Origin of the sequence: Brevundimonas halotolerans (assembly GCF_003730275.1) — a bacterium.
Taxonomy (GTDB): Bacteria; Pseudomonadota; Alphaproteobacteria; order Caulobacterales; family Caulobacteraceae; genus Brevundimonas; species Brevundimonas halotolerans.
In genome coordinates, this window is the sequence record NZ_QTTA01000022.1 from 1 (window position 1) to 54893 (window position 54893).

The window sequence follows — 54893 nt, forward strand, 5'->3', positions numbered from 1 at the left end:
AGCCCGTCTCGATCCGCTCGGCCAACAAGGCTCGACCCGACGGCGTCAGACGGGCATTCTTGTGTACGTTCATCCGGGGAACTCTTCGGTTGAGGTTGGTGCTTCGCAACCCCAGCTTCTCAGCCCACCCCCGGGTGAACAACCTTCATAGCTTCGACAGCTAGGCGCCGACGCCGAGCCCCAGCAGGATCAGACCGCCGACCCCCACCACGATCCGCCACCAGGCGAAGGGGGCGAAGCCGTGGCGGGAGACAAACTCGAGCAGCAGCTTGACCACGGCCAGCGCCGTCAGGAAGGCGGTGACGAAGCCGATGGCGATCAGGCCCGCATCGCTGAAGTCGAGCCGCTCCCAGTTCTGCAGCAGGTCATAGGCCACCGCCGCCCCCATGGTCGGCAGGGCGAGGAAGAAGCTGAACTCGGCAGCCGACCGTTTGTCCGTCCCCAGCAGGAGGCCACCGGCGATGGTGGCGCCCGACCGCGACACGCCGGGGATCATGGCCAGACACTGGAACAGGCCGATGAGGAAATAGACCCGCAGGGGATAGCGGTCGGCCTCGAGATAGACGGGCACCTTCTTCATCCGGTCCAGCAGCAGCAGCAGGAAGCCACCGACGATCAGGGCGACGCAGATCACGACCGGGGTTTCGAACAGCACCAGTTTGATGAAGTCATAGGCAAAGACGCCGATGACCACGGCGGGCGCAAAGGCGACCAGCAGGCCGATCAGGAAGCGTCGGGCCTCTACGTCGAAGGGCCAGCGGGTGGCGAGGGTCCAAAGCCGTTTGAAATAGACACTGATGATGGCCAGCAAAGCGCCCAGCTGGATGACGATCTCGAACGTCTTGCCTGTGCTCTCGAAGCCGAGGAAATGGCCGAGCAGCAGCAGATGCCCCGTCGAGGACACCGGAATGAACTCGGTCAGTCCCTCGACCAGCCCCAGAATGATCGCCATCAGCCAGTCGGCCATCGGATCCCCTTGTCGGATGTCAGTGGCCCGGCAGGGTTATGTCAGTTGGCGCCGGGTGTCGGCCCCACATAGCGCAGTCGGGTGCGAATAGGCGAGCCGCCAATCGCCTGATCCAGCACATGTCCCATCAATCCGGTCAGCCGCCCGAGCATCAGCAGGTCGACGGCCCCCTCGCGCGGCAGGTCGAGACGGCGGGCCAGCAGCGCCAGGGCCAGCGGCAGGCCGGGCGCAAGGCCGCGGGCCTCGCCATCCCGCCACACAGCCTCGAGATCGGGTGGCAGGCGAGCGGCCTCGATCAGGGCGCGGGCGCGGATTTCGTCCGTGTCCGGAGAATTGGGATCAATGAAACCGGGAGCGGTACCGGTTTCCTCCAGCGCCCGTGACAGGGCCAGGCCCGGATTGCGTCGCGCCTGAACGACCCAAGAGGAGACGATATGGGTCTGCTTCATGACCGGGGACCCCATCAGGGCCGTGATCCCGGCCAGGGCAGCTCCGGCCAGCGGCGCCCCCGACTGGGCGGTCGTGCGGGCAGCGAGGATCGGCGGCAGGGCCAGATCATCCGCACACAGAACAAGAGCGCGCCGGATCAGATCGGCATCTCGCTCGATCAGCTTCCAGCCTCGTGCAAGACGCTGGTGAAACAACAGGCGGGGGCCTGATCCCGCTGCCGCATCGATGACCTCATTGAGGATGTCAGCGGCCTCGGCGCGCAGGGTGTCGGCATCGCGGCCGGGCAGCGGCGGGTCCTCGGCCGCCCGCCTTGCCAAACAGGCGCAGGTCTTGAGCCGTATGGACGCGCCGGTGACCGCATCGACGCGGGGCTTGAGCCCCATCAGCGGCTGGGCGGACTTGAGCCCCCACAGGCGACGGGCGACATCTTCCAGAGTGGCCTGGGCCGACAGCTGGGCGACGTCGAGACCCGCATAGCAAAGCCGACCGTCGATCCGGGTGGACAGGGTCGAGAAGATTTCGGCCTCGCCCCGCCCTGCAGCTCCGCGGCTTAGAACCGCAGGCGTGGCGGCGCGGTCGCCGGTCTCGAGGCGCTCAATATCGCTTTCGGCATACAGGCTGCGGCGCGGATCGGTCGGGTCCGGGCGGGCCGCGATCCGGCCACGGCTGACGTAGGCGTAGAGCGTCTGGGTCTTGACCCCCAGTCGCTTCAGGGCCTCGCTGCGCCCGATCCAGCCGTGTCCTGCGTCCATGCCCGCCCCGTGCAGAAACTCGTGAGAATGCCACCCAATCCCCAGTCTGGGACCATTTCATGACACAGCGGTGTCTGGGCCGCGCCGGGGGCCATTGGCAAGCCCGCGCGGATGGGCGACAAGCCCGCCATGACGACGCCCCCCTCCTCGCAATTCGGCCAGAGCCTGACCGGGACATGGGCCGTCTGGGCGCTGGTCATGGGGATTGTCGCCCTGAAAGTCTTTGCCGCGCGGGCGACAGGCTCGGTCGGGGCGCTGACGGCGCTGACCGACAGCATCATGGACCTGCTGGCCCTCGGCCTTGTGGCGGGTGCGGGCCGGACGATGCAGACCCTCGCCTCCGACGCCCGCATCCGGCGGCTGAAGGGCAGTATGGTGATGGCCGCCGGGGCCTTTATGGCGCTGGTCTGCCTCGCGCGCATCATCCAGCCGGTGCCGCTGTCGGGCGGGTTCTGGGGACCGGGGGCTGCGCTGGCCATCATCGGCCTGACGCTGGGACTGGCCTGGCTGCGCGGCCGGGCAGCCGCTGCGCGACCGTCCGGGGTGCGCGGCGAGGTGCGGGATCAGTCGATCGCCGAGCTGGCGGCGGCGGGGGTGCTGGCGCTGGGACTGGTGGCCGGGGTGCTGCTGGGGGCACCTGCGCTGGATGCTGCGGCGGGGCTGATCCTGGCGATCTGGATGGTCTGGGGCGGCTGGGCGCTGATCCGGACCGCCGATGACACCACCCACGCTGGAGCGCCGACGCTCGTCCCCGGCACGCCACCGGTGCGACGCGGCCCGTGGGGCTGACGGCGACGCGGTAAACGCGCGCTTAACGACCCTTGGGGCATGGAGGCCTCATGGCCGACTCCGTCCTGCTTCATTTCGCCTTCGATCCGGGATCTCGATGCGCGCGTCTGGCCCTGGGCGAGGCGAAGATCGCCGTGCGCGAAACCCCGGTGAAGCCTTGGGAGGACGACTGCCCGCTGCACGGGTTGAACCCCTCGGGAATGCCGCCAGTGCTGAAGGTCGGCGATCTGGTGTTGTGCGAGAGCGCGGCCATTCTCGGCTGGGTCGATGACCAGACCGAAGGCAAGCTGCTGTTCACCCGCGACGACGCCGAGCGCGCCGAGACGCGCCGCCTGACCGGCTGGTTCGAGCGCAAATTCACCGATGAGGTTCAGGCCGTCCTGTTGCACGAGCGCATGGAAAAGCCACTGCTGCGGCTGGGCCCGCCCGAGGCCCGGGCGCTGCGCGCCGGGCGTGAGGCGCTGAAGGGGCATCTGGCCGAGCTGGAAGGTTTGACTCAGGGCCGCGACTGGCTGGCCGGACGCCGCCTGGGGCAGGCCGATCTGGTCGCGGCGGCGCATCTGTCGGTGCTGGACTATTTCGGGGAGATCGCCTGGGCGACGTATCCGGCGCTCAAGGACTGGTATGTGCGGATGAAATGCCGTCCCTGTTTCCGGTCGCTGCTGGGCGACCGCCTGCCGGGTCAGCCGCCCGTTGCCCATTACGACGACCTCGACTTCTAGGGCCGTTCGCGGCAAGGCGGGGCGATGAACGCCCACAGCGACAGTCTGGTCGAGGAGATCCGCGCCCGCGCGAGCGCGCTGGGCTTTGACGCCTGCCAGCTGGCGTCGGCCGAGGCGCCCTGGTCCGCCGGTGATCATCTGGACCGCTTCGTCGAGGCCGGGCGGCATGGCGACATGGACTGGATCGAGACCACGCTGGACCGGCGGCGGCATCCGCAGGCCATGTGGGATCAGGCGCGGACCGCCATCGTGCTGGGCCTCAACTACGGGCCGGGCACCGATCCGCTGGTCGAGCTGGAAGACCCGTCGCGGGGCTATATCTCCGTCTATGCGCGGGGCGATGACTATCACGAGCTGATCAAGGGGCGGCTGAAGACCCTGGCCGGTTTCATCGCGGCGAAGACCGGCGAGAACGTCAAGGTGTTCGTCGACACCGCCCCCCTGATGGAAAAGCCGCTGGCGCAGCGGGCCGGTCTGGGCTGGCAGGGCAAGCACACCAATCTGCTGTCGCGCCGGCATGGCAACTGGCTGTTCCTGGGCGTGATCCTGTCGGCGGCCGAGCTGCCGGTCGATGAGGCCGAGGACGAGCATTGCGGCATTTGCACCGCCTGTCTGGATGTTTGCCCGACGCAGGCCTTCCCGGCGCCGTTCCAGCTGGATGCGCGGCGCTGTCTGTCCTATCTGACCATCGAGTTCGCGGGGCCCTGGCCGGAGGAGTTCCGGACGGCGGCGGGCAGCCGCATCTATGGCTGTGACGATTGTCTGGCGGTCTGCCCGTGGAACAAGTTCGCCGAGACATCGCGCGAGGCGCGGCTGGCGGCGCGGGATGAAGCGGTCGCCCCGCCTCTGGCCGAGCTGGCGGCGCTGGACGATGCGGCGTTCCGGGCACGCTTTCGCAAGAGCCCGATCAAGCGGATCGGCCGTGACCGCTTTGTGCGGAATGTGCTGTACGCCATCGGCAACAGTGGTGACCCGGCGCTGCGGGACTCGGCGGAGAGGCTGGTGGCAGACCCCGATCCGGTTGTGGCGGATGCCGCCCGATGGGCCGTGGCAAAGCTTGAAGCGTGACCCGGATCAGCCCGTGGCCTGGCCCACGCCGCGATGGCCGCCGGGCGCCGGAGCGACGGCCAGCAGCTTGATGCGGAACACCAGCACCGAATTGCCGGGGATGGCCGGGGGACGCCCCTCCTCGCCATAGCCGAGGGCGGGCGGGACATAGAGCATCCATTCGTCGCCGGGGCGCATCATCTGCAGGGCTTCGGTCCAGCCGGGGACGAGACCCTGAGGCGACATTACCGCCGGCGCGCCGCGCTGATACGAGCTGTCAAAGACGGTGCCGTTGGTCAGGCTGCCCTCATATTCGACGCGCACGAGGTCGTTGGAATCTGGCTGGACGCCATCGGCGGGGCCCGAGGCTATCACCTTGTACTGAAGGCCGCTTTCGGTGGTCTGGATGCCTTCCGCGCGGGCGTTGGACGTCAGGAAATACGCGGCGGCCTCGGCCCGGGCTGCGCTGTCGGCGGACGGGTCCGCGTCGCTGCCCCCGCAGGCGGACAGCAGCAGAAGGCCTGCACATGCCGCGCCTGCGGCCCTACCCCATGCGAAGTTCATAACCCTTGTCCCCCAGAGCCTTGCCGATCTCGTCGGCATGCGCCGAGTCGCGGGTTTCCACCATGATGTCGAACTCGGCCCCCTTGGCCGGCACGTCAAGCGCCAGACGGTTGTGGACCACGTCGATGATATTGCCGCCGAGGCCGCCGATCACGGCGGCCATGGCCGACAGCATGCCCGGGCGGTCGTCGCCCAGAATGCGATAGACGATCAGCCGCCGCTCGCGCACCATTTCGCGGTTCAGCACCACGGCCAGCATGCGCGCGTCGATATTGCCCCCGCATAGGACCAGCCCCACCTTGCGGCCCCTGAAGCGGTCCGGATGGGCCAGCAGGGCGGCGAGCCCCCCCGCACCCGCGCCCTCGGCCACGGTTTTCTCGAGCGTGGCGTAAAAGGCGACGGCCTTTTCGAAATCGGCCTCCTCGCAGACGAAGATTTCTTTCACCAGCGGATCGGCGAGGGCGAAGGGGATGTCGCCAACGGCCTTGATGGCGATGCCCTCGGCGATGGTTGCCCCGCCGCATCTGGGCGTTTCGCCCCGGCGGCGGGCGCTGAAGGACGGATACATGGCCGCCTCGACGCCATGAACATTCAGCTCGGGCTTGGTGGCCTTGGCGGCGATGGAACAGCCGGCGATCAGGCCGCCACCGCCGATCGGGATCAGCATGTCCTCGAGATCGGGGGCGTCCTCGAGGAACTCCATGGCGCAGACGCCCTGCCCCGCGACGATGCCTTTGTCGTCAAAGGCCGAGATGAAGACGAAGCCCTCCTCGTCCCGCAGGCGGTGGGCCTCGGCGGTCGAGCCGGTGAAGTCCGCGCCCTCGATCACGACCGTCGCACCATGGCGGCGGGTGCCGTCGATTTTCACAAAGGGCGTGCCCTCGGGCATGACAATGGTGACCGGCACGCCGAGCCGTCCACCGTGATAGGCCAGCGCCTGGGCGTGGTTGCCGGCCGAGGCGGCGACGACGCCGCGCTTGCGCTCGTCCGCATCCAGCAGCAGCAGCCGGTTGAGGGCGCCGCGCTCCTTGAAGCTGCCGGTGAAGTGCAGATTGTCGAACTTGACCCAGACCTCGGCCCCGGTCAGTTCCGACAGACGACGTGAGTGGCGTGTGGGGGTGTGGTCGACCTGGCCATGGATGCGCTCACGCGCGGCCTGGATATCGGAAAAGGTGACGGTCATCCGGGGTACGGGTCCCAAAGCGTTCCTGCCGCGTAGATCACGGTCTTCAGCCGCCGCTTGTGGACCAGAGGCGTATTGCTCGCAACCTTGACCTTATGGCTTGCGTTAGGCGTCATGGCGGTGACGTCGATCCGGGCCTATGATCGGCGACACGCGTTCCGGAGGAAGAAACCTGACCATGCCCATTTCACTGCGAACCCTGACCCTGACGTCCCTGACGGCCGCTGCTCTGGCGGCCACTGCCGCCTGCGCGCCCACCACCGGACCGGCACCGAGACCGATGGTCGAATCGACTGCGTTCAACGCCGCTGACTTTGCCTGGTCAGGCGTGAACGGAACCGGAAGCGTCAACGGCCGGATCGATTATTCGCGGAATGGCAACCGCTACACCTGCACCGGCTCGGTCGCCCTGACGCCGGTGACACCCTATACCCGCGCCCGGTTCCGCAACCTGTACGGCTCGACCGAGAAGGCCGCCTTGCCCGAATCGGTGGTGCGCGCCCGCACCGTGCCCGACCCCAATGCCGACTACCGGTCGTATGTGCGATCCTCGACCTGTGCGGACAACCGGTTCCTGTTCAGCGGCCTGCCCGCCGGGGAATGGTTCGTCATCGCGCCGGTCAGCGCCGGTGGCGAAGAGCGGGTGGTCATGATGCAACGGATCCGGACCCGCGACGGCGCGCGCGTGGACGTCACCCTCTAGAGAATGGAGTTCACCATGGCCGACCTGTCGAAGCGTGTCGTAACGATGATCGCCGCGGGGGCCGTGCTGGGCCTTGGCGCCACCGCCGCCGAGGCCCAGAGCCGCTATGACGGTCGCTACAGCTATGGCTACGAAAGCCAGACCCGTTATGAGGGCGGCTATCGCTCCGAGCACCGCAGCAGCGGATATTCCGACTGGAGTGTCGCGGCTCAGCGCGACCGGCCCGGCGACTATCGGTGCGACGCTTTCTGGGACGCCAACCGCTCCGACTGCGACGCGCGCTGGCGCGACCAGCGACACCGGACGTCCTACGGCTCGGGCGGCTATGGCTATGACCGGGGCTATCGCGACCACGACCGGCGCTATGACCGGGGCGGCTATGGTTACGGCGGGCCCCAGCCCTACTATGGCTCGAGCTATCGGCACCCGCCCGCCTATGGTCAGGGCGGCGCCACCCCCTATTACGGCGCCCATGGGCGACCCGATCTGGTCTATCCGGGGTCAGGTTCGGCCTATGGCGGCGGGCGCGATGCGCGCCGCGTTGAATGGTGCCGCCGCACCTACCGATCCTATGATCCGCGTACGGGATATTACCGCGCCTATAGCGGTCGCCTGATATATTGCGGCTGATCCCGAGATAAACCGCCGTTCGCCATGCTTTGGCCCCAGCCGGAGGGGCACAGAGGGCGCGCGTCCATCAGGATGCGGGGTTCGGTAAGGGAGCGCGTCCATGTCCCGACACAATATCACCGGTTCGGAAGCGTTTGATCGTCGTCCGTTCGTCTATATCCGCTCGGTATCGAGCGGGGGCTTGCGGCGCAGGCGCGCGCGGCTGGCGCTGGGCTTCGTGCTGGGCGTGATCGTCGCCCTGGCCATCGTCACCGTCGGCCTGCTGATGATCTTCATGCCGCCGCCGGCCTGATATCGGTCGGCCTGACACACGGTCAGGCCAGCCAGACCATCCGCCGGGTTTCGACAGGACCACCCCGCGCGCGGCTGAGCCCGGGCCGGACCTCGCCCGTGTACAGAAAGCCCGCCTTTTCCAGCACCCGGCCGGAGGCCGGATTGTCGATAAAGTGGCCCGCGACCAGCGCCCGCTTGCGCCAGCGGCTGCGCGCCCAGCTGAGCGCGCCCTGCAGGGCTTCAGTGGCATAGCCCCGTCCCCAATAGGGCCGGCCGATCCAGTAGCCGGTTTCCGGAACGGGATCGGCGTCGTTGAACAGGCCGATGACGCCGACCGGACCCTGGTCCTCATGCTCGATCATGAAGGTGCTGCCGCTGCGCGGATCCTGGGCCGCGACGTTCGCCAGGAATTCCTCGGCGTGAGCTACCGAATAGGGCGAGGGCATCCGCAGGGTCATGCGGGCGATATCGGGATCATTGGCCAGGGCGACGAGGCGCGGGGCATCCTCGGGACGAGGCGCCCGCAGCGCCAGACGCCGGGTCTCTATGACAGGCAAGGGTTCAATTCCGCACATGGCCGGGCCTCGGTCTTCCTGCCGCCGCCTTTTGAGGGCTCGGGCGGCTCGAGGCGGGGAACGAAAACGGGGAGCCTGGTGATCCAGACTCCCCGCGGAATATTTCCCTTGGTCCGGATCGGCTGCTGGTTGAGCAACACGATCCGGTCAGGCTTCGTGCTACTCGGCGGCGGCGGCGGTGGCTGCCTGGTCGTCGTTGGCCGCAAGAATCGAGACGTAACAGCGGCCACCGGTCTTGGTGGTGAACTTCACCGAGCCCGGGGTAAGGGCGAACAGGGTGTGGTCACGGCCCATGCCGACGTTGTCGCCCGGGTGCCATTTGGTGCCGCGCTGACGGATGATGATGTTGCCGGCCAGCACGCGCTCGCCGCCAAATTTCTTCACGCCGAGGCGTTTGGATTCGGAGTCGCGACCGTTACGCGACGAACCACCGGATTTCTTGTGAGCCATAGGTCTGCTCCGTTACTTCCTCGATGCGCTATCGCTCGGCTCGCGGAGCCTCACTGCTTGAGCGCGTGATTGTCATTCTAGCACACCGCCAGGCGGTGCGCCTAAAGCGTTATTCCTTGTCGGCCTTGGGCGCGGCCTTCTTGGCGGGGGCCTTCTTGGCCGGAGCCTTGGCCTCGGCCTTTTCAGCCTTGGGGGCCGCAGCTGCCTTGGCAGGGGCCTTTTTGGCGGGCGCCTTCTTCGCCGGAGCCGCCTTTGCTTCGGTCTTGGGGGCTTCAGCCTTGGCAACCTTGGCGGGCTTGGCTTCGACTTCGGCATCGCGCGAGGCCAGGCCACGGGCGCGCAGGTTCATCTCGGCCTTGGTCATCAGCGAGGTTTCGCCGTCCCATTTGGCCTTTTCGCCTGCACCTTCGATGCCGGTGATGCGCAGCACCGATTCCATCTGGCGATGGCCACGCGTCCGGCGATAGCCCTGACGGCGGATCTTCTTGAAGATCTTGACCTTCTCACCCTTGCGGGTCTCGATCAGGGTGGCCGCGACGGTGGCGCCGTCGATCAGCGGGGCGCCGACCGTGATGCCCTTGTCGCCGCCCAGCATCAGGACTTCGCCGAAGCTGACGTCCGAACCGGCGTCGCCGTCCAGCTTTTCGACGACCAGCACGTCGCCCGGTTGAACCCGGTATTGCTTACCGCCGGTCTTGATTACCGCGTACATATCGAAAGCCTCAAAGCCTGAACGCATAAAGATTAGCGCCCGCGGAGGACCCCCGCAGGCGAAGAGCGGCGACATATACGGAAGGGCAGCGCCGAGTCAACGGACAAGCGCGCATTGATCCGCGCCCTGCCGGACTTTCCACACCCCCGTGCGGGCGATAAGTCAGGACAGGCGGGCGGACGGGCCCGGTCGCTTCGGGATGTTCATGACACACACCCCCACCCCGACCAGGGACCGCGCACTGGATGCGGCAACTCGGCTGGCCGGACAGATCGCAGAGGCGCTGCAGGCGGACCTGTCGCTGCGGCTCTGGGACGGATCGGTCGTCGGACTCGGCGATCCGGCGCGCGGCGACATCCAGCTGGTTATTGCGGGGCCGCAGACGTTGAGGGCGCTCATCCTGAGGCCCGGGCTTGCGACGCTGTTTCGCCTGTTCGCCTCGGGGGCGCTTGCGGTCGAGGGGGGATCGCCGCTGGAGGCGCTGGACCGGATCGACCACGGGCGGCTGATGCATCTGCGCAAGCGGCTGAACCTGTGGGCGGTGGCGCGGACCGCCCTGCCCCTGCTGCTGGCCTCCGGCGACAGGGAGGCGAACGTGCCGGACTGGCATGATGCGCGCGATGGCGAGGGACAGGGCCATGACCGGCGGCGCGACGCCGACTTCATCCGCTTCCACTATGATGTCGGCAACCAATTCTACGGCCTCTTCCTCGACCCGGCCATGATCTATTCCAGCGCCGTCTTTCCGCATGAGGGGGCGGGTCTGGACGAGGCCCAGCAGCACAAGCTGGACCTGATCTGTCGCAAGCTGAACCTGAGGCCCGGGCAGCGCCTGCTGGACATCGGCTGCGGCTGGGGTGGGCTGGCCTGTCATGCGGCGCGGCATTACGGCGTTGAGGTGCACGGGGTGACCCTGTCCCCGGCCCAGCTGGCATACGGACAGGCCGAGGTGGCGCGGCAGGGTCTGGGCGACCGGGTGACGCTTGAATTGGTCGACTATCGCGATATCGACGTAGAGGGTGTCTATGACGCCGTTTCCCAGGTCGAGATGTTCGAACACCTCGGCTTTCGCAATCACGACGCCCATTTCGCGCGGGTCCACCGGCTGCTGAAACCCGGCGGGCTGTATTTCCATCAGGCGTCTGTCAGACGCGGCCATGGCCCTGCAGACCGGAACGGCGCGCCCCGACCCACGGCGACCACCCGCACCATCACCCGCTTCATCTTCCCCGGCGGAGAGCTGGACACCCTCGGCATGACCACGACCGCCCTGGGTCGGCACGGCTTCGAGGTGCTGGATGTGCAAACCCTCCGCGAGCACTTTGAGCGGACCCTGCGGATATGGTCGGCGCGCCTGTACGACAACCGCGAGCGGGCCGCAGAACTGGCCGGGGCGCCCCGGACCCGGCTGTGGCTGGTCTATTTCGCCCTGTTCGCGCGCGGCTTTCAGCGCGGGGCGGTCAATGTGCACCAGACAGTGGCACGGCGGCACCGGGCGGGAGCGTCCGGACTGCCGATGGATCGGGCGCATCTTTATGCAGAATCCGCAGCGCCCCTCTCGACCGTTATAAAGTAACACGCTATGGACGTCGCGATGTCGCCGTCCGACCTTCAACCCTCCCTGCTGATGTCGCTGCTGCTCGGCGGCCTCGTCACCGCATTCCTGCATGCCGCCCTGCCGACGCACTGGCTGCCGTTCGTGCTGGTCGGGCGGGCGCAGCGGTGGAGTCTGGCCACCACCCTGTGGTCCGTGCTGGCGGCGGGACTGGCCCATATTGCGGTCACCGCCGTCGTTGGAGGCGCAATTGTCGCGGCGGGGCTGGCGCTGGACCAGTGGGTGGCGGGGGTCCTGCCGTGGGTTTCGGCCGGGCTGCTGTTTGTGCTGGGCCTGTTCTATCTGACGCGCGCAACCCTGATGAAGCCGGTGCCGGCCTCGGGCCCCGAGCTGGAGACGCCCGAGCCGACGGTCTCGCAGGCGGCGGCCTTCTGGGGGCTGGTGGCGGTGATGGCGGCTTCGCCGGGAGAGGTGCTGCTGCCGCTCTATCTGTCATCGGCCGAGGAAGGCCTGATGGTGCTGGCATTGCTGACGGTTGTTCTGGCCGTCGGCACGGTGCTGGGCATGGCGGTGTTCACCACCCTCGCCCGAGCCGGTGCCTCGATCCTGAAGCTGGAGCGCTGGGCGCGCTACGAGGGCGCGATCCTCGGCCTGGCCCTGATCGGGCTGGGGCTTCTCGTCGTCATGCACCAGCACTAGGGTCGCACATGGCCCACGACGCGCACGATTCCACCGAAAAGCCCCAACACGTGCACGGCCACAATCACAGGCATGGGCACGGCCACGGGCACAGCCATGGGCATGGCCATGCCCACGGGCCGGTCGACACCGGCGACTGGCGCTATCTGGTCGGGCTGAGCGTCAATCTGCTGTTCGTCATCATCGAGTTCAGCGCGGGGGTCATCAGCGGCTCGACCGCCCTGATGGCCGATGCGGGGCACAATCTGTCCGACGTGCTGGGGCTGGCCATGGCCGGCGGCGCGGCATGGCTGTCGCGGCGACAGGCGCGCGGCTCGCTGACCTATGGCTATCGCAAGGGGACGGTGCTGGCGGCGCTGGCCAATGCCCTGCTGTTGATCCTGGCCTGTGGCTGGATCGGCTGGGAGGCCGTGCAGCGGTTTTTGGATCCTCAGCCGGTCGCATCCGGCATCATCATGGTCGTGGCCGGCATCGGCTTTGTCATCAACCTGGGCACCGCCCTGCTGTTCCTGAAGGACCAGCACAAGGACCTGAATGTGCGGGGCGCCTATTTGCACATGATGGCCGATGCGGCGGTGTCGATCGGGGTGGTGCTGGCCGGGGCGGTCATCTGGATGACAGGCTGGTCGATGATCGACCCGATCTTCAGCCTGGTGATTGTGGCCGTGATCCTGTGGTCGACCTGGGGATTGCTGAAGGACTCGGTCAATCTGGCGCTGGACGGGGCGCCCGCCGGGATCGCCGTCGATCAGGTGCGCGCCGGTCTGCTGGCGGTGCCGGGCGTGGTGGCCGTGCACGACCTGCACATCTGGGGCCTGTCGACCACAGACGCCGCCCTGACGGCGCATCTGGTGCATGAGCGGGCCGATGCCGCCGCCCTGTTGGCCGAGGTTCAGGCGCTGGCCCGCCACACCTTCCACATCGACCACGTCACCATCCAGTTGGAAACCGAGGCCATGGCCGACTGTCCTCAGTGTTGAGGCCCTTTCCTTTCCGGCCGGGACGCTCCATCTAGCCCCCATGGAAAAGACACCTGTGACCGTGCTGACCGGCTATCTCGGCGCCGGCAAGACCACCCTGCTGAACCGGATCCTGACCGGTGACCACGGCAAGCGCTATGCCGTGATCGTCAACGAGTTCGGCGAGATTGGGATCGACAACGATCTGGTCGTCGGCGCCGACGAAGATGTGTTCGAGATGAACAATGGCTGCGTCTGCTGCACGGTGCGCGGCGACCTGATCCGCGTGGTGCAGGGGCTGATGAAGCGACAGCGCCCGGGCAAGCCGGCCTTCGACGCCATCATCGTCGAGACCACGGGCCTGGCCGATCCGGGCCCGGTGGCCCAGACCTTCTTCGTCGATGACGATGTGCGCGAAAAGACGGTTCTGGACAGCGTCACCACCCTGGTCGACGCCAAGCACGTCATGGCGCGGCTGGATGACTCGAAGGAGGCCCGCGAACAGGTGGCCTTTGCCGACCAGATCATCCTGAACAAGACCGATCTGGTGAGCGCCGAGGAAGTGGCGACGGTCGAGGCGCGGCTGCGGGCGCTGAACCCGCTGGCGCCGATCATCCGGGCCGAACGCGCCGATGTGCCGCTGGACCAGATCCTGAACCGTCACGGGTTTGATCTGGGCCGGATCAATGAGGTGCGGCCCGACTTCCTCAATCCGCCGCACGGCGCCGAAGGCCATGTGCACGACGCGGACTGTGGCCACGATCACGACCACCATGACCACGGCCATGAGCACGACCAAGCCCATCATGACCACGACCACGACCATGATCATGGTCCCCGGGGCCATGCACACGAGGACGACATCAAGGGCATTGCTCTGTCGCTGGACCGCCCGGTGAACGGTCAGGTCTTCACCCAATGGCTGGACCAGCTGCTGGCCAGTCAGGGGCAGGACATCCTGCGGGCCAAGGGCATCATCGACGTGGCGGGCGAGGACCGGCGGCTGGTGTTTCAGGCCGTGCACATGATCCTTGAGGGTGAGTTGCAGAAGCCGTGGGGCGAGGCCGAGCGCCGCTGGAGCCGCGCGGTCTTCATCGGCCGCGATCTGGACGAAGCCGCCCTGCGCAAGGGCTTTGAGGCCTGCGCGGCATGATCGAGCACGTTGACCCCGCCCGCGACGCCATCGCCGCCTTCCGCGACCTGCCCGACGACCGGCCGATCATGATGATCAATCTGGTGCGGTTCCGGCCGCAGGCGCTTTATCCGGCCGCCCATCCCATGATCAACAAGCGGATTGCCGGGGCCGAGGCCTACAAGCTGTACCGGCGCGAGGCGGCAGCGCCCTTTACCCGCGCGGGCGGCGAACAGATCTGGACCGGCACACCCGAGCTGACCCTGATCGGGCCGCGCGACGAGGCCTGGGACATCGCCTTCATCGCCCGCTACCCCACCGGGGCGGCCTTTCTCGAGATGCTGCGCGATCCCGAGTATCGCGAGGCCGTCGTCCACCGGCAGGCCGCCGTCAGCAATTCCCGCCTGATCCGCTGCGGCGAGGTCGGGGCGTGACGTCCCTGACCTTTGATTCCCAGCCGACTGCGGCCCTGTTTGACGCTTCCGGCGCCGTCCTTGCCCTGGGCGACGGGTCGATCCGGTTCGAGGATGGATCGGTGGTCGAGGCCCATGACGGGGCGGTCCTGTGCGCGGTGCGGCATCCGTCGGGTCAGGGGATCATCACCGGCGGGGACGACGGACGGCTGGTCTGGTCGCAGCCCGACGAAGTCGTGCCGCTGGCCGATACAAAGGGCCGCTGGATCGATTCGGTCGCCGCCTCGCCCGAGAGCGGACTTGTGGCGTATTCGGCGGGCAAGGTGGCCACCGTGCTGGACTCGTCGGATGCGGCCTTCAAGCGCGAGTTCACCCATGAGCGGACCGTGTCCGGCCTTGCGTTCGACCCCAAGGGACGGCGGCTGGTGGCCTCGACCTATGGCGGGGCGGCGCTGTGGTATGCGCGGATCGCGGACCAGCAACCCGCACTGTTGAAATGGGCCGGGTCGCATACCGGGGTGGCGGTGTCGCCCGACGGCGCCTTTGTTGTCACCACCATGCAGGACAATCAGTTGCACGGCTGGCGCCTGAAGGATCAGCGGAACCTGCGCATGGGCGGCTATCCGGCCAAGATCCGTTCGGTGGCGTTCCTGTCCGGCGGCAAGCTGCTGGCGACGGCGGGGGCCTCGGGCGTGGTCATGTGGCCGTTCACCGGTTCGGACGGGCCGATGGGCAAGGAAGCCTCCGAGATCGGTTTCGAGGAAGGCGCGCTGGTGGTCCATGTGGCTGCGAGCCTGAAGCACGGCCGGGTGGCTGCCGGGCTGAACGACGGTCGCGTCTGGTGGGCCGATCCCGCCGGTCAGGGGCTGGCCTTCGTCAAGGCCGAGCACGGCGCACCCATCTGTGCCCTGGCGATGAGTGATGACGGCACCCGTCTGGCCTGGGGCGACGAGGACGGTCAGGCCGGGATCGCCGAGCTGTAGCCTGCCCCCTGTTGGTGCTCACTGGCTTGCCATGCGCAAGCGGGACTGTTCATGATGGAGTATGGCTGAACCCCCGCATATGCCGGAATTCCCGACCGACAAGCCCAAACGGCGGATCGGCTGTCTGGGCGTGATGCTGGGCGCGCTGGCCCTCGCGATAATACTGCCGGTCGGGTCGGTGGTCACCCATGCGGTGGTGCCGCCGCTGACGACCTTGCTGATGGTCGAGCGGGGATTTGCGGGCCAGCCCGCCGACTATCGCTGGCGCAAGCTGGACGACATTTCACCCCGACTGGTCGAGGCGGTGATCGCCTCGGAAGACGCGCGGTTCTGCAGCCATTCGGGCTTTGACTTCGAGGCTATCGAAAAGGCGCTCAAGGCCAATGAGCGATCCAAACGCAGCGGGCGCGGCGGCATGCGCGGCGGCTCGACGATTTCTCAGCAGACGGCCAAGAACGTCTTCCTGTGGCCCGGTCGGGGCTGGATCCGCAAGGGTCTGGAGGCCGGCTATACGGTGCTGATCGAGGCGACCTGGTCCAAGCGGCGGATCGTCGAAGTCTATCTGAATGTCGCCGAATGGGCCCCGGGCGTTTATGGCGCGGAGGCGGCGGCCCAGCACTGGTTCGGCAAGTCGGCGGCTGATCTGTCGGCGCGCGAGGCCGCGCGTCTGGCGGCGGTGCTGCCGAGTCCGAGGCGCTACAATGCGTCCAGCCCCGGTCCCTATGTACGCGGCCGCGCACGGCGCGTGCAGGCCGCCATGGGCACGGTACGCAATGACGGACTGGCGAGTTGCGTGCTGGGCTGAGCCGGACTTGACGGACGCGGTCCGGAGGCGTCGGATGCGCGCCACGGAACGAGCCGGACTGCACAAGGCGGAGGAACACCATGAAACGCACCCTGACAATTACCGTAGCCGTGGGAGCCCTGGTGGCGGGCGCCGCCGGCTGCGCCGCCCTGTCGAACGGCATGTCCGGCAATGACGGCGCCGCGCCGCAGGTCGCCAATTCGCCCGTTCGACCCGGTGCACCGGCCCCGGCCCTGACCGAGGCTAATCTGACGGGTCAGGCGCCGACTGCGGCCGAGGCCGCCGCCTTTGTCGCCGATGCCGAACGTCAGCTGGCCGAGGCCAGCGAATATGCCGGGCGCGTGGCCTGGGTGCGCGCCACCAACATCACCTATGACACCATGTGGCTCGAGGCCAAGGCCAATGCCGAGTACACCGAACTGTCAGTGAAGCTGGCCAATGAGGCCGCCCGGTTCAATGACGTCGAGGTGCCGTTCGACGTGCGTCGCAAGCTGAACATCCTGACCCAGGGCATTGTCCTGCCCGCGCCGAACAAGCCGGGGTCTGCGACCGAACTGGCCGAGATCACCACGCGGCTGGACTCGACCTATGCGACCGGCAAGTTCGAATACAAGGGCGAGATGATCACCCTGGACGAGGCCAGCCAGATTCTGGCCGCAAGCCGTGATCCGGCCGAGACCAAGGCCCTCTACGAAGGCTGGCGCACCATTTCGCCGGTGATGGCCGACGACTATACCCGCATGGTCGACATCGCCAATGAAGGCGCGCGCGAGCTGGGCTTTGACGATGTCGGGGCCATGTGGCGCTCGGGCTATGACATGGAGCCCGACGCCTTCGCCGCCGAGACCGACCGGCTGTGGTCGCAGGTCCAGCCCTTCTACGAGAACCTGCACTGCTATGTGCGGACGCGGCTGTTCGAGACCTATGGCGCCGATGTCCAGCCGGACAGTGGGCCGATCCGCGCCGACTTGCTGGGCAATATGTGGTCGCAGCAGTGGGGCAATATCTATGATGTGGTGGCGCCCAAGACCGGCGGCACATCCAGCTACGATATGACCGAGCTGCTGGTCGAGGCGGACTATGATGCCGAGAAGATGGTCCGCACGGGCGAAGGCTTCTATACCTCGCTGGGGCTGGCGCCGCTGCCGGACACCTTCTGGCAGCGCAGCCAGATCACCCGGCCCGAGGGCCGCGAGGTCGTATGCCACGCCTCGGCCTGGGACCTCGACAACCACGAGGACGTGCGCATCAAGATGTGCACCCAGGTGAATGCCGACGACTTTTACACCGTGCACCACGAGCTGGGGCACAATGTCTATCAGCGCGCCTACAAGGATCAGCCTTTCCTGTTCAAGAATGGCGCGAACGACGGCTTCCACGAGGCGATCGGAGATTTCGTCGGCCTGTCGGCGCTGACGCCCACCTATCTGAACCAGATCGGCCTGCTGGAGCAGGTGCCGGGCGCGGACGAGGACATCCCCTTCCTGCTGAAGATGGCGCTGGACAAGATCGCCTTCCTGCCGTTCGGCCTGATGGTCGACCGCTGGCGCTGGGACGTGTTCTCGGGCGAGACCTCGCCGGACGAATACAACGACGCCTGGTCGGCCAATATGCTGAAATATCAGGGCCTGGTGCCGCCGGGCGACCGTCCGGACAACGCCTTTGACCCCGGCGCGAAGTATCACATTCCGGGCAATACGCCGTACACCCGCTACTTCCTGGCGCACATCTACCAGTTCCAGTTCCACCGGGCGGCCTGCGAGCAGATCGGCTGGACCGGACCGCTGCACCGCTGTTCGATCTATGGCAATGAGGCGGTCGGTGAGCGCTTCAACGCCATGATGGAGATGGGCCAGTCCCGCCCCTGGCCCGAGGCCATGTATGCCTTTACCGGCCAGCGGACCGGCGACGCCTCGGCGATTGCGGACTATTTCGCGCCGCTGAACACCTGGCTGACCGAGCAGAACGAGGGCAAGGACTGCGGCTGGTGACCGGCCGCCGTTAACCGGCGTCCTCGACCTTCCCTTAACCGTCCCCGGTGCATGATCCCCGGATGTGCGGGCCCGTGCCCGCGCCTCGGAACAGACGGTCGGGATTATGGGCATTCGTCTCTGGACGGAAAGACTGAAGGCGTTCTTCGAGGATCGGCGCGGCAATGTCGCGCTGATCTTCGGCCTCAGCCTGCCGGTCATGGTGCTGATGACGGTCGGCGGGGTGGACATCCACCGGGCCTCGACCGTTCGCGTTAACCTCCAGGATGCGCTGGATGCCTCGGCTCTGGCGGCCGCGCGCTCGCCCTATACGGACCCGGCAGACATCCAGCGCGTCGGCATGGATGCGCTGCGGGCCAATCTGACCAACTATCCGAACATCATCCTGCGCGAGGACAAGACGACCTTCGTCCTGACCGAAGATCAGGTGGTGGTGGCCGACGGATCGGTCGATGTGAAGGCGCTGGTCGCCAACATCTTCCTGCCGCCCTACGGCCAGTTCATGGACGACTATCTGCCGGTCGGCGCCCATTCCGAGGTCAACCGCTCGTCCAAGAACCTGGAAGTGTCGCTGGTGCTGGACATCACCGGTTCGATGTCCGGCACCCGTATCGCGGACCTCAAGGCGGCGGCCAAGGATCTGGTGACCATGATCGTCCAGGACCAGCAGACCCCTTACTATTCCAAGGTCGCGATCGTACCCTATTCAATGGGCGTCAATCTGGGCAGCTGGGTGAATTCGGCGCGCGGCGCCCCTGTCGGACACCTGAACATCACGGATGCGGCATGGGCCGAGGGCTCATGGAAGTCGATCTCGGACATCACCCGGGCCAGTCCGGGTGTGATAACCGCCAACAACCATGGCTTCTCGACCGGCGACTACGTCTGGATCGAGGACGTCGAGGGCATGCACCAGATCAACGACCGGGTCTATCGAGTGGTGCGAATCAACAACAACCGCTTTTCACTCGAGTACTGGGCGGGCTGGGGGTGGGCGACCCTGAATACCCGCGGGGGGGACGGCTACAGCAAATATGACGACGACGGACGCGTCCGCAAGTGCGTGGAGTCCGACTGTTCGGTGATCATCACCACGGCATCGAACCATGGTCTTTCCGACGGTGACACTGTCTATATTACCAACGTCGGGGGCATGACGCAGATCAACAACACGGGCTATGAAGTCCGCCGCATCAGTGCCGATCGCTATTCAATCGGGGTGAATGGGGCGAGCTGGGGCAGTTACACCTATAATGGCCGCTCCTGGTGTGGCCAGTACGGCTGTCAGTGGCGGGTGTTCCGCAATCGCCATAACCAGTTGCGCTGGTTTGAGGCCTCGTCCTGCGTGGCTGAACGCACGGGGCCCCAAGCTTACACGGACGCGTTGACCAATTCTGCGGCCCGGGCCCAGTTCAACTATTCAGGCACATCCAGCAACCGGTGCCCCACCGACTCGATCATTCCCCTGTCAAGCGACCGCGAGGGGCTGAAGACCGCCATCGACGACTTCAGAGTTGCGGGTTCGACCGCTGGTCAAATCGGCACGGCGTGGGGCTGGTATACGGTATCGCCTAACTTCAACAGCCTGTGGCCGGCAAGCGCGGCAGCGCCCTATGGCGACGACGATACGCTGAAGGCCGTGATCATCATGACCGACGGGGAGTTCAATACGCCCTATTGCTCGGGCGTCATCGGCGCGGATGCCGGGTCCGGATCGGGCAGCACCTATGACCACATCGGCTGCAGCTCGACCAATGGCGATCCGTTCGAACAGACCCTGTCCTTGTGCGCGGGGATGAAGGCCCAGGGGGTCATCGTCTACACCGTCGGCTTCCAGGTGGCGTCCGGCGGCGGAGCCGAGCGCGTGATCCAGAATTGCGCGTCCAGCAGCAGCCATGTCTATCTGCCCGCCAGCGGGGCCGACCTGTCCGAAGCCTTCAAGGCTATCGGCCGCGACATCACCCGGTTGAGAATCTCGAAGTAGAGGCGCTATCGCTCGCCGCGCGGCGGCTCGCTGCCTGAGCGCAGAGTCTTCGCGCTACCGCTCGCCGCACGGCGGCTCGCTGCCTGAGCGCGAGCTCAGATCAGCCGGATTTCCTTCAGGCGTTCGGTGAGGAAATCCTCGGCCATGATGGCCTTGCCTTCATAGCGGTCCGGGTTGTCGGGCGTGATGGTCGACGGCAGGGTCTCGATCACGAAATCCGGGTTGAAATGCAGGAAGAAGGGCATGGAATAGCGGGCGAACCGGCTGCGCTCGGGTGACGGATTGATCACGCGGTGGCTGGTCGACGGCAGGACGTGGTTGGTCAGCCGCTGCAGCATGTCGCCGATATTGACGACCAGGGCGCCCGGCGGCGGGGCGATGTCCAGCCAGCTGCCGTCCTTTTCCTTGAGCTGCAGGCCCGCTTCTTCGGCACCCAGCAGCAGGGTGATGACATTGATGTCTTCATGCGCGCCGGCGCGCACACCCGCGGGCTCTCCGGTCACGGGCGGATAGTGCAACAGGCGCAGCACGCTGTTGCCCAACTGGACCTTGTCCTCGAAATAGTCGTCGCCGAGGCCGAGGTGCCGGGCGATGGCGCGCAGGATGCGGGCGCCGAGCGCATCCATGGCCTCGAACAGCCCATACAGATGGTCTCGGAAGCCCTCGACTTCGGTCGGCCACAGATTGTCGCGCATGTACTGGCGATAAGGGTGGCCCTCGGGCAGTTCACGGCCGACGTGCCAGAACTCCTTGAGATCGACCGCTGCCGCACCCTTGGCCGCCTCGACGCCGAACGGGGTCAGGCCGCGTGCGCCGCCGGTGCCGGGCAGGTGGTAAGCGCGCTTCACACCTTCGGGCAGGGCAAAGAAGGCCTTGGCATCGTTGAGGGCGCCGTCGATCACGGCCTGCTCCAGCCCGTGGTCGGCGATCACGGCAAAGCCATAGCGCTCGAACGACCCGCCGAGGGCGTCGGCGAAGGCCTGGAAGTCGCGGTCGTACAGCGACATCGACACGGGCGTAATGCCGCGCGCCGAGAGGTCGGTCGAGGAGGACGAGGGGGCAGGTTCGGCGGTCACGGCATCATCCGGTCAGGCAAATGGATCAGGAACAGGCTGATACGCCCTGACAGCCGTGGATGGCAAACGGATGGCAGCGCCGTTCACATACGATACAGGATGGAACCTTCACCGTAAGGCTCGCGTTACCCCGATCACCAAGACATCAACAGGACGACCATCATGCGCACCAAGATCATCATGACCAGTGCCGCCATCGCCACCCTCATCGGGGCTTCGGCCTGCACCACCACCGACCCCTACCGGTCGAATGGACCGCGCAACAACACCGCAACTGGCGCCATCGCCGGCGCCGTCGGCGGGGCCCTTCTGGGCTATCTGACCAACACCTCGGACGGTGAACAGGGCCGCAAGAACGCCCTGATCGGCGCCGGGGTTGGCGCACTCGCCGGCGCGGCTGTCGGCCAGTACATGGACCGCCAGCAACGCGCCATGGAAGAGCAACTGTCCGGTACAGGCGTCGGCGTTGTTCGCCAGGGCGACAACCTCGTGCTGCGCATGCCGTCGGATGTGACCTTCGGCTCGAACCAGGCCAGCCTGCAGCCCAGCTTCTACGCCGTGCTGGATGATGTGGCCGCCGTGCTGCAACAGTACGACCGCTCGGTGATCGACGTGATCGGTCACGCCGACTCTGACGGGGCTGCCGACTACAACCTCGACCTGTCGCGTCGCCGTGCCTCGACTGTAGCCGGCTACCTGGTGGACCGCGGCATCATGCCCGAGCGCTTCTATGTCGACGGCCGTGGCGAAAGCGCCCCGATCGCCTCGAACGACACGGCCGCCGGCAAGGCCCAGAATCGTCGCGTGGAAATCCTGATCCGCCCCTTCGAGGGCTGATCCCACCCGATTACTGAGACAGAAAAGGCGGGTCCCGCACCGGGATCCGCCTTTTTTATCGACTCGCGTTCGCCAAGGGGTTGCGATTCCTGCCCGGCCTGTGCTTTGGCTGGGGCAGGGTTAACCGGGGGTGGCCGTGGATCCGGACAATCGGGAATGGCTGGAAGGCGCAAGGCTGATCTCGATCGGCGTGGTCGCCGCCGTCGTATCGGCCGGCCTGGTCATCGGCTTCGGGCGGGCCGTCATCACCGATGAAGCCGATCGCCCGGTGGCCCGCGCCGAAATCCTGATCTCCGCCTCGACTCGCTGACGGATCCCGTCAACCCCGGACTTGATCAGGCCCGGCCGATCGAGGTGTAGCGGAAGCCTCTGGCGCGCATGTCCTCGGGCCGATAGATGTTACGCAGGTCGACGATCACCGGCTGGCGCACCAGCGACTTGAGGCGGTCCAGATCGAGCGCGCGGAACGGGTCCCATTCGGTGACGATCACCACGACATCGGCGTCCTTGACGGCGTCATAGGGCCCATCGCGGAAATCGACGCCGTCCAGCAGGGCCTTGGCCTCATGCATGCCCTCGGGGTCGAAGGCCTGCACCTTGGCCCCCGCCGCGATCAGGGCCGGCACCAGGTCCAGCGCCGGGGAATCGCGCATGTCGTCGGTATTGGGCTTGAACGTCAGGCCCAGCATGGCAACCGTCTTGCCGTTGAGGTCGCCGTCAGCGGCAGCCGAGACGCGTTTGGCCATGGCCTTCTTGCGGGCATCGTTGACCTCAACCGTGGTCTCGACCAGCCGCACAGGGCTGCCCGCATCGACGGCCGTTCGCACCAGCGCGAGCGTATCTTTCGGAAAGCACGAGCCGCCATAGCCCGGGCCGGCGTGCAGGAATTTCGACCCGATCCGGTTGTCCAGACCAATGCCGCGCGCGACCTGCTGAACATCGGCGCCGACCGCCTCGCACAAATCGGCCATCTCGTTGATGAAGGTGATCTTCATGGCGAGGAAGGCGTTGGCCGCATACTTGATCAGTTCCGACGTGCGACGGCCCACGAACAGCAGCGGCGACTCATTCAGGTTCAGCGGACGATACAGCTCGTTCATCACCGCTACGGCGCGCTCATCGTCCGTGCCGACCACCACGCGATCCGGGCGTTTGAAGTCACCGATGGCCGCCCCCTCGCGCAAGAATTCGGGGTTGGAGACCACGGCGAACTCGGCATCAGGCCGGCGTTCGCGGATAATCCTCTCGATCTCGTCACCGGTGCCGACCGGCACGGTCGATTTGGTGACCACCACCGTGAAGCCGTCGATCAGATCGGCGATCTCCTTGGCGGCCTCATAGACATAGGTTAGGTCGGCGTGGCCGTCGCCGCGACGAGAGGGCGTGCCCACGGCAATGAAGACCGCGTCGGCCTGACGGATGGCCTCGGCGCCATCAATGGCGAAGAACAGGCGGCCTTCCTCGACATTCTTGGCGACCAGGGTCTCCAGTCCGGGCTCATAGATGGGCATGACGCCCTGCTCCAGCCGCTCGATCTTGGAGGCGTCCTTGTCGACGCAGGTCACCACATGGCCGAAGTCGGCAAAGCAGGCTCCGGACACCAGGCCCACATATCCCGTCCCGATCATTGCCACGCGCATGCCGTATCCCTTCCGGTGTTTCGCGAACTGTCGCCGCCCCGATAGCCCGCCGGGTTCAGGTTGAACAAGCCCCCGGGTCGTCCGGCGGCTGGTTCATGGGCTGGCTTTGCGATGGTGCCGGCATGAAAGTCCCCGGACGGCTCAGGGACTGAACCGTCCGGCCGGTCGTATCAGGCGGCCGCCTTCTGACCGCTGAACTTGCCGTAGAAGGTCTCGCCCTTGGCGGCCATGTCACGCAGCAGCTGCGGCGGGCTGAAGCGGTCGCCGTATTTGGCGGCATAGGCATCGGCCTGTTCGACGAACGCCTTCAGGCCGTACTGGTCGATGTAGGTGATCGGACCGCCGGTCCAGGGTGCGAAGCCCCAGGCCAGGATGGCGCCGACGTCGGCCTCGCGCGGGTCGTCGATGACGCCCTCTTCCCAGCAGCGGGCGACCTCGACCGCCTGACGGAACAGCAGGCGGCGCTTCTGGTCCTCGACCATTTCGGGCGTAGAGTCATCGACCTTGACCGGAGCCAGATCGGCCAGACCCGACCAGATCACCTTGGGCTTCTGGTCATAGTCATAGAAGCCCTTGCCGTTCTTGCGGCCATAGCGGCCCAGATCCTCGACCATTTTGCGGACGATCTCGGAACCCGGCAGCGGCTGATAGGCGTCGCCCAGATCCTCAGCGGTCTGTTTGGCGATCTTGACCGACAGGTCGAGCGCCACGTCGTCATGCATTTCCAGCGGGCCACGCGGCATGCCGGTCATGCGACCGATGTTGTCGATCAGGATCGGCGAGATGCCCTCTTCCAGCATGGCCATGCCCTCGGCGACATAGGTGCCGAAGCAGCGCGAGGTGTAGAAGCCACGGCCATCGTTGACGACGATCGGGGTCTTCTTGATCTTCATCACATAGTCGAGCGATTTGGCGATCGCGGCCTTGCCGGTCTTTTCGCCGAGGATGATCTCGACCAGCATCATCTTGTCGACCGGCGAGAAGAAATGGATGCCGATGAAGTCCTCGGGGCGCACCGACGCCTCGGCCAGACCGGTGATCGGCAGGGTCGAGGTGTTGGAGCCGAAGATGGCACCCGGCTCCAGCTGGGCCTCGGCGCGTTTGGTCACATCGGCCTTGATCTCGCGATTTTCGAACACGGCCTCGATGACCAGGTCAGATCCCTTGATGTGGTCATAGTCGGTCGTGGCCGTGACCGACGCCAGCAGGGCGTCGAACTTGTCCTGGGTCAGCTGACCGCGCGACAGGCGCTTTTTCAGCAGCTCCTCGACGTGGGCCTTGCCCTTGTCGGCGGCGTCCTGGTCGCGGTCGATCAGGATGGTCTCGATGCCGGCCATGGCGTTCACATAGGCGATGCCGGCGCCCATCATGCCGGCGCCCAGGACCGTGACCTTCTTGGGGTCCGACTTCGGCACATCGGCGGGACGCAGCGCGCCCTTGTCCAGTTCCTGTTTCGACAGGAACAGGCTGCGGATCATACCTTGGGCCTGGGGGGTCATCAGGGTCTTGATGAAGTAGCGGGTCTCGACCCGCAGGGCGGCGTCCATGGGCAGCTGCACACCCTCATAGACGGCCTTCATCAGGTTCATGGCGGCGGGATAGTTGCCGTAGGTCTGCTTCTTCAGCATGGCATTGCCGACCAGGAAGTTCTGGATACCCGCCGGATGATAGGGGCCGCCGCCCGGCAGTTTGAAGCCCTTGTCGTCCCACGGCTGGGTGGCCTTGCCGCCGCCCTTGACCCAGGCCTTGGCGGCCTCGATCTCGGTGCCGACCGGCACGACCTCATGCACCATGCCGGCGCCCTTGGCGTCATTCGGGCGGAAGGACTTGCCCTCGGTCATGGCCATCATCGCCGCCTGCACGCCGATCAGGCGCGTCAGGCGCTGGGTGCCGCCACCGCCGGGGAACAGGCCGACCTTGATCTCGGGCAGGCCCAGCTGGATCTTCGGGCTGTCGCCAACCACGCGGTAGTGACAGGCCAGCGTCAGTTCCAGTCCGCCGCCCAGCGCCAGACCGTTGATGGCCGCCGCGACCGGTTTGCCGCAGGTCTCAAGCGCGCGCAGCGCTCCGTTCAGCCGCCAGCCGGCATCAAACGCATCCTGCAGCGAGCCGCCGGTCAGCATGCCCGCGGCCATGTCGCCCAGGTCCGCGCCGGCGCAGAAGCCCGAGCTCTTGCCCGAGGTCAGGACCGCACCCTTGATGGCGTCGTCGGATTTCACCCGTTCGACCCATTCGGGGATTTCCTGCATGACCTTGCCGGTCAGGGTGTTCATCGACCTCCCGGGGACGTCGAAGGTGATCAGGGCGATGCCGTCGGCATCAACGTCGATCTTGAAGTTTTCCATGGTCAATCTCTCCCGGATCAAACGCGTTCGATGACGGTGGCGGTGCCCATGCCGCCGCCGATGCACAGGGTGGCCAGCGCCGTGGTCTTGTCCGAGCGTTCCAGCTCGTCCAGCACGGTGCCGAGGATCATGGCCCCGGTGGCGCCCAGCGGGTGGCCCATGGCGATGGCACCGCCGCAGACGTTGATCTTGTCGTGATCGATATCGAGCGCCTGCATGTAGCGCAGCACCACGGCCGCAAAGGCCTCGTTCAGCTCATAGAGGTCGATGTCGGTCGACTTCATGCCCAGCTTGCCGAGCAGCTTGTTGGTCACGAACTCGGGCCCGGTCAGCATGATCGAGGGCTCCGAGCCGATCGAGGCGGCGCCGACAATGCGGGCGCGGGGCTTGAGGCCCAGCGCCTTGCCGGCTTCCAGCGTGCCGATCAGCACCCCGGCCGAGCCGTCAACGATGCCCGAGCTGTTGCCCGGGGTGTGGACGTGATTGACGCGCGCCACCTCGGGGTAGCGCTGCTGGATCACGGCGTCGAAGGCCATGTCGCCCATCATCTGGAACGAGGGGTTGAGCCCGCCCAGCGTCTGCATGTCGGTGTTGGGACGGATGGTCTCGTCGTGGTTGAGGATGGTCAGGCCAAGCTGATCCTTGACCGGCACGACCGAGCCCTTGAACCGGCCCTCGGCCCACGACCGGGCGGCGCGCTTGTGGCTCTCGACCGAATAGGCGTCGACGTCGGCGCGCGAGAAGCCCCATTTGGAGGCGATCATGTCGGCCGAAACGCCTTGCGGCACGAAATAGGTCTTGAAGGCCGAGGTCGGATCGACCGGCCAGGCCCCGCCGTCCGAGCCCATGGGCACGCGGCTCATGGCCTCGATGCCGCCGCCGACGGCCATGTCGGCCTCGCCGGACTTGACCTTGGCCGCCGCCATGTTCACGGCCTCAAGGCCCGAGGCGCAGAAGCGGTTGACCTGGACGCCCGCCGTGGTCTCGGCCCAGCCGGCGTTCATCACGGCCGTGCGGGCGATGTCGGCGCCCTGCTCGCCCACGGGCGAGACGCAGCCGAGGATGACGTCATCGACCTTCGACGTATCCAGCCCGTTCCGGTCACGCAGGGCTTCCAGCACCTGGGTGGCCAGCGACAGGGCGGTGATTTCGTGAAGGCTGCCGTCCTTCTTGCCCTTGCCGCGCGGCGTGCGGACGGCGTCGTAGATATAGGCCTCGGTCATGGGCTGTCTCTCTTTTGCTGGCCCTATCGCTCCGCCCGCGGGGCGTCGCTACGTGAGGGCGAGTTCGGAATCGAAACGTGGGCGTCAGAAACCCTACGTTTACGTCAACGTCAAGTAACAATGCGGCGACGGCCGTCCTCCGCGAAGGGGACGACCGTCGAAACGTCTGTGCCTTCAGGGGCGGTAAAGCCGGACCAGCTTGCCGTTCGACTCATCGGTGATGGCCCAGACTGCGCCGTCGGGCCCGACCGCCACATCGCGGATGCGGTCGCCCAGATCGGTCAGCAGCCGCTCCTCGCCGACCACGCGGCCGTCGTCGATCACCAGCCGGGCGATGTGCTTTTGCCCTAGGGCCGCGACCAGAAGATTGCCCTGCCAGCCAGGGAACATGGCCCCGTCGTAGAGGGTCATGCCGCCGGGCGCGATCACCGGATCCCAGTAATAGACGGGCTGTTCGATATCCTCGCGGGCGGTGACGCCCTCGCCGACCGCACCACCGCGATATTCGACCCCGTAGGTCACTTCGGGCCAACCATAGTTGAGGCCGGCACTCGCCCGATTGATTTCATCGCCGCCGCGCGGGCCGTGCTCGACCGACCAGACCGCGCCGTCTTCGGCAATCGTGATGCCCTGCGGATTGCGGTGGCCATAGGTCCAGATCTCGGGCTGAGCTCCGGCCTGGCCGACGAAGGGGTTGTCCTCGGGGACGGTGCCGTCGGCATTGATGCGGATGGTCTTGCCGTAGTGCGAGCCCAGGTCCTGGGCCTGATCCCGCACGGCAGCGTCGGACCGCTCGCCCACAGTGATGAACAGCTTGCCGTCCGGCGCAAACGCCAGCGAGGAGCCATAGTGTTTGTCGCCGTCATAGCTGGGCAGGGCCCGGAAGATCACCTGCACATTCTCGACGCGGGTACCGTCCGCCGACATTGCGCCGCGCGCCACCGCTGTGCCATTGCCGCCGTCGCGCGGCTCGGCATAGCTCCAGTAGATCATGCGATCACTGGCAAAGTCGGGGCCCGTCACGATATCCAGCAGACCGCCCTGCCCCCGCGCATCGACGTCGGGCAGGCCCGCGATTGGCTCACCCACTTGACCGTCGGCCGTAATGATCCGCAGGCGGCCCGGGCGTTCGGTGACCAGCCAGTTGCCATCAGGCATGAGCGCCATGCCCCAGGGTTCGACCAGACCATCCGCCACCACCGTGTGACTGAGCTGGCCTTCGGTCACGACGCCGGGCGCCCGGGTCTGGTTCTCGAAGGCCGGCTGCTGGTCCGGGGCATTTGCGGGCCGGGTCTCGACAGGGTCGCCCGGCTCGGCAGGGCTGGCGCCGACCGTGCCGGTGACATTGCAGGCGGCCATCAGAACAGCGAGCGAGGCGGCTGCCATCAAACGACCGGCGTGCGAGGCCTTGCGACGGAGGGGGGCTGCGGAAGAGGGCATGTCAAATCCTGGGTCAGAGCGGAAACGAGGCTTCACCATAATACGTTCGCGGGCAGGCGCTGTTCCGAAAAGGAGACGCTTGAACCCGGACCGTCAGGCCTATATAGCGACGCGTCTCGCGAAGGCCGATCCTATTGGCCCCGCGATCCGGTGATTCCGGGCTGGGTAGCTCAGCTGGTTAGAGCGGTGGATTCATAACCCACAGGTCGGCGGTTCAAGTCCGCCTCCAGCCACCATCATCTTCTGAAGGCAGGGCGGTTCAGAGACCGCGACAGGTCTGGCGGACGCGCATGGCCATCTGACGGTCGCCTTCCTCCAGCGCCATGGCGCGAGCTTCCCGGCAGCGGCCCAGATCGACCAGGGCGCCGACCCGATAGGCCAGATCGACCCTTTCGGCGCCGTGCCGCTCCACCAGTGACTGCTCGCTGAGGGCCGCATCCATGCGCGCGCTCTCGCTTTCGTACAGGAAAAGGTACTGGCCCTGGGTCAGTCGGCCTGTGGGCGCACCGACCCGTCCGGTCGACGGTCCCCATATCTGCGGGCGCGCACCGCTTCCGGCGCCCCCCGTGCTCTGGGCCGAGGCCGATCCGGCCATGACCAGCGCAGCCAGCCCAGCAAACCCCGCCACGAAATAACGCGTCTGCATGTCAACCTCCCGTTCCCGAGCGGGAATGAGAACACCCGAACATTGATATTTGCAACCTCTGCCATTGGCCCGACGTTCTGGACGCATCATCCATCCGGAAGGGACTCCCTCATGATCAAACGCACTCTGACGATCGTCGCCGCCGCTTCGGCCTTCGCCCTCGGCATGGCCGCCTGTACCGAGGCCGAGCAGCAAGAGACCGAAGCCAACGCCGAACAGGCCGGTGACGCCATCGGTGACGCCGCGGCCGAAGCCGGTGAGGTGATCGAGTCCGGCGCCATGAGCGCGGCCAATGCGATCGAGGAAGGCGCCGGCAACCTCGCCAACGAGCTTGAGGAAAATCAGGCTGAAGCCGCTGCTGAGGGTCGCGAAGGCGCGGTCAATCCTGCCACCGGCGAACGCGTCGAATAGGCCTCAGGACTCTGCCAGAAGGGCGTCGACCAGGGCCCGGGCTTCGGCACTGGCCCAGTCGGCCTCGCCCGCAAAGGTCGCACGGATACGCCCCTGACGGTCCAACAGGATCGTCTGGGGCATCTTGCCCGATTCCGGGAAGAGGAACGGCAGTCGGAAGCTCTTGTCCGAATAGAAGGGCAGCGGCTCGTGCACATCGAGGAAGCTCTTGGCATCGGCGATGGCGTCATCGCCCGAGTCGACGTTGATCGGCAGGACCAGCAGGTCCGTGCCCTGATAGGCCGAGGCCAGGGTGGCGAGCGTCGGCATCTCCGTCCGGCACGGGGCGCACCACATGGCCCACAGATTGACCACCACCACCTTGCCCCGGAAGTCGGCAAAGCTGGCGGCCTCGCCCTCGCGGTCGACAAAACCGTAGTCCGGAGCGGGCACGAGGTCGGCCGGCGCAGACAGGCGCGTCAGGGGGCCCTTGGCATAGACCGACAGTTCGCTTTGCGCGGGACCGGCCGCGTCGGCAGCGGTCGCGCCTTTGGACCCCGGGACAATATGCGGATATAGCAACACGCCACCGGCGATCAGGGCGACCAGAACCGCCGCGCCGATGGCCAGAGCCGTCTTCACAGAACCCTTGATATCCGAGCCTAACGCCATGTCCCGGCCTACATCTCCTGACGTCGTTTCCCCCGCATCCGGAGCGACTTCGGAAAAGACCCTATGGGGTGGACGCTTTTCCGCCAAGCCTGATGCGGTGATGCAGGCCATCAATGTGTCAATTGGCGTCGATCAGCGCCTGTGGCCGCAGGATCTGGCCGGGTCGCGCGCCCATTGTCGCATGCTGGCCGAGCGCAAGATCATCTCGGCCGAGGCGGCAGAGGCGATTCTGGGCGGACTGGACACCATCGAGTCCGAGATCACGAACGGCAGTTTCCCCTTCCGGGACCAGTACGAAGACATCCACATGAACGTCGAGGCGCGCCTGGCCGAGCTGATCGGCGAGGCCTCGGGCCGACTGCACACCGCGCGCAGCCGCAACGACCAGGTGGCGACCGACTTCCGACTGTGGGTGCGGGAAGCCTGTGACCACACCGTGGGCCAGCTGGAGGCGCTGCAGTCTGCCCTGCTGGACAAGGCCGAGCCCCATGCCGACGACTTGATGCCGGGCTTTACCCATCTGCAGCCGGCCCAGCCGGTGACCTTTGGCCACCATCTGATGGCCTATGTCGAGATGTTCGGACGGGACGCCTCGCGCTTTGCCGATGCCCGGGCACGCATGAATGAGAGCCCGCTGGGCGCCGCGGCGCTGGCGGGGTCGCCCTTCCCCATCGACCGGCAGATGACCGCAAGAGCGCTCGGCTTCGACCGGCCCATGGCGAACTCGCTGGACGCCGTGTCCGACCGGGACTTTGCGCTGGAGAGCCTGGCCGCCGCCAGCATCTGTGCCGGACACCTGTCGCGTCTGGCCGAAGAGATCGTCATCTGGATGACGCCGCAGTTCGGCTTTGTCACCCTGCCGGACCATCTGACGACCGGCTCGTCGATCATGCCGCAGAAGCGCAACCCGGACGCCGCCGAACTGGTGCGCGCCAAGACGGGCCGGATCATGGGCTCGCTGGTCGCGCTGTCGACCGTCATGAAGGGCCTGCCACTGGCCTATTCCAAGGACATGCAGGAGGACAAGCCGCCGGTGTTCGAGGCGTTCGACGCGCTGGATCTGGCGTTGGTGGCCATGACCGCCATGGTCGCGGCCCTGAAGCCGGACACCGGACGCATGCGGGCCGCGGCCGGTTCAGGCTTTTCCACCGCGACCGATCTGGCCGACTGGGTGGTGCGCGAACTGGACCTGCCCTTCCGTCAGGCGCACCACATCACCGGCGCGGCGGTCAAGCGGGCCGAGGCCCTGGGCGTGGACCTGGCGCAACTGCCGCTGGATGAACTGACCGCAATCGAGCCCGGAATCACCTCCGAGGTTTACAAGGTGCTGTCGCCTGAGGCTTCCTGTGACAGTCGCCGCAGCTATGGTGGCACGGCGCCGGAGCAGGTCCGCGCGCGCATCGCCGAATGGAAGACGCGACTGTCATGACCGTTTCGAACCGCATTGCCATTCTGGGGCTGGCCAGCCTGATGCTGGCCGGGACCGCCGCCTGTGGCCGGATGGCCGATCTGGAAGCCCCGCCCGAGCGTCGCACCGAGCGCGGCATGCGCGATGCCGGCGCCCCCAATCTGGACGAACCGGCGACGGTCAACCGGCCCTCAACCCAGCAGCCAATCGACGGCGGACCGAGCAATCCCTATTCGGGCGGCGGCAGCCCGCTTTCCTGACCATCTGAGGTCGCCCTCCTCCCCGAGACGACGTGGACCATTTTCGCTACATCGACGGCGCTCTCCATGCGGAAGGCGTGCCGCTGGTCGCCCTTGCAGATGAGGTCGGCACGCCGGCCTATGTCTATTCGACCGCGACGCTGAGCCGGCACTATCAGGTGTTCCGCGAGGCCTTGCAGGCGCAGGGACCCGCCCTTGGCCGGTCGCTGATCGCCTTTGCGGTCAAGGCCAACAGCAATCTGTCGGTGCTGGCGACGCTGGGGCGGCTGGGCGCGGGGGCCGATACCGTCTCGGAGGGCGAAATCCGACGCGCGCTGGCAGCGGGCATTCCGGCCGATCGCATCATCTTCTCGGGCGTGGGCAAGACCGACGCGGAGCTGGCCTTTGCCCTTGAGACCGGCGTGCGTCAGATCAATGTCGAGTCCGGCCCGGAGCTGGAGCGGCTGGAGCGGATTGCTGAGGCCGTCGGCATTCGGCCTGACATCGCCATCCGGGTGAACCCGGGCGTCGGCGCAGGCGGGCATGCCAAGATCACGACAGGCGGCGGGGGCGACAAGTTCGGCGTGCCGGTCGAGGAGGCGCTGTCCCTCTATGCCCGCGCGGCCGCGAACGGACGGGTGCGGCCCGTGGGCCTGGCCTGTCATATCGGGAGCCAGATTCTGGACCTTGCCCCCCTGCGAGATGCCTTCGGCGTGCTGGCGGACATGACCCGTCGGCTACGCGCGGACGTCCATTCCGTCCGGGTTCTGGACCTCGGCGGAGGCCTAGGCGTGCCCTATGAGCCGGGGCTGACACCGCCCGACCCCGCGACCTATGCGGCCATGGTCGGCAAGGCGATGGCGGGGCTGGACGTGGACACCGTCTTCGAGCCCGGGCGTCTGCTGGTCGCCAATGCCGGGGTGCTGCTGGCCCGGGTCATTCATGTGAATGTGCGGCCGGACGGGCGGCGCTTTCTGGTGCTGGATGCCGCCATGAACGACCTGATGCGGCCGGCGCTGTACGACGCCTTCCACCCGCTTTTGCCGGTGACGGATGAGGGCCGGGCCGAGGGCCTGTATGACGTCGTCGGACCGGTCTGCGAAACCGGGGACACCTTTGCCCGCGACCGGCTCCTGCCCGAGCTCAGGGCTGGAGACCTTGTCGCCTTCAAGGGCGCCGGGGCCTATGGGGCCGCCATGGCCAGTGAATACAACAGCCGCCCGCTGGTGCCCGAAGTGCTGGTGGACGGTGACCGCTTCGCCGTGGTTCGCCCCCGCCCGGACTATGCGGCCATGCTCGAGCGCGAGACCGTCGCGCCCTGGCTGGCGGACTGACGCCTCAGTCCAGGGTGCAGATGTCGGGCAGGCCACGCCAGGCGCCGCCGTGGTCGAGGCCATAGCCGACCAGAAAGCGGTTGGGGGCCTCCCAGCCGACGAAGTCCGGTTCCGGCGCGCGCGGCAGGGGCCAGGGTTTACGCGCAAAGACAGCGGTCAGCACCTCGGCGGCGCCGGCCTCGCGGACCAGCCGGACCGATTCCGCCAGCGACAGGCCGGTGTCGAACACATCATCGAGGATCAGCACCTTGCGGCCCTCGACCGAACGCTGCAGCGGCGCGCGCACCTCGATCCGGCCCTTGCTCTCCTTGCCGTCACCGTACGAGGCCAGCCACAGGGCATCGAAGCGTAGATGGCGATCCTGGCGGGCCAGCGCCCGGGTCAGATCGGCGGCGAACCACAGCCCCCCGGTCAACAACACCACGGCCACGGTCTCGTCATCTACATGGGGGGCGATGCGCTGCGCCAGATCCTCGACCACAGCGGCCACGCCGGCCTGATCGAGCAGGACAGACGGGGCGGGACGGTCGGAGGAGGGATCGGCCATGCGGGGCCGATAACGCCTAATGGGTGGCGCTGTCGAGCGGTACGGCCGCGACGGGCGTCAGTTCTGCCGGCATGTCCGAGGTCAAGGCCCGCGCGGGCCGTAGCGACGGGGCCGCCTCGGACGCCGCTCCGGGGGCCGTCTCGTGAGCGGTCGAGACGGGGTGGGCGGACGCCTCCGCTTCATGACCTGCGGGCGCCGCAAGGTCTGCGGGCGTTTCCTCGCGAGCGGGGGGTCGCTGGACCGGAACCGGGGCGGGCGGGGCGTCCAGCACAAAGTCGACGCCGACGCCGGTGGCCTTTCCGCCCGGATCCGCGAGAACGACGGCAAAGCCGGACACCTGGCCCGGCAGGACGGGCGCGCCATCCGTGCGGACCACCGCATGGGCGATCTCGGCACCGTGGTCGTCCAGCAGGGCGACCCGTATGGCAGGCGCGACGATCTCGCGGTCACGGACATTGCGCAGCGCCCCCGACACCATGACCTTGTCCGGGGTTTCGGGCAGGGCGCGAGCGCCGACGGCCTCGAACTCCAGCCCGGTGACGTTCACCGGCATGCCGACGGCGGCATAGGCAACCGCGGTGCGCGGAAGGATATCAACCACCTCGACCCGGAACAGCCACGCCCCGGCGAGGAGGCCGAGGAAGATGCTGGCCACGCCGGCCCAGACCGCGCCATGCACAGCGGCGCGGCGCGTGCGACGGGCGGTTTCGGCGCGCGCCCGGTAGGCCTTGGGCAGTTCGGGGGCCGGGGTTTCCGCCAGGCTCTCCCGCGCCGGGGCCGGGGTCTCAACCGGTGCCGGGGCGGTCGCCACCGGAACGGCCTCGGCCTCGAGCTCGAGCGGTTCGTCTGGCATGGCGTGCCAGCTGTGGGCACAGGACTGGCAGCGCACGGTGCGTCCCCGATCCCCCAGAGCGGTATCCGGCACGAAATAGCTGGTGGCGCAGGCAGGGCAGGTCAGTATCATGGGCGATGACCGCAAGGCATGCCGCGTTGCGCCCCCCGGAGCGACCCCGCGCCCCGTTGACCCCTATCCCGGCTTCCCTGACCTGTATTCGATGTGACCCGCACGATCGCCGCCTCTGACATGTCCAGCCCGACCGATGGCCCCCGAGGCGAAGCCGGCTGGCCGGTGCGCCTGAGAGGCGTGACGTTCGGCCACGCCGGACACCCCGACCTGTTGCGGGGTATCGATCTCACTGTGACGACGGGCTCTTTCAACTTCCTTACTGGGCGGTCAGGAGCGGGCAAGAGTCTGCTGATCGGGATGATGGCCGGGCTGGTCCGGCCGGACGACGGCCAGGTCGTCCTGTTCGGGCAGGATCGGGCGCAGCTGCGCGGGCGTGAGGCCCGGGCGCTGAGACGCCGGATCGGCCTGATCGCCCAGGACGACCCGCTGCTGGCGCACATGAGCGTCGCCGACAGCCTGGCCGTGACCCTGCGCGTGACCGCCGAAGACCCCCGGGGGCGCGCGGCGGATCTGGCGGCTATGCTGGACTTCGTTGGCCTGTCCGACATGGCCGACCGCCCTGCGGGCACGCTGTCGCGCGCCGAGCGGCGACTGGTGGCGCTGGCGCGAGCGATGATGACGGGCCCCGAGCTGATCCTGGCGGATGAACCGCTGGCCGGGCTGGACGCGGCCTCGGCCAAACGCATGCTGGGCCTGCTGCGGACCCTGAACCGGCAGGGCGCGACCGTAATCATGACCCGCGACGGCGACGGGCCGGGCGCGGAGGTCCGCAAGGGCGACCGGCGGCTGCACCTCGAGGCCGGTCGCCTGGTCGAGCCGGAGCGGACGCGATGAGGCGCCCTGCCCTGTTGATCGGGCCGGAGCTTTGGCCGAACGGCGGCGCGACCCGGCGGCTGGGTCTGGTCGTGCTGACCGTGCTGAGCCTGCTGACGGCGCTGGCCCTGCTGGCCCATGTGGGTGCCAGCCGCGCGGCGGGCGACTGGGCCAGCGCGGTGAGCCGCGAGGCCACCGCCCTGATTCGCCCCCGGGCCGACGAGAGCGGGGCAACCGCTGCCGCGCGTGCCGCCGAGGCCCTGGCCGGAGTGCGCGGCGTGCAAGAAGCCGTGGCGCTGGAGCGTGCGGAGGCCGAGGCCCTGTTGCGGCCCTGGCTGGGCGAGGCGGATCTGGCGACCCTGCCCCTGCCCCAGCTGGTGCGGCTGAGGCTGGACCCGGCCGAGCCCGCCAGCGCCATCAGCCTGAACCGGGCCCTCGCCGAGGCCGGCGTCGACGGGACGGTCGACGACCACAGCCTGTGGCGCGAGGACTTCACCGCCGCCGCGCGCGGGGTGCGCGATCTGACGCTGCTGGCCGTGCTGGTCGCCGGCCTGCTGACCGCCACCGCCATCGTGCTGAGCGCGCGGCAGGCGGTTGAGAGCCGGTCGGGCGTGCTGCAGGCCCTGCGGCTGGCGGGGGCCGACGACCCTGCGTTGACCTTCCTCGCCCAGTGGCATCTGGGGCGGGACGCGGCGCTGGCCGGGGCGGTCGGGGCGGGGCTGGCCCTGCTGGCCGGGCTGGGGCTGGCGCTGGCGCCCTTGACGGGCACGCTGGGCCGGGTCTTTCCGCTGATCCTCACCGATCTGGTATGGCTGGCGCCCCTGCCCCTGGTGACGGCGGTGGTGGCCGTGGTGGCCGCGCGGCTGTCCATCCGTCTTTGGCTTGGCAGGGCGCAGGCCGGGGGCTAGTTAAGGACGATGCGGTATCTGGCCCTCCTCGCCATTCTCGTCCTTGTCTGGCTGGTCGGGCTGTTCGCCTTCGCCGACCGGGTGCGGAGTTATAGCCCGGCGGATGATCCCGCCCGGGCGGACGGAATCGTCGTCCTGACCGGCCCGTCATCGACCCGGGTCGATGCCGCCGTGCGCCTGCTGGAGAACGGCAAGGGCGACCGGTTGCTGATCTCGGGCGTCAACCGCCAGGTGCAGAAGGCCGAGCTGAAGGCCGTGACCCCCGGCTCAAACCGGCTGTTCGCCTGCTGCGTCGACCTGGGGTTCGAGGCCGAGAACACCATGGGCAATGCCCGCGAGATCGGCCGCTGGGCCCGGGCCAACGGCTATGACAGCCTGATCGTGGTGACCTCGGACTATCACATGCCGCGCAGCCTGGTGGAGATCCGCAGCGCCCTGCCCGGCGTCGAGCTGACCCCCTATGCCGTCAAGACGCCCGAGCTGGACGACCGGGGCTGGTGGCGGGCGGCGGTCACAGCCCGGCGTATGACACTGGAATATATGAAGTATCTGACCGTCATGGTGCGCGAGGGCGTGCGGCGCATCAGCGGCGACCGCTCGGCCGACGCGGTCCAGGGCGTGGCCGAGGAAGCCGCGAAGAAGGCCCGCGAGTGACCACGCTGCGGTCCCTGATCTTTGTCGCCTGGCTGTATCTGTCGATGGCGATCTTTGCCCTGTTCATGTCGCCGGTGCTGGTGTTCGGGCGGGACCCCTCGATGGTCGTGATCCGCATGTGGGGCGCCTTTGTGCTGTTCGGCCTGCGCTGGATCTGTGGCGTGCGGGTCGAGGTCAGGGGTCTTGAGCACCGGCCCTCGGGCCCCGCCCTGATCGCCGGCAAGCATCAGGGCATGCTGGATGTGATCGCCCCCTTCACCTTCCTTCCCGACCCCTGTTACATCATGAAGAAGGAGCTGATTGTGCTGCCCTTCTTCGGCTGGTTCGCGGCGCGGACCAATATGATTGCCATCGACCGCTCGGCCCATTCCGCCGCCCTCAAGGGCATGGTCCGGCAGGCCCGCACCCGCTTCGCCGAGGGGCGGCAGATCCTGATCTTCCCCGAGGGCACCCGCACCGCCCCCGGCGCCTCGCCCGATTACAAGCCCGGCATCGCCGCCCTGTACCGCGACCTGGACAGCCCCTGCGTGCCCATGGCCACCAATGCGGGCCAGCACTGGCCGGCCCACGGCTTCCGCCGGACGCCCGGCACCGTGGTCTATGAGTTCCTGCCCGCCATCCCCGCCGGGCTGAAGCGCGACGCCTTCATGGCGCGGCTGGAGGCCGAACTTGAAGCGGCCTCGACGAAGCTGCTGGGGTAACGGCGGCTGGGCCTTTCGCCCCCTCCACCCCTCCGGGGTCCCCCTCCCCCGTGAACGGGGGAGGATCATGCCCGCTTCGCCACGACCACGGCGCGGTCCAGCGCCTGCAGAAAGGCCGAGCGGTCGCGCGGGCCGAACGGCGGCGGGCCGGACGTCGCCACCCCCATGCCGCGCAGATGCTCGCCCACCATCCGCCCGGCCAGGGCCGAGCCGATCGAGTCGGGCGTGAAGGCCGAGCCATTGGGCCTGAGCGCCTGGGCCCCGGCCTTGAGACAGCGGTCGGCCAGCGGGATGTCGCTGGTCACCACGATATCGCCCGGCCCCGCCCGCTCGGCGATCCAGTCATCGGCGACATCCGGCCCGGCCTCGACCACCACCTGTTCGATGAAGGGCGCGCGGCGCGTGTTGATCCAGCCGTTCGACACGACGATGGCCTTGAACCCGACTCGCTCGGCCACGCGGAAACACTCGTCCTTCACGGGGCAGGCGTCGGCGTCGATGAAGAGGGTGTGCATGGGGAAAAGATCGTCTGAATAGTCTGAATGGTCTGAAATCGGGGTCGGGCGGCGGGAATTCAGACGGTGAAAAAGTACCGTCTGAATCGTCTGAATGGTCTGAATCGGTCCGGATGGGTGGAGCGAGGTCCGGCAGCCTAACACGGCCGGGAGGTGTGCTGATAAGATTGGGGGAAGCGTTGAGGGAGAGGCGCGGCATGAGCGGGGAGTTGCACAGATGACTGCCGGGCGTCTGACCCCGCGCGGCCGGGCATTGCGCCAGCGCGGTGGCATGGCGGAGGCGCGGATCTGGGCACGGCTGCGGGGCGGGGCCATTGATGGATGGAAGGTCCGGCGCCAGCATCCGGTCGGGCCCTATGTGGTCGACTTTGCCTGCATCCCCCTGCGGCTGGTCATCGAGATCGACGGCGGGGTGCATGGGCGGGACGACGTGGTGCTGAACGACCACATCCGCCAGGAAGCCATTGAGGCGCTGGGCTGGACCGTGGTGCGGTTCACCAATGATCAGGCACTGGCCGAACCGGAGCGCATCGACGCGGCGATCCGCGAGCAGGCGAAGACGCTGGGGCGGTAAACTCCTGACCCTTCTCCCGTTGGGAGAAGGTGGCCGCGAAGCGGTCGGATGAGGGTCGGCGGTGTCTTTCGGCGTGAGCCGTCGTAGCGCCGGTGCCACGGCTCACGCCGACGGCCACCCTCGACCCTCACCCTTTCGCGCAAGGCCGCCCGCTTCGCGCGCGGGCGCTCAAGCCCTCTCCCACCGGGAGAGGGAGTCACGACTTGACCCCTCCCTCGCCCGTCGGGATCATGGCCCATGCCCAGACCGGTTGTTCTTGTTCCCCATGATCCCGCGTGGGCCGCGCGGGCGGAGGGGCTGATCGCAGAGCTCGACGCGGCCGGGCCGGGGGTGTTCGGGGCGGTGCACCACATGGGCTCGACGGCCATTCCGGGGCTGGCGGCCAAGCCGGTGATCGATCTGCTGGCCGAGGTCGAGGCTCTGGAGGCGCTTGAGGGCGTGCGCGGGGCGCTGGCCGGGCTGGGCTGGCGCTGGCGGGGCGAGAACGGGCTGGTGGGGCGGCGCTATTTCACCCGCGACGATCCGGCGACCGGCACCCGCGTCGCGCACCTGCATGTCTATGCGTCGGGAGACCCGGCCATCGCCTGGCACCTGGCCTTCCGCGACCGCCTGCGCGCCGAGCCGGCCACGGCCGGGGCCTATGCGCAGGAAAAGGCCCGCTGCGCCGCCCTCCACCCCGACGACAGCGCGGCCTATGCGGCGTGCAAACAGGCCTGGACGGACGGGGTGGCGGCGGAGGCGGTGCGGGGGTGGATGGGGCGTTAGTCTTCTTCAGGCGGCGGGGTCCAGTCCAGGTCGTTCTCGGGGAACCAGTCGGCAGCCAGATCGCGCCATTCGGGGTTGTGCGCCTCGATCAAAGCCAGCTTCCAGTCACGCATCCACTTTTTGAGACGGCGCTCGCGCTTGATGGCATCGGTGACCCAGGTGTGCCGCTCGAACCAGACCAGTTGATCGCAATCATTCTCGTCGGTGAAGCCCGGAAAGGCGCGGGTTTTGTGCTTCCACACCCGGCTTTCGAGGTTGGAGGTCGAGCCCGTGTAGATCGTCCCGTTGCGCCCGCTCGCCATGATGTAGGTGGCGATAAACGTGCGGTGCGTTCCCATGCACCAAAGCTAACGCCGTTTTTTGCGATCGTCACCAGCGCCGATCCGCGCTCGCCCTTCTACTTTCGTCATGGCCCGACTTGATCGGGCCACCCAGCGGCGCCGAAGGCGATCTGTTCACGCCGTGGGTGAAACGCCGTGATCCCGACAGGGTCGCGCTTCCGCGCGCCGCTGGGTCCCCCGGTCTGCGCCGCGAAGACGCGGCTTGCCGGAGGATGACGAAAGGAGGAAATGGCTGAGAACCGAGGGAACACTAATGCCGGCAGCCACCCAAGAATCCGAAGTCGACGATAGCGATTTTCAAAGGGAGCGGGCGAAGTTCTACGAACTGATCGGCCACTGCATCACCATGTACCAAGGGTTGGAGGACTATTTGCCTACGGTGTTTGCAGCGGCGATAGGTGGCCCCACTGACAGAGCGAAAGCGATCTTCGCTCCATATCGCGGTCTTGAGGCCAAGCTTGAGGGGATTACGGCGGCCGTATCTGGCGGAGATCAAGGTTCCCGTGATCGCTGGGAGCGATTGCGGCCATTGATCAGAGCCGCTTCTGAGACGCGGGGCAAGATCGCTCACGCCTCAGTGCTGCATCGAGGTGGCGGCCACACTGTTACTCTCGACGAGGAAAAGAACGTGGTCAGCGTACGTCGTACAGCGAAGTCACGTATGGAGCTTCGCAAAGGTCGGAAAGGCACCGAACTGGTATGGGACAACGACAAGCTCTTTGAAGAATACGGTCGCATAGAGCGCGCGCGAGAGCTTTCTATTGGCTTGGTGCGGCGTCTCACTGGACAATCGGTCCCTCCACATTTGGACGACGATCCACCCGCAAGTCCCTAATGCCCCCGCGCCTTCCCTCCCGGATCGGGCTGGCGCCCGTCCGGGATGACAAGAGGGCCAGGTCCTAGTGGACCTGGGCTTTTCCAATTTCCAGCCCGCCATCCGCCCCCGCTGACACGGCGATCACGCTCCCGTCCTCGATCTCGCCGGCCAGCAGTTTGCGGGCGATCGGGTCGACCAGCTCCTTCTGGATGACGCGCTTGAGCGGCCTTGCGCCATACACCGGGTCGTAGCCCTTGTCGGCGAGCCAGGCGGCGGCCGTGTCGTCGAGCGCCAGGGTCAGGCGGCGGTCGGCCAGCAGTTTTTCGAAGCGGGCCAGCTGGATGCGGACGATGCCGCCCATCTGGGCGCGACCGAGGCGCTGGAACAGGACGATTTCGTCGATGCGGTTGACGAACTCGGGCCGGAAGTGGGCGCGGACGGCCTCCATCACCATGGGGCGGACGGCATCCACCGTGTCGCCTTCGCCCTGATGCGCGAGCGCGTCGGAGCCGAGGTTGGAGGTCATGATGATCAGGGTGTTCTTGAAATCGATGGTACGGCCCTGGCTGTCGGTCAGGCGGCCGTCATCGAGCACCTGCAGCAGCACATTGAAGACGTCGGGGTGGGCTTTTTCGACCTCATCGAACAGGACGACCTGATAGGGCCTACGGCGGACCGCCTCGGTCAGGGCGCCGCCCTCGTCATAGCCGACATAGCCGGGAGGGGCGCCGATCAGGCGGCTGACGGCGTGCTTTTCCATATATTCCGACATGTCGATGCGGGTGATGGCGGCCTCGTCATCGAACAGGAATTCGGCGAGCGCCTTGGTCAGCTCGGTCTTGCCGACGCCGGTGGGGCCGAGGAACAGGAAGGAGCCGAGCGGGCGGTTGGGGTCGTTGAGACCCGCGCGGGCCCGGCGGACGGCATCGGAGACGGCGGCCAAGGCTTCGTCCTGACCGACCACGCGGCGGGCCAGGGCGTCTTCCATGGTCAGCAGTTTTTCGCGTTCGCCCTCGAGCATCTTGTCGACGGGCACGCCGGTCCAGCGGGAGACGACGGCGGCGATCTGTTCGGCGTCGACCACCTCGGGGGTGAGGGGCCCGGCCTTGTCAGCCTCGTTCGCTTCGGCCTCGTCCAGCTGGCGCTCGATCTGGGGGATCTGGCCATAGGCGATTTCGGAGGCGCGGCCGAGGTCGCCATTGCGCTGGGCGGTGACCAGTTCGGCACGCAGGCGGTCCAGGGTTTCGCGCAGCTGGGCGCCCTGACCGACCTTGTCCTTTTCGGCCTTCCAGCGGGCGGTGAGGGCGTCGGACTCGGACTGGAGTCCGTCGATTTCAGACTCCAGTTTCTCCAGCCGGGATTTTGAGCCGGCGTCGGACTCCTTTTTCAGCGCCTCGCGCTCGATCTTGAGCTGGACCAGACGGCGGTCGATTTCGTCCAGCGCCTCGGGCTTGGAGTCGACGGCCATGCGGACGCGCGACGCGGCCTCGTCGACCAGATCGATGGCCTTGTCCGGCAGGAAGCGGTCGGTGATGTAGCGGTTGGACAGGGTGGCGGCCGCGACGATGGCGCTGTCGGAAATGCGCACGCCGTGGTGGACCTCATACTTCTCCTTGAGGCCGCGCAGGATGGAGACCGTGTCCTCGACCGAGGGCTCCTCGACGAAGACGGGCTGGAAGCGGCGGACGAGGGCGGCGTCCTTTTCCACGTGCTTCCTGTATTCATCCAGCGTCGTGGCGCCGACGCAGTGCAGCTCGCCCCGGGCCAGGGCGGGCTTGAGCAGGTTGGAGGCGTCCATGGCGCCGTCTCCCTTTCCAGCGCCGACCAGGGTGTGCATTTCGTCGATGAAGAGGACGATCTGGCCCTCGGCGGCGGTGACCTCGCCCAGCACGGCCTTGAGCCGTTCCTCGAACTCGCCGCGGTATTTGGCGCCGGCAATCAGGGCACCCATGTCGAGCGACAGGACCTTCTTGTCCTTGAGCGATTCCGGCACGTCGCCGTTGACAATGCGCAGCGCCAGACCCTCGACGATGGCGGTCTTGCCGACGCCGGGCTCGCCGATCAGGACGGGGTTGTTCTTGGTGCGGCGGGCCAGCACCTGGATGGTGCGGCGGATCTCTTCATCGCGGCCGATGACCGGGTCGACCTTGCCGTCGCGGGCGGCCTGGGTCAGGTCGCGGGCATAGCGTTTCAGGGCATCATAGGCGTCTTCGGCGCCTGCGCTATCGGCGGTCTGGCCCTTGCGCAGCTCGGTGATGGCGGCCTCGAGCGCATCGGGCGTGGCGCCGACGGAGGCCAGCACGGTGGCTGCGACGCCGCCGTCTTTCGCGATGGCCGACAGAAGGCGCTCGGTCGTGACGAACTGGTCGCCGGCCTTTTTGGCGGAGGCCTCGGCGGTGGCGAAGACGCGGGCGGTGTCGCCGTCGAGGTAAAGCTGGCCCGAGCCGCCGGACACCTGGGCGCGCTTCGACAGGGCCGTTTCGACGGCGCGTTCAGCTTTCGCCGCGTCGCCGCCGGCGGCCGTGATCAGATTGCGGGCGAGGCCGTCTCGTTCCTCCAGCAGCACCTTGAGCAGGTGCTCGGGAGCAAACTGCTGATGGCGGCGGGCCAGCGCCAGCGACTGGGCGGCCTGGACGGCGGACTTGGCGCGGTCGGAGTAGAGGTCGAGGTTCATCTGTGGTCATCCCCTGGATCAGGCAGATCCGGCCCGCTGCCCTTGATGCAAGCGACACGCCAGCCGGCTGGACCGGACATGGGTGTGGCCGATCCGCAACGCAAGGGAGGGGGACGCCGGTCTGCGCAGCCGCTATGCAGGCGGCCGGAGATCCCCGCCCATGCCCCTGCTTGCCCTGTTTGATCCCGCCGTGATCCTGCCGTTTCTGGTGGCGGTGGCGCTGGTCGAGCTGACGCCCGGGCCGAACATGGGCTGGCTGGCCCTGATCGCGGCGGGCCGGGGACGGACGGCGGCGCTGGCGGCGGTGGCCGGGGTGACGCTGGGGCTGGCGATCTGGATGCTGGCCGCCGTGGTCGGGGTGGCCACGCTGGTGATCCAGTGGCCCTGGCTGTTCCAGATCATCCGCTGGGCCGGGGTCGGTTGGCTGCTCTGGCTGGCGTGGGAAGCCTGGCGGGGGGCGGACACCATGGCGGGAGAGGCCGTCGAGGGACGGCGCCGCGACCTGTTCCTGAAGGGGCTGGCGGCCAATCTGCTCAATCCCAAGGCGGCGGTCTTCTATTCGGCGCTGCTGCCGACCTTCATCCGGCCCGGGGCGGGGTTGCCGGTGGCGCAGGCGCTGACGCTGGGCGGGCTGCATCTGGCGGTGGCGACCACCATCCACGGCCTGATCGTGGTGACGGCGGCGGGCGCCGGCGGTCCCTTGCTGCGGCGGCTGGAGGGGCCGCTGGCGCGCGGCGTGATGGGCGGGGGTATCCTGCTGGTCGCCCTGTGGATGGCGTGGGAGACGCGCTAGGGCGAAACACCCTCTTTCGCAGGCGCATCCCCCTCGCGGCGCAGGGCATAGAGGCAGGGGCCCTGAAAGAACGAGCCATCGGCCAGTCGGCGGGGCCTCAGGCAAACTTGGAAATCGCCGCTGTTCATGAGGATCACGTGATGGCGGATCGGTTCGAGATCGGGAGGCGTGACGCCCCCGCTGCAATCTCGCTCGCCGTTCGGGACCTGCTCACTGACCGTGAGCCACTGGAGGCCATCGTCATCCTTGTCGACAGACCAGCGGCCCCGGCTGACCGAGGCGCCGCTCTCGAGAAGCAGGGTGCCGTCTGCCCAGAGCGTCCAGCGCTCGACGCAAGTCTCGGGCAGGAGGAAGCCTTCCATGATCCCGACATATCGGTAGACACCGGGAAATTTCGGAGCCCGGTCCGTGCCATCGGATTGGGCCCGCGCCGCAACGGCCGGGATCAGGACGAGGGCAGAGGCCAGGACTGCGACGGTGTGACGAAAGCCGGACATGAGCCCTCCTGTGATGGCTGATACCTAGCGCAGCCCAGGGGCGCGAGCCAGCGTCCGGGGCCGCGGATCGAGCAGCAGGCCCGAGACGGTGGCGGCCAGCAGGCGGTCGGCCAGCGGCAGGCGGGCCAGCTTGCCCAGCACATGGTCGCGCACCCAGGGCAGCAGCCGCCCGTCGGCCTGATAGAAGGGCGTAAAGCCGAGGCTGAGCGCCTGATAGAGGCGGATGTGCCAGCGGCGGGCGGCGGCATAGGCGGCCAGCGCCTGATCCAGATCGGCATGGTCGGCCAGCGCCTGCGACAGGGCAAAGGCATCCAGCAGACCCATATTGACCCCCTGCCCCAGCTGGGGACTGGTCGAATGGGCGGCGTCGCCGATCACCGACAGCCGGTCGGCGACCGGGCGGGCCAGCGTATGGTGGCCATAGCGGGCGAGGGTCAGCTGGTCGGCGTCGGTCAGGCTGTCGAGCACGGGCGCGACCTCGGGCCAGAGGGTCCGCACCTCGGCCTTCCAGACGTCGAGCCCGGCGGCGCGCCAGTCGGCGTATGAGGCGGTCTTGAGGCTCCAGAAGAAGGTGGCGAGACGCTGGTCGCGGCCGGGCTGGCGACCAACGGGCAGGACGCCGATCATCTTGGCCGCACCACGATAAACCTGCTCCAGCGCATGCGGATCGAAGGGCGCGCCGGGCCAGGGGACGGTGGCCCAGAGCGCGCCGTAGGCCAGCTCGTGCCGCCGGGAGCCGTGCGATGCGGCGAGGGCCGAGCGCGCACCCGAAGCATCAACGACCAGATCGAAGGCCGGACCGGTGCGGCCTGAGGCATCGGTCAGGCGGCCCGCGTCCGCCCCGACGATCGCGCGCCCCGTCTCTAAGGTCACCCCGGCGTCGAGCGCGGCGCGATGGATCACGTGAAACAGGGTGGCGCGGTGCACCCCCAGCGCCCGCCGGGGCCGCGACAGGGCCGCATAGCCGACATCGAGGACGATCCGGCCGCGCCGGGCCTCGCGCCCGAACAGCCGGTCGATGGGCTGGGCGAGGGCCTCGACCTCGGCCGTCAGCCCCATGGCGTCCAGCACCGCCAGACCGGTCGGCTGCAGCATGAAACCGGCGCCCACGGGGGCGGCCTGATCGAAGCGTTCATGCACGACGACACGGTGGCCCGCGCGCGCCAAGAGGGTCGCCACCGCCAGGCCCGCCGGCCCGGCCCCCACTACAGCGATGTCAGATGTACGCATCATGGTTCCCCCGACACGGGTTGTGCCGCCTGACACGCGGCCGAACAAGCCGGACGCATGGACACAGGTGCGAGGGCCGGGCTAGCGTTCGCGCCTTGTCCAAGGAGTGCCCCATGAGCCTGTCCCTGTCGCGCCGGTCGGCGCTGTTTGCCGGTGCGGGAGCTGCGGCCCTGCCGCTGAAGGCCTGGGCGCAGGACGCGGCCCGGGACCACTCGGAGCTGTCGGCGGCGGTCGATGCCTATGTGATCCGCTGCATGGCGGCCTTTCCGGATCAGCCGGCGCTGGGGATCGCGCTGGTCAAGGACGGTCAGGCGGCTTTGACGCGCGGCTATGGCGTCAAGGCCATGGACCGGCCGGGGCGGGCCGATGAACGCACCCTGTTCGCCATTGCCTCGAACACCAAGAATGTCACCGCCGCCGCCCTCGCCATCCTGGTCGATGAGGGCAAGGTGAAATGGGACGAGCCGGTGCGGACCTATCTGCCCGATTTCACCCTGTCGGACCCGTTCATCGGCGAGCGGATCACGGTGCGCGACACCCTGAGCCACCGGGCCGGCTTCGGCCTGGGGGCCGGCGACCTGTTGTTCTGGCCGAACAGCGACCGCACGCGGGCCGAGGTCATGGCGGCCATCCCCCATGTGCCGATCGAGGACCAGTTCCGGGCGCGGTACCATTACTGCAATCTGATGTTCGTGGTGGCGGGCGAGGTGCTGGCCGCCGTCTCGGGCATGGCGTGGGAGGACTTTGTCCAGACGCGCATTCTGGACCGGGTCGGCATGACGGAGACGGTGCCGATGGCGACCCTGGCCGATCCGGCGACGTCGGCCCTCCCCCACGGCCGGATCGGACCGCCGCTGCGCTATCAGGGAGAGATGACCCGCATCGCCGACAGTATCGCCGAGGTGTGGAATTGGGATTCCGCGGCGGCGGCGGGCGGCATCTGCTCCACGCCGCACGATTGGGCCAAATGGATCGCGGTGCGGCTGGCCGACGGCAAGCTGGCGGACGGGACGCAGCTGTTCTCGGAAGCCTCGGCGCGCGAGATGGTGCGCCCCAACATCATCAGTTCGTCCTCGCCCGGGCCGACGGCCGAGCTGCCGGGCCGGTCGATCGCCTCGACCTATGCCATGGGTCTGGCCGTGCAGGACTATCGCGGCGAGCGGCTGATCAGCCACGGCGGCGGCTCGCCCGGCGGGATTTCCGCGACGGTGCTGCTGCCGGGGCGAAATGCCGGCTTCTCGATCTTCTCGAATGCCGAAGAGAGCTATCTGCTGCGCGCCCTGCGCAGCGGCATCGCCGACATCGTCATGGACAAGACCGGCTTTGACTGGATCGCCGACAGCCAACGCTATGAGGCCCAGTCGACGGAGCGGTCGCTGGCCGCCGCCGTGGAGATCGACGCGAAACAGGCGGCGGGGGCGGCCCCCTCCCTGCCGCTGTCGGCCTATGCCGGAACCTGGCGCGATCCCTGGTACGGGGACATCGTCATCGAACGGCGCGATGTGCAGCTATGGCTGCGCTTCACCCACAATCCGGCGCTGCAGGGGCCGCTGGAGCCCTATGACGGCGAGACCTTCCGCACCCGCTTCCCGGACAAGCGGGAGGAGGATGCCTTCGTGACCTTCGAGCTTGAGGATGGTCAGCCGGTGCGGGCGACGGTCAAGGGCGTCAGCCCCGACATCGACTTCAGCTATGACTATCAGGACCTGAGGCTGGTGAAGATCTGACGGGCGACGGTCGCGTTGCCCCCTCCCCCACGCTGCGCATGGTCCCCCTCCCCCGGTGGGGGAGGATAAGAGTCCGAAAACCGCGAGACATGGCCGGAGGTCCGGGGCAAGGTTCGCGGCATGGACGTCCTGCCCTCCCTGTCGGCTGAAGCCTGTTACCGTGCGGTCACGGCGCGCGATGCGCGGTTCGACGGGCGGTTTCATACCTGTGTGAAGACGACGGGCATCTATTGTCGCCCGGTGTGTCCGGCGCGGACGCCGCTGTTTGCCAATGTGGAGTTTGTCGCGAGCGCCGCGGAGGCCGAGGCACTGGGCTATCGCCCCTGCCTGCGCTGCCGGCCCGAGACGGCGCCCGACTATTCCGCCTGGCGCGGCGAGGTGTCGACGGGTGGGGCGTGGCGCGGGACCGCCAATACGGTGAGCCGGGCCCTGCAGATGATCGATGAGGGGGCGCTGGACGAGGACGGCCTGGAACGCCTCGCGGACCGGCTGGGCGTCGGCGAGCGGCATCTGAGGCGGCTGTTCCGGGCGCATCTGGGGGCGTCGCCGGTGGCGGTGGCCCAGACCCGGCGGGTGCGGCTGGCCAAGGCGCTGTTGCACCAGACGCGCCTGCCGATGGCCGAGGTGGCGCTGGCCTCGGGCTTCGGCAGCGTGCGGCGCTTCAATGAGACCTTTCAGGCCCTGTATGGGCGACCGCCGTCGGCCTTGCGGCGCGGCGCGGGCGAGGATGCCGGGGTTGGCGTCGAGTTGTCGCTGAGCTGGCGGCCGCCGTATGAGCTCGAGGCCCTGATGGCGGCGCTGGCCGACCGGGGCGATAGGGTTGAGGGTGGCGTCTGGTCCCGAGCGCTGGATACGACCATCGACGGCACATCCGGGCGGGTCGAGGTGCAGGCGGGCAGCGGCAATACCTTGCAGGTGCGGGTCGAGGCCGAGCGGCTGGAAGCCCTGCCCCGGGTGCTGGCGCGGGTCCGGCGGGTGTTCGATCTGGGGCACGATCCCGAGGCGCTGATGCGGGATCTGGGCGGGGATCCGATGCTGGGGCCTAGGGCTATGGCGCGCCCCGGATTGCGACTGCCGGGGGTGTGGGTGCTGGACGACGGTGCCATGGCGCCGGCCGACCGCTGGCCCGATCCGGATAGCGAAGCCCTGGCCGAAGGCTGGCGCCCGTGGCGGGCCTATGCCGCGCAGTACCTGAAGATGGACGAGGAGAGACCCGATGCGAAACGCGCCTGAGCTTTGGCTGGACCGGGTGGAGTCGCCCATCGGCCAGATGCTGGTCGTCACCGATGCGAAGGGCGTGGTCCATGCGCTGGACTTTGCCGATTTCGAGCCGCGCATGCGCCGGTTGATGCGGCTGCGGCACGGGGTCAACGACCTGTCGGAGGGCGGACAGACCGGACCGGTGCGAGCGGCGCTGGTGGCTTACTTCAGCGGAGACGCCACCGCGCTGGACGAGCTGCCGCTCGAGACCGGCGGCACGGAGTTCCAGCGGGCTGTCTGGCAGGCGCTGCGGGCCATTCCGCACGGCCAGACCCGTACCTATGGCCAGTTGGCCGAGGCCATCGGTCGCCCGACCGCCGTGCGGGCCGTGGGGCTGGCCAATGGGGCGAACGCGATCGCCCTGATCGTGCCGTGTCACCGCGTGATCGGGCGCGATGGCACCCTGACCGGCTATGCGGGCGGGCTGGAGCGGAAGCAGTGGTTGTTGGAGCTGGAGCGGGGCGAGCCCTGACGGTTTCGCTTGCGTTCGCCGACCGAAGGACTATGTTCACACCGACTTATGCTAAGACTGAGCATAAGGAGGGCGGCCGGGGCGATCCCGCCGTCCTGTTTCGGGCCTCATATTTGCTCAGTTTGAGCAAAAGGAGAGTGAGATGGCAGACGGTGCATTCGGACTGAGCCCGGCGACAGAGGCGGCCACGGCGGCCATCTGGCCCAAGGTGCGCGATCATGTGACGCCGCTGGAGTGGCCGGCGCAGGCTGAGCTGATCGTCGAGATCAACCGGCTGAAGCGCGAGCGGAACGCCGTCATCCTGGCCCACAACTATATGACGCCCGACATTTTCCACGGGGTCGGCGACTATGTCGGCGACAGCCTGGGACTGGCCAAGGAGGCCGCGAAGTCCGACGCCAAGGTGATCGTCCAGGCCGGTGTGCATTTCATGGCCGAGACCTCGAAGATTCTGTCGTCCGACAAGACGGTGCTGATCCCCGACCTGCGCGCCGGCTGTTCGCTGGCGGCCTCGATCACCGGGGCGGATCTGAGGCTGATCAAGGCGCGCTATCCGGGTCTGCCGGTGGTCACCTATGTCAACACCACCGCCGACGTGAAGGCCGAGACCGACATCTGCTGCACCTCGGCCAACGCCGTGCAGGTGGTGGAATGGGCGGCGAAGGAATGGGGCGTCGACCGCGTCATCCTGATCCCCGACGAGTTTCTGGCGCGAAATGTGGCGGCGCAGACGAGCGTCGGCATCATTGCCTGGAAGGGCCGGTGCGAGGTGCACGAGCGGTTCACCGTCGACGATATCGCCGAGATGCGCGCGGCGTACCCGGACGCGGAAATCCTGGCGCACCCCGAATGCCCGGAAGAGGTGCTGGCGGCGTCGGACTTTGCCGGATCGACGGCGGCGATGAGCGACTATGTCACCCAGCGGAAGCCCAAGCAGGTGGTGATGATCACGGAATGCTCGATGGCGTCGAACGTGGCGGCGGACTCTCCGGACACGCGCTTCATCGGGCCGTGCAACCTGTGCCCGCACATGAAGCGGATCACGCTGGAGAATATCCGCGACTGTTTGCTGAACATGCAGTTTGAGGTGACGGTGCCCGAGGCGCTGATCGAACCGGCCCGGCGGGCGGTGCAGCGGATGGTCGACCTGCCGCCGCCGGCGGTCCCGGCGCGCTACGACATGATCAAGGCCCGCCATCACGTCGATGTGGAGTTGATCTGATGTATTATGTGGCCCCGACCCGGGTGGTAGCGAAGATCGAACCGCGCACCCTGAAACTGATGACGCTGCTCGCATTGTGGCTGGGCGTGACACAGCCCACATTGCGGAAATGAGCGACACCCTGCCCCCCACCCGCCCAACCTCTCCCGGCCCTCACGCAGGCCCTTGGGGCTCAGTGCCGAATACGCCGACATCCTCCTCGGACACGCGTGTCGCCACGGCCCCCGGGGACAAAGGTCAGCCGCTGATCTGGTCCGTGTTGTCGACCCTGCTGCTGGGCGGTTTCATCTGGTGGATCAGCGGTAGCTGGGTGATTGCGGTCGCGGCCATCATTGGCCTGTTCGTGCATGAATACGGCCATGTGCTGGCCATGAACCGACTGGGGATGGGCCCGGCCAAGGTCTATATCATCCCCTTCCTCGGCGGACTGGCGCGCGGCCAACGTATGCCGAAGAGCGAATGGGACGGTGTGCTGGTGTCGCTGGCCGGACCGGCGTTCGGCCTGCTGGCCGCCCTGCCGTTCTTTGCGCTGTATTTCGGGACCGGGCAGACGATGTGGCTGAACGGGGTGTTCGCCATCGGCCTGATCAATCTGGTCAATCTGGCCCCCGCGCCGCCGCTGGATGGATCCAAGGCGCTGGGGCCGGTGCTGGCCCGCATTCACCCGATGGTCGAATACGCCGTCATGATCGCCATCGGGGCGCTGGTCGTGTGGTGGGGGGTGTCGAACGGCAGCTTCATCTTTGCCGGCTTCCTGGCCCTCGCCCTGATCGGCCACCTGAAGCGCGGCCAGTGGCGGCCCGAGGGTCGGCAGCTGAACTGGCGCGAGGCGGGCTATAGCGTCGGCCTGTTCAGTGTGACGGCGACCGCCTGTCTGGGTGTCACCGCTGCCGCCTTCCTGATCCCGACCGGGGGCGATGTGAACGGGGCGCTGGACGTCGTCGGGCGCTTCCTGTCGATCGGCCGATGAGAACCCTTCGACATGAAGGCCCGCTGATCATTGGCGGCGGACTGGCCGGCTTGTCGGCCGCGCTGGAGGCGGCCCCAGCCCCGGTTCTGGTGGCCACACCCGCGACCCTGCTGGAGGCCTGCGCCTCGGCCTGGGCGCAGGGGGGAATGGCCGCTGCGCTGGCGGAGGATGACACGTCCGGCCTGCATGCCGTGGATACGGTCGCAGCCGGTGCCGGACTGGTCGAGCTGGAGCGGGCCCGGGCCCTCACCGATGCGGCGCGCGAGACCATCGACTGGCTGGACCGGCTGGGCGCGCCCTTCGACCGGGAGGCGGACGGCCACTATCACCTCAGCCGGGAAGCCGCCCATTCGCGGGCGCGCGTGGCGCGGGTCGGAGGCGACGGCGCCGGCCGCGCCATCCTGTCGGCCCTGGTCACGGCGGTCCGGGCCAGTCCGCATGTCGTCCTGTGGGAAGATGCCCGGCTGACCGGGCTGGTGCGCGACGCGGACGGACGGGTGCGCGGCGCGATTCTGACGCGGGGCGAGCGGCGGGTGCGGGTCATCGCGCCGGCGGTCATTCTCGCCACCGGCGGGATCGGCGGCCTGTACGGTCGAACGACGACACCGGCGGCCCTTCAGGGCGCCGGCATGGCGCTGGCCTGGCAGGTCGGGGCCGAGATCCTCGACCCCGAGTTTGTGCAGTTCCATCCGACCGCCATCCGCCTGACGACGGCTGGTCCGGACAGCGATCTGGTGTCGCCCCTGCCGCTGGCGACCGAGGCCCTGCGGGGCGAAGGGGCGCGGCTGGTGGACCGCGAGGGCCGGTTCCTGCTCGGCGATGGCGACAGCGCCGATCTGGCGCCCCGCGATCAGGTGGCGCGCGCCGTTCATGCCGCAGAAATGGACGGGCGAGGGGCCTGTCTGGACGCGACACAGGCCATCGGCGCCGCCTTTCCGACAGCATTTCCGGCGGTCTATGCGGCCTGTATGCGGATGGGACTGGACCCGCGCCATCAGCCGATCCCGGTCGTGGCGGCCGCCCATTACCACATGGGCGGGATCGCCGCCGATGCCGATGGCCGCACGACGGTCGAGGGTCTCTATGCCGTGGGCGAATGCGCAGCGACCGGCGTGCATGGCGCGAACCGGCTGGCCTCGAACTCGCTGCTGGAAGCCGCCGCCTTCGGCCGGAGAGCCGGGCGCATGGCGCGAACCGAGACCCTGCCGGGCCCGTCACCCCTGATCGAGATAACGGGAACAGGCCTGCCCGAAACGGAGCTGACGCGGCTGCGCGAGCTGATGGACCGCCATGTCGGAGTGGTGCGGGACGCGGCCGGACTGACCACCGCCCTGGCCGAACTGGCGGCGATCGAGGCGCGGCACCCGGACGCCCTGCCTGTTGTCGCCGCGACCCTGGTGGTGCGCGCGGCGCTGGCCCGCGAGGAGAGCCGGGGCGGCCACTATCGCGCCGACTATCCCGACACACTTGCCGAGGCCCGGCACAGCCGTGTGGTGCGTGACGCCGATGAGGTGCCGCAGCCGCTGCTGGCGGCCGAATGAAGGACGGAACCCCTATGGCCCCTGCCCTGCCTGACCTGTTGATCGAGCCGGTCATCCGCGCCGCGCTGGCCGAGGATCTGGGGCGGGCGGGCGATGTGACGGCGGCGGCCTGCATCCCGGAAGACGCGCGGATGAAGGCCGTGTTCGCCGCCCGCAAGGATGGCGTCATGGCCGGCGGGGCCTGTGCGCGACTGGCGCTGCACGCGCTGGATGCCGCAGCCACGGTCGAGGTGCAGGTGGCCGACGGTGAGGCCTTTGCCGCCGGCGATGTCCTGATCGTCGTCGAGGGTCGGGCGCGCGCCATTCTCGGAGCCGAGCGGACGGCGCTGAACCTGCTGGGGCGGCTGTGCGGGATTGCGACCCTGACGCGGGCCTATGGACAGGCGGTCGAGGGCACGAGCGCGCGGATCGCCGACACCCGCAAGACCACTCCGGGCCTGCGCGCGCTGGAAAAGCACGCCGTCGCCTGTGGGGGCGGGACCAACCACCGCTTCGGACTGGATGACGCCATCCTGATCAAGGACAACCATGTCGCCGTCTGTGGCGGCGTGGCCGAGACGGTGCGGCGGGCCAAGGCCCACGCCGGGCATTTGATGAAGGTCGAGGTCGAGGTCGACGGTCTGGATCAGCTGGACTCGGCCCTCGCCGAAGGCCCGGACGTGGTCATGCTGGACAACTTCAGTCTCGAGGACCTGCGCGAGGCGGTCGCGCGCACGGCGGGTCGCGTGACGCTGGAAGCCTCGGGCGGGGTGACGCTGGAGACGGTGCGAGCGATTGCAGAGACCGGCGTCGACGTCATCTCGGTCGGCGCCCTGACCCACTCGGCGCCCAATCTGGACATCGGTCTGGACGCGGCCTGAGGAGGTTCAGCTTTCCGAAGCGGCCGGGGTTGCAGCCGCCGCCGGGCGGCGTGCAGGCGCCTCGGCAGCGGTCGGGGCCGGCGACGACGCGGGCGCAGACCGCGGTGCTGCGGCGGGGGCCGTCGGGGCCGGAGCGGGAGCCGCCTCGGCACGGACATCGTCCTCGGTGCGGCCTTCCTGGGCGAGCAGCAGGCTGTAGGCCACCGCCTGACCGACCTGACGGACCGGTTCGACCGGATCGAGGCCGGCCTGGACCAGACGCGGCTGATCGCCCTCGGTCGAAGGCGCCGGGTCGTAGGCGAAGGCGCGGCTGGAGCCCGAACGCCCGCCGAAACGGTAGAAGACGTGATCGCCGACCTGACCGACGCGGATCAGCGAGGTGCGCCAGCGCGGGCTGACGCCCGTGGTGTGGAAATGGGTGGCATTGCCGACCGGAGCGTAGACCGCACCCGAGAGC

At 67.9% G+C, this 54893-nt stretch carries 58 protein-coding genes and 1 tRNA gene (1 of these 59 running past the window's edge); 37 read left to right on the plus strand and 22 right to left on the minus strand.

Annotation, left to right across the window (positions count from 1 at the left end):
* Positions 1–160 precede the first annotated feature (160 nt).
* A complete protein-coding gene (locus EG854_RS11205) occupies positions 161–967 on the minus strand; it encodes an undecaprenyl-diphosphate phosphatase (protein ID WP_123288221.1) in 807 nt (268 codons plus the stop codon).
* A gap of 41 nt (positions 968–1008) precedes the next feature.
* The gene (locus EG854_RS11210) at positions 1009–2169 is read right to left on the minus strand and encodes a citrate/2-methylcitrate synthase (protein WP_123288222.1); all 1161 of its coding nucleotides are present in this window, start codon (positions 2167–2169) and stop codon (positions 1009–1011) included.
* Between the two features lie 111 nt (positions 2170–2280).
* Here EG854_RS11210 and EG854_RS11215 point away from each other — a divergent pair, with 111 nt between their 5' ends.
* From EG854_RS11215 to queG, 3 genes are read left to right on the plus strand one after another with little or no spacing between them, the layout of a single operon-like run.
* On the plus strand, positions 2281–2958 hold the full coding sequence (locus EG854_RS11215) for a cation diffusion facilitator family transporter (RefSeq protein ID WP_123288223.1): 678 nt from the start codon (positions 2281–2283) through the stop codon (positions 2956–2958).
* 50 nt (positions 2959–3008) lie between these two features.
* The gene (fzlA, locus tag EG854_RS11220) at positions 3009–3680 is read left to right on the plus strand and encodes an FtsZ-binding protein FzlA (protein ID WP_123288224.1); all 672 of its coding nucleotides are present in this window, start codon (positions 3009–3011) and stop codon (positions 3678–3680) included.
* Between the two features lie 24 nt (positions 3681–3704).
* Entirely contained in the window at positions 3705–4748 is a 1044-nt protein-coding gene (gene queG / locus EG854_RS11225) for a tRNA epoxyqueuosine(34) reductase QueG (RefSeq protein ID WP_123288225.1), read from the plus strand.
* A gap of 6 nt (positions 4749–4754) precedes the next feature.
* On the opposite strand, the gene EG854_RS11230 is transcribed toward queG, so the two are convergent.
* Both EG854_RS11230 and EG854_RS11235 read right to left on the minus strand, forming a co-directional pair.
* The gene (locus tag EG854_RS11230; protein WP_123288226.1) at positions 4755–5291 is read right to left on the minus strand and encodes a BamJ family beta-barrel-assembly machinery protein; all 537 of its coding nucleotides are present in this window, start codon (positions 5289–5291) and stop codon (positions 4755–4757) included.
* Positions 5272–6474, minus strand: a complete 1203-nt coding sequence (locus EG854_RS11235; protein WP_123288227.1) for a threonine ammonia-lyase — start codon at positions 6472–6474, stop codon at positions 5272–5274. Before EG854_RS11235 ends, EG854_RS11230 begins: the two co-directional genes overlap by 20 nt.
* Positions 6475–6652: 178 nt before the next feature.
* Here EG854_RS11235 and EG854_RS11240 point away from each other — a divergent pair, with 178 nt between their 5' ends.
* The 3 genes from EG854_RS11240 to EG854_RS11250 all read left to right on the plus strand — a co-directional run bounded on the left by EG854_RS11240 (position 6653) and on the right by EG854_RS11250 (position 8099).
* Complete coding sequence (locus EG854_RS11240; protein ID WP_123288228.1) at positions 6653–7177, plus strand: hypothetical protein; 525 nt, start codon at positions 6653–6655, stop codon at positions 7175–7177.
* Between the two features lie 15 nt (positions 7178–7192).
* Positions 7193–7807: a BA14K family protein gene (locus tag EG854_RS11245; protein ID WP_164462015.1), complete on the plus strand. Its 615-nt coding sequence runs from the start codon at positions 7193–7195 to the stop codon at positions 7805–7807.
* Between the two features lie 100 nt (positions 7808–7907).
* On the plus strand, positions 7908–8099 hold the full coding sequence (locus EG854_RS11250) for a hypothetical protein (protein WP_123288230.1): 192 nt from the start codon (positions 7908–7910) through the stop codon (positions 8097–8099).
* 22 nt (positions 8100–8121) lie between these two features.
* Here the strand turns inward: EG854_RS11250 and EG854_RS11255 are convergent, their stop codons facing one another.
* From EG854_RS11255 to rplU, 3 genes are all read right to left on the minus strand, one after another.
* Positions 8122–8655 carry a GNAT family N-acetyltransferase gene (locus tag EG854_RS11255; RefSeq protein ID WP_123288231.1) on the minus strand — a complete coding sequence of 178 codons (534 nt, stop codon included), beginning with the start codon at positions 8653–8655 and terminating at the stop codon, positions 8122–8124.
* A gap of 159 nt (positions 8656–8814) precedes the next feature.
* The gene (rpmA, locus tag EG854_RS11260) at positions 8815–9105 is read right to left on the minus strand and encodes a 50S ribosomal protein L27 (RefSeq protein WP_123288232.1); all 291 of its coding nucleotides are present in this window, start codon (positions 9103–9105) and stop codon (positions 8815–8817) included.
* Between the two features lie 109 nt (positions 9106–9214).
* On the minus strand, positions 9215–9817 hold the full coding sequence (rplU, locus tag EG854_RS11265) for a 50S ribosomal protein L21 (RefSeq protein ID WP_123288233.1): 603 nt from the start codon (positions 9815–9817) through the stop codon (positions 9215–9217).
* Positions 9818–10022: 205 nt separating this feature from the next.
* Here rplU and EG854_RS11270 point away from each other — a divergent pair, with 205 nt between their 5' ends.
* The 9 genes from EG854_RS11270 to EG854_RS11310 all read left to right on the plus strand — a co-directional run bounded on the left by EG854_RS11270 (position 10023) and on the right by EG854_RS11310 (position 20338).
* Positions 10023–11393, plus strand: coding sequence for an SAM-dependent methyltransferase (locus tag EG854_RS11270; protein ID WP_123288342.1), 1371 nt, complete (start codon positions 10023–10025; stop codon positions 11391–11393).
* Between the two features lie 18 nt (positions 11394–11411).
* Positions 11412–12071: a hypothetical protein gene (locus EG854_RS11275; protein WP_123288343.1), complete on the plus strand. Its 660-nt coding sequence runs from the start codon at positions 11412–11414 to the stop codon at positions 12069–12071.
* Between the two features lie 8 nt (positions 12072–12079).
* A complete protein-coding gene (locus EG854_RS11280) occupies positions 12080–13051 on the plus strand; it encodes a cation diffusion facilitator family transporter (RefSeq protein WP_123288234.1) in 972 nt (323 codons plus the stop codon).
* A 40-nt stretch (positions 13052–13091) separates the two neighbouring features.
* Complete coding sequence (locus tag EG854_RS11285; RefSeq protein ID WP_123288235.1) at positions 13092–14183, plus strand: CobW family GTP-binding protein; 1092 nt, start codon at positions 13092–13094, stop codon at positions 14181–14183.
* On the plus strand, positions 14180–14596 hold the full coding sequence (locus EG854_RS11290; protein WP_123288236.1) for a DUF1330 domain-containing protein: 417 nt from the start codon (positions 14180–14182) through the stop codon (positions 14594–14596). The genes EG854_RS11285 and EG854_RS11290 overlap by 4 nt, the downstream gene beginning before the upstream one ends.
* Positions 14593–15558, plus strand: a complete 966-nt coding sequence (locus tag EG854_RS11295) for a WD40 repeat domain-containing protein (RefSeq protein ID WP_123288237.1) — start codon at positions 14593–14595, stop codon at positions 15556–15558. The genes EG854_RS11290 and EG854_RS11295 overlap by 4 nt, the downstream gene beginning before the upstream one ends.
* Before the next feature lie 133 nt (positions 15559–15691).
* Positions 15692–16363 carry a monofunctional biosynthetic peptidoglycan transglycosylase gene (mtgA, locus tag EG854_RS11300; RefSeq protein ID WP_375782303.1) on the plus strand — a complete coding sequence of 224 codons (672 nt, stop codon included), beginning with the start codon at positions 15692–15694 and terminating at the stop codon, positions 16361–16363.
* An 80-nt stretch (positions 16364–16443) separates the two neighbouring features.
* The gene (locus tag EG854_RS11305; protein ID WP_123288239.1) at positions 16444–18354 is read left to right on the plus strand and encodes a M2 family metallopeptidase; all 1911 of its coding nucleotides are present in this window, start codon (positions 16444–16446) and stop codon (positions 18352–18354) included.
* Between the two features lie 106 nt (positions 18355–18460).
* Positions 18461–20338 (plus strand): TadE/TadG family type IV pilus assembly protein, encoded by a 1878-nt coding sequence (locus tag EG854_RS11310; RefSeq protein ID WP_164462016.1) that lies wholly within the window; start codon positions 18461–18463, stop codon positions 20336–20338.
* A 95-nt stretch (positions 20339–20433) separates the two neighbouring features.
* On the opposite strand, the gene EG854_RS11315 is transcribed toward EG854_RS11310, so the two are convergent.
* Positions 20434–21345 (minus strand): isopenicillin N synthase family dioxygenase, encoded by a 912-nt coding sequence (locus tag EG854_RS11315; protein WP_123288344.1) that lies wholly within the window; start codon positions 21343–21345, stop codon positions 20434–20436.
* Between the two features lie 231 nt (positions 21346–21576).
* Here EG854_RS11315 and EG854_RS11320 point away from each other — a divergent pair, with 231 nt between their 5' ends.
* Together EG854_RS11320 and EG854_RS11325 are read left to right on the plus strand one after the other, a co-directional pair.
* Positions 21577–22251, plus strand: a complete 675-nt coding sequence (locus tag EG854_RS11320; RefSeq protein WP_123288241.1) for a YiaD family glycine zipper/OmpA-like lipoprotein — start codon at positions 21577–21579, stop codon at positions 22249–22251.
* Between the two features lie 136 nt (positions 22252–22387).
* A complete protein-coding gene (locus EG854_RS11325) occupies positions 22388–22561 on the plus strand; it encodes a hypothetical protein (protein WP_164462017.1) in 174 nt (57 codons plus the stop codon).
* A gap of 25 nt (positions 22562–22586) precedes the next feature.
* Here EG854_RS11325 and EG854_RS11330 read toward each other — a convergent pair whose 3' ends face one another.
* The 4 genes from EG854_RS11330 to EG854_RS11345 all read right to left on the minus strand — a co-directional run bounded on the left by EG854_RS11330 (position 22587) and on the right by EG854_RS11345 (position 28899).
* On the minus strand, positions 22587–23891 hold the full coding sequence (locus EG854_RS11330) for a UDP-glucose dehydrogenase family protein (RefSeq protein WP_123288243.1): 1305 nt from the start codon (positions 23889–23891) through the stop codon (positions 22587–22589).
* Between the two features lie 170 nt (positions 23892–24061).
* Complete coding sequence (locus EG854_RS11335; protein WP_123288244.1) at positions 24062–26236, minus strand: 3-hydroxyacyl-CoA dehydrogenase NAD-binding domain-containing protein; 2175 nt, start codon at positions 26234–26236, stop codon at positions 24062–24064.
* A gap of 17 nt (positions 26237–26253) precedes the next feature.
* Entirely contained in the window at positions 26254–27459 is a 1206-nt protein-coding gene (locus EG854_RS11340) for an acetyl-CoA C-acetyltransferase (RefSeq protein WP_123288245.1), read from the minus strand.
* A 174-nt stretch (positions 27460–27633) separates the two neighbouring features.
* Entirely contained in the window at positions 27634–28899 is a 1266-nt protein-coding gene (locus EG854_RS11345) for a PQQ-dependent sugar dehydrogenase (protein WP_206423405.1), read from the minus strand.
* 159 nt (positions 28900–29058) lie between these two features.
* Here EG854_RS11345 and EG854_RS11350 point away from each other — a divergent pair.
* Positions 29059–29135: transfer RNA gene (locus tag EG854_RS11350), tRNA-Met, on the plus strand.
* Between the two features lie 23 nt (positions 29136–29158).
* On the opposite strand, the gene EG854_RS11355 is transcribed toward EG854_RS11350, so the two are convergent.
* On the minus strand, positions 29159–29545 hold the full coding sequence (locus EG854_RS11355; RefSeq protein ID WP_123288247.1) for a hypothetical protein: 387 nt from the start codon (positions 29543–29545) through the stop codon (positions 29159–29161).
* A gap of 111 nt (positions 29546–29656) precedes the next feature.
* Here EG854_RS11355 and EG854_RS11360 point away from each other — a divergent pair, with 111 nt between their 5' ends.
* On the plus strand, positions 29657–29956 hold the full coding sequence (locus tag EG854_RS11360; RefSeq protein ID WP_123288248.1) for a hypothetical protein: 300 nt from the start codon (positions 29657–29659) through the stop codon (positions 29954–29956).
* A gap of 3 nt (positions 29957–29959) precedes the next feature.
* Here the strand turns inward: EG854_RS11360 and EG854_RS11365 are convergent, their stop codons facing one another.
* On the minus strand, positions 29960–30577 hold the full coding sequence (locus EG854_RS11365; RefSeq protein WP_241153245.1) for a TlpA family protein disulfide reductase: 618 nt from the start codon (positions 30575–30577) through the stop codon (positions 29960–29962).
* A 28-nt stretch (positions 30578–30605) separates the two neighbouring features.
* Here EG854_RS11365 and argH point away from each other — a divergent pair, with 28 nt between their 5' ends.
* The 3 genes from argH to lysA are packed head-to-tail and all read left to right on the plus strand — an operon-like array spanning position 30606 to position 33588.
* Positions 30606–32036, plus strand: coding sequence for an argininosuccinate lyase (gene argH / locus EG854_RS11370; RefSeq protein ID WP_123288250.1), 1431 nt, complete (start codon positions 30606–30608; stop codon positions 32034–32036).
* Entirely contained in the window at positions 32033–32275 is a 243-nt protein-coding gene (locus EG854_RS11375) for a hypothetical protein (RefSeq protein WP_123288251.1), read from the plus strand. The genes argH and EG854_RS11375 overlap by 4 nt, the downstream gene beginning before the upstream one ends.
* A gap of 32 nt (positions 32276–32307) precedes the next feature.
* Positions 32308–33588 carry a diaminopimelate decarboxylase gene (lysA, locus tag EG854_RS11380; protein ID WP_123288252.1) on the plus strand — a complete coding sequence of 427 codons (1281 nt, stop codon included), beginning with the start codon at positions 32308–32310 and terminating at the stop codon, positions 33586–33588.
* Positions 33589–33592: 4 nt separating this feature from the next.
* Here lysA and EG854_RS11385 read toward each other — a convergent pair whose 3' ends face one another.
* Positions 33593–34135, minus strand: a complete 543-nt coding sequence (locus tag EG854_RS11385; protein WP_123288253.1) for a phosphoribosyltransferase — start codon at positions 34133–34135, stop codon at positions 33593–33595.
* Between the two features lie 16 nt (positions 34136–34151).
* The gene (locus EG854_RS11390; protein ID WP_206423406.1) at positions 34152–35099 is read right to left on the minus strand and encodes an MJ0042-type zinc finger domain-containing protein; all 948 of its coding nucleotides are present in this window, start codon (positions 35097–35099) and stop codon (positions 34152–34154) included.
* A 93-nt stretch (positions 35100–35192) separates the two neighbouring features.
* Between EG854_RS11390 and EG854_RS11395 the strand changes: the two genes are divergently transcribed.
* Genes EG854_RS11395 through EG854_RS11410 form a run of 4 tightly spaced genes read left to right on the plus strand, consistent with a single transcriptional unit; the run spans position 35193 to position 38178 of the window.
* A complete protein-coding gene (locus tag EG854_RS11395; protein WP_123288254.1) occupies positions 35193–35936 on the plus strand; it encodes a cell division ATP-binding protein FtsE in 744 nt (247 codons plus the stop codon).
* A complete protein-coding gene (locus EG854_RS11400; protein WP_164462018.1) occupies positions 35933–36823 on the plus strand; it encodes a cell division FtsX domain-containing protein in 891 nt (296 codons plus the stop codon). The genes EG854_RS11395 and EG854_RS11400 overlap by 4 nt, the downstream gene beginning before the upstream one ends.
* Positions 36824–36832: 9 nt before the next feature.
* Entirely contained in the window at positions 36833–37477 is a 645-nt protein-coding gene (locus EG854_RS11405; RefSeq protein ID WP_123288256.1) for a YdcF family protein, read from the plus strand.
* The gene (locus EG854_RS11410; protein WP_123288257.1) at positions 37474–38178 is read left to right on the plus strand and encodes a lysophospholipid acyltransferase family protein; all 705 of its coding nucleotides are present in this window, start codon (positions 37474–37476) and stop codon (positions 38176–38178) included. The genes EG854_RS11405 and EG854_RS11410 overlap by 4 nt, the downstream gene beginning before the upstream one ends.
* A 65-nt stretch (positions 38179–38243) precedes the next feature.
* Here the strand turns inward: EG854_RS11410 and EG854_RS11415 are convergent, their stop codons facing one another.
* The gene (locus EG854_RS11415; protein ID WP_123288258.1) at positions 38244–38693 is read right to left on the minus strand and encodes a YaiI/YqxD family protein; all 450 of its coding nucleotides are present in this window, start codon (positions 38691–38693) and stop codon (positions 38244–38246) included.
* 217 nt (positions 38694–38910) lie between these two features.
* Here EG854_RS11415 and EG854_RS11420 point away from each other — a divergent pair, with 217 nt between their 5' ends.
* Positions 38911–39267, plus strand: coding sequence for an endonuclease domain-containing protein (locus EG854_RS11420; RefSeq protein ID WP_123288259.1), 357 nt, complete (start codon positions 38911–38913; stop codon positions 39265–39267).
* A gap of 237 nt (positions 39268–39504) precedes the next feature.
* A complete protein-coding gene (locus tag EG854_RS11425; RefSeq protein ID WP_123288260.1) occupies positions 39505–40032 on the plus strand; it encodes a GrpB family protein in 528 nt (175 codons plus the stop codon).
* Here the strand turns inward: EG854_RS11425 and EG854_RS11430 are convergent.
* Positions 40029–40370: a GIY-YIG nuclease family protein gene (locus tag EG854_RS11430; protein WP_123288261.1), complete on the minus strand. Its 342-nt coding sequence runs from the start codon at positions 40368–40370 to the stop codon at positions 40029–40031. The two genes, EG854_RS11425 and EG854_RS11430, sit on opposite strands and share 4 nt — an antisense overlap.
* A 256-nt stretch (positions 40371–40626) precedes the next feature.
* On the opposite strand from EG854_RS11430, the gene EG854_RS13175 reads away from it, so the two are divergent.
* Entirely contained in the window at positions 40627–41208 is a 582-nt protein-coding gene (locus EG854_RS13175) for a hypothetical protein (RefSeq protein ID WP_164462019.1), read from the plus strand.
* 64 nt (positions 41209–41272) lie between these two features.
* Here EG854_RS13175 and clpB read toward each other — a convergent pair whose 3' ends face one another.
* Positions 41273–43864 (minus strand): ATP-dependent chaperone ClpB, encoded by a 2592-nt coding sequence (gene clpB, locus EG854_RS11435; protein ID WP_123288262.1) that lies wholly within the window; start codon positions 43862–43864, stop codon positions 41273–41275.
* Between the two features lie 160 nt (positions 43865–44024).
* On the opposite strand from clpB, the gene EG854_RS11440 reads away from it, so the two are divergent.
* Positions 44025–44657 carry a LysE family translocator gene (locus tag EG854_RS11440; RefSeq protein WP_123288263.1) on the plus strand — a complete coding sequence of 211 codons (633 nt, stop codon included), beginning with the start codon at positions 44025–44027 and terminating at the stop codon, positions 44655–44657.
* Here EG854_RS11440 and EG854_RS11445 read toward each other — a convergent pair.
* Complete coding sequence (locus EG854_RS11445; protein ID WP_123288264.1) at positions 44654–45154, minus strand: hypothetical protein; 501 nt, start codon at positions 45152–45154, stop codon at positions 44654–44656. The two genes, EG854_RS11440 and EG854_RS11445, sit on opposite strands and share 4 nt — an antisense overlap.
* A 24-nt stretch (positions 45155–45178) precedes the next feature.
* Positions 45179–46387, minus strand: a complete 1209-nt coding sequence (locus tag EG854_RS11450) for an FAD-dependent oxidoreductase (protein ID WP_164462020.1) — start codon at positions 46385–46387, stop codon at positions 45179–45181.
* Positions 46388–46497: 110 nt separating this feature from the next.
* Between EG854_RS11450 and EG854_RS11455 the strand changes: the two genes are divergently transcribed.
* From EG854_RS11455 to nadC, 7 genes are all read left to right on the plus strand, one after another.
* The gene (locus tag EG854_RS11455) at positions 46498–48111 is read left to right on the plus strand and encodes a serine hydrolase (RefSeq protein ID WP_123288266.1); all 1614 of its coding nucleotides are present in this window, start codon (positions 46498–46500) and stop codon (positions 48109–48111) included.
* 120 nt (positions 48112–48231) lie between these two features.
* Entirely contained in the window at positions 48232–49344 is a 1113-nt protein-coding gene (locus tag EG854_RS11460; RefSeq protein ID WP_123288267.1) for a bifunctional transcriptional activator/DNA repair enzyme AdaA, read from the plus strand.
* The gene (locus tag EG854_RS11465; RefSeq protein ID WP_123288268.1) at positions 49328–49843 is read left to right on the plus strand and encodes a methylated-DNA--[protein]-cysteine S-methyltransferase; all 516 of its coding nucleotides are present in this window, start codon (positions 49328–49330) and stop codon (positions 49841–49843) included. The genes EG854_RS11460 and EG854_RS11465 overlap by 17 nt, the downstream gene beginning before the upstream one ends.
* A gap of 142 nt (positions 49844–49985) precedes the next feature.
* Positions 49986–51065: a quinolinate synthase NadA gene (gene nadA / locus EG854_RS11470; protein ID WP_123288269.1), complete on the plus strand. Its 1080-nt coding sequence runs from the start codon at positions 49986–49988 to the stop codon at positions 51063–51065.
* Positions 51066–51321: 256 nt separating this feature from the next.
* Complete coding sequence (locus EG854_RS11475; protein ID WP_164462021.1) at positions 51322–52035, plus strand: metalloprotease; 714 nt, start codon at positions 51322–51324, stop codon at positions 52033–52035.
* The gene (locus tag EG854_RS11480) at positions 52032–53576 is read left to right on the plus strand and encodes an L-aspartate oxidase (RefSeq protein ID WP_123288271.1); all 1545 of its coding nucleotides are present in this window, start codon (positions 52032–52034) and stop codon (positions 53574–53576) included. Before EG854_RS11475 ends, EG854_RS11480 begins: the two co-directional genes overlap by 4 nt.
* A gap of 14 nt (positions 53577–53590) precedes the next feature.
* Positions 53591–54436: a carboxylating nicotinate-nucleotide diphosphorylase gene (gene nadC / locus EG854_RS11485; protein ID WP_123288272.1), complete on the plus strand. Its 846-nt coding sequence runs from the start codon at positions 53591–53593 to the stop codon at positions 54434–54436.
* Between the two features lie 6 nt (positions 54437–54442).
* On the opposite strand, the gene EG854_RS11490 is transcribed toward nadC, so the two are convergent.
* Positions 54443–54893, minus strand: the end of a protein-coding gene (locus tag EG854_RS11490) for a cell wall hydrolase (RefSeq protein WP_241153249.1). Its footprint extends 701 nt past the window's final position; 451 of the gene's 1152 nt are visible here — the last part of the coding sequence; its start codon lies off the right edge, out of view; its stop codon occupies positions 54443–54445.

Bases quoted from the DNA above. Each gene is read 5' to 3' on its own strand.
- EG854_RS11255 (WP_123288231.1), bottom strand. From the start codon at position 8,655: ATGTGCGGAATTGAACCCTTGCCTGTCATAGAGACCCGGCGTCTGGCG.
- EG854_RS11415 (WP_123288258.1), bottom strand. From the start codon at position 38,693: ATGCACACCCTCTTCATCGACGCCGACGCCTGCCCCGTGAAGGACGAG.
- EG854_RS11425 (WP_123288260.1), top strand. From the start codon at position 39,505: ATGCCCAGACCGGTTGTTCTTGTTCCCCATGATCCCGCGTGGGCCGCG.
- EG854_RS11205 (WP_123288221.1), bottom strand. From the start codon at position 967: ATGGCCGACTGGCTGATGGCGATCATTCTGGGGCTGGTCGAGGGACTG.
- queG (WP_123288225.1), top strand. From the start codon at position 3,705: ATGAACGCCCACAGCGACAGTCTGGTCGAGGAGATCCGCGCCCGCGCG.
- EG854_RS11340 (WP_123288245.1), bottom strand. From the start codon at position 27,459: ATGACCGAGGCCTATATCTACGACGCCGTCCGCACGCCGCGCGGCAAG.
- EG854_RS11285 (WP_123288235.1), top strand. From the start codon at position 13,092: ATGGAAAAGACACCTGTGACCGTGCTGACCGGCTATCTCGGCGCCGGC.
- EG854_RS11280 (WP_123288234.1), top strand. From the start codon at position 12,080: ATGGCCCACGACGCGCACGATTCCACCGAAAAGCCCCAACACGTGCAC.
- EG854_RS11400 (WP_164462018.1), top strand. From the start codon at position 35,933: ATGAGGCGCCCTGCCCTGTTGATCGGGCCGGAGCTTTGGCCGAACGGC.
- EG854_RS11385 (WP_123288253.1), bottom strand. From the start codon at position 34,135: ATGGCCGATCCCTCCTCCGACCGTCCCGCCCCGTCTGTCCTGCTCGAT.
- EG854_RS11355 (WP_123288247.1), bottom strand. From the start codon at position 29,545: ATGCAGACGCGTTATTTCGTGGCGGGGTTTGCTGGGCTGGCTGCGCTG.
- argH (WP_123288250.1), top strand. From the start codon at position 30,606: ATGTCCCGGCCTACATCTCCTGACGTCGTTTCCCCCGCATCCGGAGCG.
- fzlA (WP_123288224.1), top strand. From the start codon at position 3,009: ATGGCCGACTCCGTCCTGCTTCATTTCGCCTTCGATCCGGGATCTCGA.
- EG854_RS11240 (WP_123288228.1), top strand. From the start codon at position 6,653: ATGCCCATTTCACTGCGAACCCTGACCCTGACGTCCCTGACGGCCGCT.
- EG854_RS11375 (WP_123288251.1), top strand. From the start codon at position 32,033: ATGACCGTTTCGAACCGCATTGCCATTCTGGGGCTGGCCAGCCTGATG.
- nadC (WP_123288272.1), top strand. From the start codon at position 53,591: ATGGCCCCTGCCCTGCCTGACCTGTTGATCGAGCCGGTCATCCGCGCC.
- EG854_RS11250 (WP_123288230.1), top strand. From the start codon at position 7,908: ATGTCCCGACACAATATCACCGGTTCGGAAGCGTTTGATCGTCGTCCG.
- clpB (WP_123288262.1), bottom strand. From the start codon at position 43,864: ATGAACCTCGACCTCTACTCCGACCGCGCCAAGTCCGCCGTCCAGGCC.
- EG854_RS11360 (WP_123288248.1), top strand. From the start codon at position 29,657: ATGATCAAACGCACTCTGACGATCGTCGCCGCCGCTTCGGCCTTCGCC.
- mtgA (WP_375782303.1), top strand. From the start codon at position 15,692: ATGCTGGGCGCGCTGGCCCTCGCGATAATACTGCCGGTCGGGTCGGTG.
- EG854_RS11315 (WP_123288344.1), bottom strand. From the start codon at position 21,345: ATGTCGCTGTACGACCGCGACTTCCAGGCCTTCGCCGACGCCCTCGGC.
- EG854_RS11235 (WP_123288227.1), bottom strand. From the start codon at position 6,474: ATGACCGTCACCTTTTCCGATATCCAGGCCGCGCGTGAGCGCATCCAT.
- EG854_RS11420 (WP_123288259.1), top strand. From the start codon at position 38,911: ATGACTGCCGGGCGTCTGACCCCGCGCGGCCGGGCATTGCGCCAGCGC.
- EG854_RS11215 (WP_123288223.1), top strand. From the start codon at position 2,281: ATGGGCGACAAGCCCGCCATGACGACGCCCCCCTCCTCGCAATTCGGC.
- nadA (WP_123288269.1), top strand. From the start codon at position 49,986: ATGGCAGACGGTGCATTCGGACTGAGCCCGGCGACAGAGGCGGCCACG.
- EG854_RS11210 (WP_123288222.1), bottom strand. From the start codon at position 2,169: ATGGACGCAGGACACGGCTGGATCGGGCGCAGCGAGGCCCTGAAGCGA.
- EG854_RS11320 (WP_123288241.1), top strand. From the start codon at position 21,577: ATGCGCACCAAGATCATCATGACCAGTGCCGCCATCGCCACCCTCATC.
- EG854_RS11310 (WP_164462016.1), top strand. From the start codon at position 18,461: ATGGGCATTCGTCTCTGGACGGAAAGACTGAAGGCGTTCTTCGAGGAT.
- EG854_RS11270 (WP_123288342.1), top strand. From the start codon at position 10,023: ATGACACACACCCCCACCCCGACCAGGGACCGCGCACTGGATGCGGCA.
- EG854_RS11440 (WP_123288263.1), top strand. From the start codon at position 44,025: ATGCCCCTGCTTGCCCTGTTTGATCCCGCCGTGATCCTGCCGTTTCTG.
- EG854_RS11460 (WP_123288267.1), top strand. From the start codon at position 48,232: ATGGACGTCCTGCCCTCCCTGTCGGCTGAAGCCTGTTACCGTGCGGTC.
- EG854_RS11405 (WP_123288256.1), top strand. From the start codon at position 36,833: ATGCGGTATCTGGCCCTCCTCGCCATTCTCGTCCTTGTCTGGCTGGTC.
- EG854_RS11465 (WP_123288268.1), top strand. From the start codon at position 49,328: ATGCGAAACGCGCCTGAGCTTTGGCTGGACCGGGTGGAGTCGCCCATC.
- EG854_RS11305 (WP_123288239.1), top strand. From the start codon at position 16,444: ATGAAACGCACCCTGACAATTACCGTAGCCGTGGGAGCCCTGGTGGCG.
- EG854_RS13175 (WP_164462019.1), top strand. From the start codon at position 40,627: ATGCCGGCAGCCACCCAAGAATCCGAAGTCGACGATAGCGATTTTCAA.
- EG854_RS11430 (WP_123288261.1), bottom strand. From the start codon at position 40,370: ATGGGAACGCACCGCACGTTTATCGCCACCTACATCATGGCGAGCGGG.
- EG854_RS11390 (WP_206423406.1), bottom strand. From the start codon at position 35,099: ATGATACTGACCTGCCCTGCCTGCGCCACCAGCTATTTCGTGCCGGAT.
- EG854_RS11450 (WP_164462020.1), bottom strand. From the start codon at position 46,387: ATGATGCGTACATCTGACATCGCTGTAGTGGGGGCCGGGCCGGCGGGC.
- EG854_RS11480 (WP_123288271.1), top strand. From the start codon at position 52,032: ATGAGAACCCTTCGACATGAAGGCCCGCTGATCATTGGCGGCGGACTG.
- EG854_RS11245 (WP_164462015.1), top strand. From the start codon at position 7,193: ATGGCCGACCTGTCGAAGCGTGTCGTAACGATGATCGCCGCGGGGGCC.
- EG854_RS11330 (WP_123288243.1), bottom strand. From the start codon at position 23,891: ATGCGCGTGGCAATGATCGGGACGGGATATGTGGGCCTGGTGTCCGGA.
- EG854_RS11275 (WP_123288343.1), top strand. From the start codon at position 11,412: ATGTCGCCGTCCGACCTTCAACCCTCCCTGCTGATGTCGCTGCTGCTC.
- EG854_RS11455 (WP_123288266.1), top strand. From the start codon at position 46,498: ATGAGCCTGTCCCTGTCGCGCCGGTCGGCGCTGTTTGCCGGTGCGGGA.
- rplU (WP_123288233.1), bottom strand. From the start codon at position 9,817: ATGTACGCGGTAATCAAGACCGGCGGTAAGCAATACCGGGTTCAACCG.
- EG854_RS11335 (WP_123288244.1), bottom strand. From the start codon at position 26,236: ATGGAAAACTTCAAGATCGACGTTGATGCCGACGGCATCGCCCTGATC.
- rpmA (WP_123288232.1), bottom strand. From the start codon at position 9,105: ATGGCTCACAAGAAATCCGGTGGTTCGTCGCGTAACGGTCGCGACTCC.
- EG854_RS11345 (WP_206423405.1), bottom strand. From the start codon at position 28,899: ATGCCCTCTTCCGCAGCCCCCCTCCGTCGCAAGGCCTCGCACGCCGGT.
- EG854_RS11290 (WP_123288236.1), top strand. From the start codon at position 14,180: ATGATCGAGCACGTTGACCCCGCCCGCGACGCCATCGCCGCCTTCCGC.
- EG854_RS11230 (WP_123288226.1), bottom strand. From the start codon at position 5,291: ATGAACTTCGCATGGGGTAGGGCCGCAGGCGCGGCATGTGCAGGCCTT.
- EG854_RS11445 (WP_123288264.1), bottom strand. From the start codon at position 45,154: ATGTCCGGCTTTCGTCACACCGTCGCAGTCCTGGCCTCTGCCCTCGTC.